Below are 56,761 nucleotides of genomic sequence, written 5' to 3' on the forward strand. Positions count from 1 at the left end.
AGGTGCTGTAGCGCCCCGTGATAAGCTTGCTGCACGCCAGGCTGGTGTCGGTAAAAAGTTGAACGTGGTCCATGTGGTGAATGAGTAAATGAGTAACTGAGTAAAGTGAGTGTCTGAGTAATTCCACCGAGATGGTGGCTCTTTACTCAGGTTCTCACTAGCTCACTTGCTCATTTCTTTAAGCACTTCGCCCGCCACCACCTGGCCCGAAATGAGCGAGGGCGGCACGCCCGGGCCGGGCACGGTGAGCTGGCCCGTGAAATACAAATTACTGACTTTTTTACTCTTCAGTGTAGGCTTCAGAATGGCAGTCTGTTTCAGGGTGTTGGCCAAGCCGTAGGCGTTGCCCTTGAAGCTGTGGTAGTCGGCAATGAAGTCGCGGTGGGCGTAGCTGCGCTTGAACACCACGTGCTCGCGGATGGCGTGGCCGCAGTGCTTTTCTAAGCGGTCCATCAGCAGGTCGTAGTACCGCTCGCGGGTGGCCTCGTCGTCGGCTAGGCCGGGGGCCACCGGTATGAGTAGAAACAGGTTTTCCTGGCCTGCGGGGGCCACGGTGGGGTCGGTTTTGCTGGGCACCGAGGCATAGTACAGTGGGCGCGTGGGCCACTGCGGCTGCTCGTAAATCTCGCGGGCGTGCTGGTTCAGGTCCTCGTCGAAGAAGAGGTTGTGGTGGCGCAGCTTATCCAGCTTACGGTTGACGCCGAGGTAGAACAGCAGGCTTGACGGGGCCATCACGCGAGAGTCCCAGTACTTGGCGTCGTAGTGCCGGTGCTCGGGCTTGAGTACTTGCTGCTCGATGTGATGGTAGTCGGCCCCGGCCACCACGGCATCAGCGGCGTGGAAGCCGCCGGCGGTGCGCACACCGGTACTGCGGCCGTTTTCTACCACGATTTCGGTCACTTCCTGGTTGTATTCGATGCGTACGCCCAACTCCTCGGCCAGGCGCACCATGCCTTCCACAATTTTGTGCATGCCGCCTTTGGGGTACCAGGTGCCCAGCGCCAGGTCGGCGTAGTTCATCAGCGAGTAAAGCGCGGGCGTGTTTTCCGAGGTGGCGCCGAGGAAGAGAATGGGAAATTCCACCAGTTCCAGCAGGCGCGGGTCTTTGAAGAAGCGGCGCACGTGCTTGTGCATGCTTTGCAGCACGTCCATGCGCACCATGTCCACCAGCAGCTTCGGGTCGGCAAACTCAAATACCGAGCGGCTCGGCGCATACACCAGCCGGTTGATGCCTACTTCGTACTTATAAGCGGCTTGCTTCAGAAACTCGTCGAGCCGGGCGGCGCTGCCGGGCTCGTAGCGCTCAAAGAGGGCGCGCAGCTCGCTCATTTTGGCCGGAATATCCACGGCCTCGGGCCCGCGAAAGATGACCTGATACGATGGGTCGAGGCGCACCAATTCGTAGTAATCGGCTACTTTTTTATTAAAGCGGGCGAAGTAGTTCTCAAACACGTCGGGCATCCAGTACCAGCTCGGGCCCATGTCGAAGGTGAAGCCCTGCGCCTGAAACACCCGCGCCCGGCCACCGGGCCCTTCGTTCTTTTCCAAAATGGTAACCTGCCAGCCGGCCTGTGCCAGAGTGCTCGCCGCGGCCAGCCCCGCAAAGCCCGCCCCAATAACAACTGCTCGCTTCGGCGAGCCTGCAAGCGTATTCGAGGCCGCGTGGATGGCGGCATTGGCAGCAGTAGTGACAGCGGTGACGGCGGAGGTGGCGGCAGGCGAGGACAAAAGCAGGAACAGACGAGGTTATAAAAAACGAAGTACGCGAAAAAAGAAGCCGCCGGCCCGGCGCCGCAAGTTGCAGCGGCAGGGCCGGCGGCCACCGCACCGGGGCGATGCGGGTTAATCTTCCGCCAAGTCGGAGCCGGTGCCGGCTCCTACCGGCGCGTACACCTGCAGGGCGGCTTTCAGGTCCTTGCGGGCAATGTGGATGCGGTTTTTAACGGTACCAATCGGGATTTGCAGCTTCTCGGCAATCTCCATGTACTTATAGCCGATGTAGTACATCATGAACGGCGTGCGGTAGTCGGAGCCGAGGCTGGAAATGGCCTCGTTGATGTCGCGCACCACAAAATCGGACGTGGCGCCGTTGTGAGTGATGTAGTTCTGGTCGGTGTTGAAATACTGAAAATACTCCGTCGAATCGATGTTGGAGCTGCGCTTAGTAATCTTATTGTAATTGTTGATGAAGGTGTTGCGCATGATGGTATACAACCACGCCTTCAGGTTGGTACCGGCCTTAAACTTGTCCTTGTTGAGCAGGGCCTTGAGGAGGGTTTCCTGCACTAAATCTTTGGCGTCGTCAGCGTCTCGCGTCAAGTTCATGGCGGCGGGCCGGAGCGTCAGCGAAATTTTCTGCACTTGCGAGGTGAATTCGAGCGAAGTCATGCTGTTTAGCTTTTCGTGACCGTTTGTTAAACAAATATACGAGCCCGCCGCAAATTCAGCCGGCTCCGGCCAAACTATTTCGCCCGGCACCCCGGCTTCGTTCAAGCCGGCGCGGCAAGGTACGCCCGGCCGCCGATTCGCTCCGGTGCTGTCCTGCCCGCTGTCGTTATCAAATAATGAAGCTTCGCGAGCAAGTACGAGCCGTTGCGCCTGCGCGGTTTGTTTTTAGGCCGCCACCGGTTCGGTGGCACTTTCGGCCACCAAGGCCAAAAAGTCCGTCATCAGCTCCGGCGACACGCAGTTTTTGGGCAGCTGCAGCCCCTCCTGCCGGGCCAGCTGGCCGTATATGACCACTAGTTTATCGGGGCAGCAGTCGGCCACGGCCTGCGCAAACTCCCCTACCCGGCTGCGCTCGGGCTGGGTGGTGAGCACCGTGGCCAGGGCATCGGGCTGGTAGGTTTGGCACACGGCCGCCAGCTCTTCCACGGGCATGTTTTGCCCTAAGTAGAGCGTGTGCTGGCCCCGGGCGCGCAGCACATAGTTCATGAAAAGCAGCGCCAGCTCGTGCAGCTCGTTGGCCGGCAAAAACAGCACCCAGCGCCGCGACGTGGCGGGCACGGTGGGCAGTGCATCCGTCGCGGCCAGGATTTTTTGCCGCAACAAATGCGCGAGCAGATGCTCCTGCGCCGGGTTCACGGTGCCGGCCAGCCACATCAGCCCGATGCGCTGCAACAGCGGATAGGCCACAAACAGCATCATTTTCTCGAAGCCGAGCCGGGCGCTGGCCTCGGTCAGGAGCTGGTTGAGGCGCTGTTCGTCGAAGCTGAGCATGGCGGCCAGCAAGCCGTTTACCTGCTGGTGATAGTCGTGCGCGTCGTTGCAGCAGGCCAGCACGGCGGCCTGAATTTCTTCGTCGCTGAGCTGCGCCACCTGCGAGATGCGGCGGCCGCGGGCGCAGAGCGTGGTCACGTTGAGGAGGCGGCGCAAGTCGCTCTCGCAGTAGGTGCGAATGTTGGTGGCCGTGCGCACCGGCCGCAACAGGCCATAGCGTTGCTCCCACATCCGAATGGTGTGCGCCTTGATGCCCGAAAGCTGCTCTAAGTCGCTGATGGAGAAGTGGCCCATGGTTGAGTGGGAATGAATAATAAAACGCTAAGCGTCGCTGCGTTCAACGGCGCTTACCGATTGGGCGCGTTTCGCGTTGCGGTTCCGGGCTTGCTGGCGGGCCAATTCGAGGTATTTTGGCGACACCCACAGCAGGCCAAATTCGGCCGAGCCGTCGCGGCCGGTGGTTTTGTGGTGGGTTTTGTGGGCCATATTGAGGGCCCGCAGGTAGGTGTTTTGCGACTTTTTCCAAAAGCGCAAACGGCCGTGAATCAGCACGTCGTGCACAAAGAAGTAAACCGTGCCGTAGGCGGCAATGCCCACGCCCACCCAAAACCACCAACGCCCACCGTTGTCGCCGGTGATGAACAAAGCGGCCGAGATGGCACCGTAAATCAGAAAAAACAGGTCGTTGCGCTCCACCGGGTGCGGGTGCCGCACGTGGTGTGAGCGGTGCAAAAACCACAACGGCCCGTGCTGCACAAACTTGTGCATAAACCACGCCCAGAATTCCATGAATCCGAAGGTGGCGAGGGTGATGCCAATGGCGGCCAGTGCTGTCATGCGAAAGTAACCCGAACGGGAAAGGGGTTGTTTGGAAACGACGCCGAAACGCCGCTTCACATCGGATTAATTCCGGTTGCAAAGCGGCGTTTCGGGGGTTGAAGCCACGAAGAAACGGATTTTTACTTACCAGCCAATCTTTTCCTTGCTCAGGAAGGCGGCGATGCCGCGGCGGCAGTCGTCGGAACCCCGGGCCTCGGCGTTGCGCTGGGCGGCGTAGCGAAGACCTTCTTCCAAGTCCATTTCGGGCAGGCGGGCCAGCATTTCTTTGGTCACCTCCATGCTTTGGGCCGAATTTTCGCGGCACAAGCGCTGGGCGTAGATGCGCACAGTTTCGGCCAGCTCGGCCTTGGGCACCATGAAGGTGATGAGGCCCATATCTAAAGCGGCCTGGGCTGCAATCACGTCGCCGCTAAGCAAGAGCTGCTTGGTGCGGGCCTCCCCTATTTTGCGCACCAGAAATACGCTCACAATGGCCGGCAGAAAGCCGATTTTCACCTCGGTGTAGCCAAACTTGGCCTCGGGCACGGCAAAGGTCAGGTCACAAATCGCGGCCAGGCCGCAGCCGCCCGCCAGCGCGTGGCCCTGCACCTCGCCAATAACGACCTTTTTGAGGGTATAAATCTGGTGAAATAGCTGCATCAGGTGCGTGGAGTCCTCCAGGTTATCGGTGTAGCCGAAGCCCTGCAGGTCCTGGATGTAGGCCAAATCGGCGCCGGCGCAGAAAACGTCGCCGGCGGCGCGTAGCACCACCACCTTGGCATTCTCGTCGTTTTCGGCAAATTCGAAGGCTTGCTTGAGCTCCGTTACCACGTCGGCGTTCAGGGCGTTGCGCTTGTCAGGCCGGTTGAGCGTGATGTAGCCGATGCGGTCCTGGGCTTCGTAGCGGATGTAGCGGAGGGCTTCGAGTTCGGGCGTGAGCAGGTTTTCCATGAGGGGCGGGGACGGCGCGGACGGATGGTTGTGACCAGGATGCTAATTGCGACGCAATGGTGGCATCCTCTCAGCAATAAACGGAAAAAAGTAGTTTTCGGTCGGCAGCGCTCAATTTATGCCACCCCCAAGCCGCTCAAATGGGCGGGCAACGAGGGCGAACCCCACCATTGCGCTAACTCGGTGCGCGAAGGCCTGGGGTTGCCTGCGTGCATTTACAACGGCGGCGCGCAGCGAAAAGCTCCCTGAGCCGTCACGTCCCAGGTGCGGAAGCCGTGGGCACGCAGGCTGGAATCCTGCCGGGCCACGTACCAGATTTTGCAGCTTGAGTCGAACACCACCCGGGCCTTTTTCCCAAATAGGGCAGCCACGGTTTCGGGCTTCACGCGGGCGTTGCGGCGCAACACCAGCACATCGACCGGCGCCGGCTGCGTGGCCGAAGAAATCCGGCCCGAAACGAAGCCTACACGCAGGCCGCGCCACTGCGTCAGCACCACCGGCCCGGTGCGAAAAAACGGATTTTCGGCTGCGCTATCGGCATCGGTGAGGCGCTGCACGGGCACGGTGGTGCCGCGCCAGCCCACGCTGTAGTGCGTGCGCCGGGCCGCTTTGCGGATGATGCCGGGCAGTAGGCGGTAGGTGCGTTCGGTTTCGTTGAGCGGAACTGAATCGGACGTGACAAACTCGGCGCTAGCGCCCTGCCAGAAACCCACCGCCGACCGGCGCGGAATGCTGTACACAATGAATTCCTCGGTGGGCGCCACAGCGCGGGCCTCGGCCACCCGGCTGCCGGCGTAGCAGAGCAGCAGCAGGGCCATGCCACGCAGCCAGCCCAGCTGCCGGGTGTTGAGCCAGGCCAGGAAGGTGCCGATTAGCCCGAAGATGAGCACCGTTTGCAGGGCCGAAACGTGGATTTCGCGCACCACCCAGCCGGAAAAGTAGCGGCTGATGAGGAAGATGTATTCGTTGAAAAGCCAGACCATTTTTTCAAAGAGCCAAGCCACTCCTTTGGGCGCCCACTCCAGATATTTGGCTAAGCTTGGAAACCACACGCACGGCCACGCCACGATGCCCTTCACCAACAGCAAAGCCAGCCCCACATACACGGCCGCGCTCGAAATGGGCACGGCCACCAGATTGGAAAACAGGAAGCTGAACGGAAACTGGTGGAAGTAATAAAGCCCCAGGGCAAACGTGGCCACCTGCGCCGCCAGCGACAGCGCTACCGCCTGCCACACCTTATCCAGGGCCACCCCGCTCCATTTCCAGGCCCACTGCACGGCCTTGCTTTGCCAGGGACGCTGCCGGGCGTAGAAATGACCTTCTACATCGAGCCAGCGGGCAATGCGCGGCTGAATGTAGACGATGCTCAGCACCGCCAGAAACGATAATTGGAAGCCCACATCGGCCACCAGAAACGGATTCCAGAGCAACAGGAAAAACGCTGCCACGGCCAGTGTGTTGAAGATGGAACTCTGCCGCCCCCAGGCCCGCCCAATGATGAGAAAGGTAAACATGACGGTGGCCCGCAGCACCGACGCCGACAACCCCGTCACAAACGCATAGCTCCAGATAACGGTAAGCCCCAGTAGCGCCGACCACAGGCGAAAACCGGGTACCCGGCCGAAAAAAAAATGTAATACCACCGTCAGGGCCGCAAACAGCAGCCCCACCTGCAAGCCGCTCACGGCCATGATATGCGAGGTGCCCGTGCTGCTGTAAGCCTGCTTCGTATCGGCATCCACATCGTCCTTGATGCCTAGCACCAGCGCTGACGCAATGGCATATTCGCGTTTGGTTTTGATGTAATCCTTAAAAACCCTGTCGAGTGTTTCAGCACACTTCATGCTCAACGCCACCAGAACATTTGGTGGGCTGAAACGCAACATTTTGTACTGGTCGGGGTGGATGTACTGCTGGTGGTACACCTGCCGGTACGCCAGGTATTGGCGGTAGTCGAACTCGCCGGGGTTCAGGGGGGGCTTGCTGGGGTCGGGGTGGCCGCGGATGAGCCAGACCTCGCCGTAGCGCGGCTGGGCAATGCCTGCCACCCGCGGCAGCGACACGCGCACGCCGCCCGTGGCGCGCCGCCACTGCCCCCCCACGCGCACCGATTGCACCCGCAGCGTGGTGGCGAAGGTGGCCGAACGTACTACGGTCGCCTCGTCTACCACGGCCTGGTAGCATTCCACTTTGTCGGCGAAGCGGAAAAGATGGTCGGCGCGGCGGCTCTCGGTAGCCCGCTGCGTGAGCGCGGCGCCGAATATCATGACCGCGAGCAAAGCGAGAATACCCGCCGCGTCGCTCGCCGCCGGTTTCCGTTGGCGGATAGCCCAGCCGATGGCTGCCACGGCGGCTACGGCCAGCCCCACCGCCACGGGCCACAATTCCGGCCAGGCCTCACCCAGATAGAGGTAGGCCACAATGCCAATAATCAGCGCGGGCGTGTAGCGAACGAACGGGAACGTGGCCCAGGTAATCATTAGCGGCAGAGGCAAAGGACATATTAGGCTGGCAATGTAGCGGTTTGCCTGCAAACCACCAGCTTCGCTTATGCTTCTACCGATTTAAACGCTCGCAGCCTTATTCCAGCACCATTTTGTAATGCTGAATGTCGGCTTCCACGAACATATCGCCCTCCGCTTTGAAGCCGTGACGGGCGTAAAACGGCACTGCCCGAAGCTGCGCGTTCAGGTACACCGGGGCATTGGGCAGTTCGGCCCGCACATCGGTCAGCACGGCGCGGAGCAGTACGGCTCCTATTTCCTGGTTGCGAAACTCCGGCAGCACGGCGAAACGCTCGAGTTTCACCCCGTTCTCGGTTTCGCGCCAGCGGGCGGCCCCGGCGGGCGTGCCATCGGTGGCGCGGGCCAGGTAGTGGCGGGCGTCGCGGCGGTCGTGCTCGTCAAACTCTAACTCCACGGGCACGCCCTGCTCCTGCTGAAATACTTTTTCGCGAATGGTGAAGGCGGCGTCGAGGTCGCGCAGGTCGGTGATGCGGTTGGCAGTGGCGGCGGCCATGTTAATGAAGATTAGTATGGTTAAAAACCTGTCATCCTGAGCGTAGCGAAGGACCTTGTCACGCTTGAACAAATTGCTCTAACGTGACAAGGGCCTTCGCTACGCTCAGGATGACAGATGGTTATTATAAATCTACAGTGCTTGCTCGTGGTTCACGGGCAGGTCAGTGTCATCGGCGGCCGGAGCATCAGCCAGCAGGCCCTGCTCGCGCAGACGGCGCTCGTGGCGCTCGTCGCGGCGCGAGGCACCGTTTTGCTGGGCCTGGCGGCGCTGCTCGTCCGAGTCGAACCGGTCGTAGGCCTGCACTATTTCCTTCACCAAGCGGTGGCGCACCACGTCCTCGGCCGTCATTTCTACGAAGCCGATACCGGGCACATCCTTCAATATATCAAGTGCCTGCATCAGGCCCGATTTCTGGCGGGTGGGGAGGTCAATCTGGCTGCGGTCGCCGTTCACCATCACCTTCGCGCTCGGCCCCATGCGGGTCAGGAACATCTTAATCTGCGAGGGCGTGGTGTTCTGGGCCTCGTCGAGCAGCACAAAGGCGTTGTTCAGGGTGCGGCCGCGCATGTAGGCCAACGGGGCAATTTCGATGATTTTGTTTTCCTGGTAGAATTTCAGCTTTTCGGCCGGAATCATGTCTTCCAGGGCGTCGTAAATCGGCCGCAGGTAGGGGTCAACCTTCTCCTTCATGTCGCCGGGCAGGAAACCCAGGCTTTCACCGGCCTCCACCACGGGACGCGAGATGATGATTTTCTTCACCTCCTTGTTTTTGAGCGCGCGCACGGCCAAGGCCACCGAAATGTAGGTTTTGCCGGTGCCGGCCGGGCCCAGGGTGAAGGTCAAATCGTGCGCCATGACGGCATCAATCAGCTTTTGCTGGTTGGGCGTTTTGGCTTTGATGACGCCGCCTTTGGCCCCGAAGAGCAGCACGTCGGGCGAGGCGGCCAGCACCCGGCCCTCGGCCTCCTCAGAGGTGGCAGAGAGGTATTGGTTCACCGTTTTGTCGGTAACGGCGCCGTATTGGTGGTAGTGCTCGATGAGCGACGACAATAAATCGTTGATGCGGGAAATAATTGCCGGCTGGCCCTGAATCTTGATTTCGTTGCCGCGGCTGATGATTTTAGAACCCGGGAAAGCGGCGGCTAACTGGCGGATATTCTGATTGTCGGGGCCGAGGAAATCGACCAGAGACATGTTTTCGAGGGTGATGATTTTTTCGACCAAGGGCGAGGAGTGGGAAAAGAATGGGAACGAGCAAGCAAAAAGAAACCGGCCTTTCAACCCAAACCGGCTACTTTTGCCCCGGTTTGGGCGGCCCGACAATACTACGAAAAACAACCGAACGCAGGCATGGGCTTGATTACATTGCTGACCGATTTTGGCTACCGCGACCACTACGTGGCGGCGCTAAAAGCGCGGCTGTTGCACCTGGCCCCGGCGGTTCCGGTCGTCGACATCAGCCACGGCGTCGAACCCTTTAACATCGCGCACGCCGTTCACGTTCTCCAAGCCGTGTTTCGGGACTTTCCCGTGGGCACGGTGCACGTCGTCGGCGTCGACGACCACGGCGCCGGTCCCGAACCGGGCTGGCAGGCCCTGCGCCACGAGGGCCACTACTTCCTGGCCGGCGACAACGGCATTCTGGCCCTGCTCACCAATGGCGCGCCCGAGGAACTGGTGGCCCTGCCGGCCGCCGTCACGGCCTCTCCCACCCGCGACGTGCTGCTGCCCGCCGCCGTGGCCCTGGCCCAAGGCGAGCCCCTGGCTTCGCTGGGCCCTGTGGTGCAGGATTTTCACCGCCTCAACAACCGGCAGCTGCGCATCCAGGACCACCGCGTGACGGGCCACGTGGCGCACGTGGACCACTACGGCAACTTGATTACCAACATCTCGCGCACGGCCGTGGATGCCGTGGGCCACGGCCGCAAATTCGCCGTGCACTTCGGGCGCGACGTGGTGCGCGAAGTGCATCCGCATTTCTCGGCCGCCCCTCCCGGCGAAGCTGTGGTGGTGTTCAATAGCCAGGATTGCCTGTGCCTGGGCATTTGCCAGGGCAACGCCTCGGAACTGCTGGGCCTGCATTTCGACTCGCAAGTGGACGTGCGGTTTCCGGTGGAGTAATTCAGTTGCCGTCTGTCATTGCGAGCGCAGCGCGGCAATCCTTCCTCTTCATTCGCGACCGGCTTTAAGTTGTGACAACGCCTTAGCCCCAGCAGAACCTCACGTGCTCCTTCCCCTAAAAGCGGGAAGCCACGCGGTTTTCATAGCAGAAAAGCCCCGATACATTCCTGTACCGGGGCTTTATCACATTAGATGGCTAGTCGCTGAGAACAGGACGGATTGCTTCGGCTCCGCCTCGCAATGACAGGTGCTGCCTCTACACCTACTTCAGCGCGCCTTTCAGGTCGCTGACGGCTACGCCCTGGGCGTCTTTGGCTTCGGGCACTACGGCAGCCATGCCGAAGAATTCGTGGGTGGTGCCGTCGTATTTCTTGTAGTTGGTTTTCACGCCGGCGGCGGTGAGTTTGTCGGCGAGGGTTTTGCCTTCGCTGGTGAGCGGGTCGTAGTCGGCGGCGATGATGGTAGTGGGCTCCAGGCCCTTCAGGTCAGCGGCTACGAGGTTGATGCGCGGGTCTTTTAGGTCGGCGGGGGTGCGCTGGTAGTTCTTGAAGAACCACTCCATGCCACCCTTGTTGAGCGGGGCGGTTTCGGTGTTAGCCAGGTAAGAAGGCGTGTTGGTGTCGGAGCCGGCAATGGGGTACACCAGCACCTGGTACTTGGGCAGGGCCACTTTTTTGTCGCGGGCCATGATGCTCACGTTGCAGGCCAGGTTGCCGCCGGCGCTTTCGCCCACCACGGCCACTTTGTTGGGGTCGCCCTTCATGCTGGCGGCGTTTTTCAGCACGTACTGGTAGGCGGCGAAGGAATCGTCGTGGGCCGTGGGGAATTTATGCTCCGGGCCTTTGCGGTATTCTACCGACACCACCACGGCGCCCACCTGCTCGCACAGGGCCTGGGCCGAGGCGGCGTAGGTGTCGTTGGTGGCAATCACCCAGCCGCCGCCGTGGTAATACACGATGACCGGAAACGGGCCGTTGCCGCCCTTAGGCGTGTAGATGCGGGCTTTCACGCCGGGCATCAGGGCTTTGGTCACGGTGTCGCAGTTGAGGGGCGGCGCGGGGATGCCGCTCACGCGCATCTGTTTCATGGCGGCGTCGGCGGCGCTGGGCTGCTTGCGGGCCTGGGCGGCGGTGAGTTCGGGGAAGGGCTTGTTTTTGAAGCTCATGAGCTGCTCAATCACGGCTTGCATCTCGGGCTTGATGTTGAGGCCCCAGGCGGGCTTGGCCATGGTGGGCTTGACTTCGCCGGGCGTGCTGGCCGTGCCGGCGCTGTCGGGCTTGGCGGCCATGCCGGTCGAATCGCCGGCTGGCGTCGTGGTGGTGGTTTCGGTGGTAGTGGAGTTGCTGCCGCAGCTGCTGAGCAGCAGGCTACCGGCCAGGGCCGGAGCCACCAGCACCGCCAAAGAGAGCGAACGGGAGGTGAACTGTTTCATGGAAGTCTAAGAACGTAGAAGTTGTGAAAGATGAATTGGTGACGCCCTTTACGCAATGTCGAGCTTATAGTTGAGACGCATTAAATTTTTTAATTCATTACGCGGCAATCATTACAGCTGGACTTATAGAGTTATAAATTTTATTTTTCTAAAGCATGCAATTCGTCTAAGCACCAAATCAAAATCCCCGCTGCCATCGGTTTACGCGACGGAGCGGGGACTTTTACGAAGGGCCGGAACACCGGCGCGGGGGCAATTATTGCGCAGTCGAATCGGACGCCATGCCGGCGCTGGAAGCGGGAGCTGTGGTGGCGGCACTATCGGAAGCGGCGTTGGTGTCGCTGGAAACCACGGTGGCGGTTTTGTCGGCTTCGGTGGCTTTGGGCTCGCTGTTGCAGCTGCTCAGCAGCAGGCCGCCGGCCAGGGCCGGGGTCAGGAAACAGGCAAAAGCAACGCGACGAAAGAGGGAGGATTTCATGATAAACGGAAAGGTGAATGTGGAACTTGGAAAGAACAGGTTTCGCTGGGCTTTACGGCCGGACTTGCCAATAGTTGGTTATGCGACTGTGATTTAGCAGGTCCGAAGGCTTAAAAACGGGCTGGCTATGCGGCTCCGCAAACCTTTGTACCAGGGTTAAAACCGGCTTTTTCAATTCTTCCGGCGGAGGCAAGTTTTTGTAAATTTGTGGTTGCTCCCACCCTGCTTATATCTTCTAAATGAGAAAACGTTACGCCCTGGCGGCGCTGTGGCTGCTGGCCTTGCTGAGCCAGTTCCCCGCCGCCGCCCAAACCACCGTGAAGCGCGTGGTGCTGCAAGCTTTTTGGTGGGACTACTACAACGGCAACTACCGCTTCAAGTGGGCCGACTACCTCACCGAGCTGGCCCCGCGCCTGAAAAGCATGGGCGTCGACGCCGTCTGGATTCCGCCCACGCCCAAAAACAAGAACGCCACCAACGACGTGGGCTATTCGCCCTTCGACCACTACGACCTGGGCGACAAATACCAGAAGGGCGATGTGCGGACCCGTTTCGGCTCCAAAGACGAGTTTCTGCGCATGGTGGCCGTGCTGCACGCCAACGGCATTGAGGTGATTCAGGACGTGGTGCTGAACCACGCCGACGGGGCCGGCTCGGCCGCCAACGGCGACGGTGGCCAGGACCCCGAGCCCACCTACTCGATGGCCACCAACAGCGGCTACAAAACCTTCCGTTACAGCTCCTTTGCCACGCCGCAGCCCGAAGCCGGCGACAACGGCGCCGCCTACGCCGCCCGCCAGGGCCGCTGGCCAAAAAACTACGCCAACTTCCACCCCCACCTCGGCCACAACGACACAGGCAGCGACATGACGGGCGCCTTCTTCGGTCCTGATTTCTGCTACGGCAACGACGGTGGCAACGACGGCTACAGCTCGCTCAGCCCCGGCTACCTCGCCCTTTACCCCGGCGCCTATAACCCTGCCCAGACCGCGGGCTACAGCCAGACGCAGGCCCGCAACTGGCTGGTGTGGATGAAAAAGCAAACCGGCGTCGACGGCTTCCGCTGGGACGCGGTGAAACACTTCAGCTACAACGCGCAGCAGGACTTTAGCTTCAACCTGAAGTACAACGCCGGCTGGGCCAACGGCGGCGAAAGCATGTTCAACGTGGGCGAGTTCGTGGGCGGCAAGTCGGACCTGGATGGCTACGTAAACGACGTGCGGAGCCAGAACGGCGGCCAGGATTTCCTGATGGGCACCTTCGATTTTGGCCTGCGGGGCGCCATTTACGGGATGGTGAGCGGCAACGGCGGCTACAACCTGGCGCAGCTGCCGGCCGAGCAGCAGAATCAGCGCGTGGCCTACTACGCTGGCTCGAACACCTATGTGCACCGCACGGCGCCCTTCGTGAACAACCACGATACTTTCCGGCCCCAGCTCGACGCCACCGGCAACTACACCGGTTGGAATGGCAGCCAGGAGCTGGCGGCGCACATCGACCCGTTCGACCCACGCCTGTCGGCGGCCTACGCCGTGGCTTTTGCCGTGGATGGCAACCCGCACCTCTTTTTTGAGGACTTGTTCAACATCGGCGGCACGGGCAAGCGCTGGACGCACCTGCCAGCCTCCACGGCCGACCTGCCCGTGCGCGACGACCTGGTGAACCTGCTGTGGTGCCACCAGCACCTCAATTTCAAGGATGGTGCCTACAAAGTGACCTATGCTTCCGGCGACCACCTCGTGATGGAGCGCAGCACCAAAGCCCTTATTGGCATCAACGACAACTACAACACCTGGCAGAACAACACGGTGCGCACTGATTTCGCGGTGGGTACCCAACTCAAAGACTACTCGGGCGCCAACGGTACAGCCGTGCACACGGTGTTTCGAGGCAATGACGGCAACGCCTATGTGGACGTGAACACGCCGCCCTGCGACGGCAGCGCCCTGCTGGGCCGCCGGGGCTACTCGGTGTGGGCGCCGGTGGGCCAGGACAATTCGACCTACAACCCCTCCCGCGCCACCATTACCACCCAGGAATGGGAAATGGCCGACGACTTGGGCGACCTGAACTGCGGCGGCCTGGGCCAGGGTGGTGCCCTGCCCTCGAACTCGACCAACACCCGGCTGGTGGGCAAAATCTTCGTGCAAGCTGGCCAGCCAGTGAGCTATAACCTCTACCCCGAAGCCAGCGGCAACACCCGCAGCCTCACCATCGGGGTGTACGACCTGCGCGGGCAGCTGCTCAGCAGCGCCACCGGCACGGCCGCCGCCAGCGGCACTTACACCGCCAGCACCACCGGGTGGCTGGCCCTGAAAGTGCGCAACACCATCGCCACCGTGGCCGGCCAGCGTGGCTACGTGAAGGTAAGCTACACCGCGCCTACGGCTGTGAACACCCTCACCGCACCGCTGCCCACCAACCAAGTGGCCATCTGGACCAGCAACGACGCCTCGGCCGACCCCGCCGACTGCCGCAACTGGGAAAACGGGGTGACGCCCACCGCCAGCACCGACGTGCTGATTCCGGCCGGCACCAGCTTCGCCCCACAGCTGGGCACGGGCAACCTGGCCGCCCACGACCTGACTGTAGAAAGCGGTGCCAGCCTCTCGCTGGCTGCGGGCAGCACCTGGCAGGTGAGCGGCAACGTGACGGCCGCTGGCTCTATCGGCGGCTCCGGCACGCTGGAACTGAACGGCAGCGTCGAGCAAACCCTCAGCACCGGCGGCAGCACGGCCCTCGCCATCACCAACCTCAAAATAAATAACGCCGCCAACGTGCGCCTGTTGAGCCCGGTGAGCGTGAGCGACGCCCTCACCTTCACCGCCGGCCACTTGGTAGTCGACAGCCAAAGCCTGACCCTGAGCAGCACCGCCACCATCAGCGGCGCCGACGCCAGCCGCTACGTGATTACGCCCGATGTGGCAGCCACCGGCGGCTACGTGGCCCGGCCCGTGCCCACGGGCGGGTCGGCCGTCGTATTCCCGGTGGGCACGGCCGCTTCTTACATGCCGCTTACGCTGGCCAATTCCGGCACCAGCACCACGTTCCAGGTGCGCACTTTCAGCGGTGTGCTCACCAATGGCCGCAGCGGCGCGCCTTATGCCCGACAGGCGGAATTCGTGAATCGTACCTGGGAAGCCACGCCGGCCCTCGCCACCGGCCCGGTGGTAGACGTAAGCGTGCAGTTTGCGGCGGCCGACCAGAACGCCGGCTTCGTGCCCACCCAGGCCAGCCTGTATGGCAACGCGGGTAGCGCTAGCAGCACCTGGACGGAGTTGGGCCGCGTGACACTCAGCGGCGCCGTTCCCTACGTGGCCACGCGCGTCGGCGTGAGTTCGTTCCTGCTGTTTGCCTTGGGCAATGGCACCGCGCCCCTGCCCGTCACGCTCACACAGTTTTACGCGCAGCGCATTGGAGCCAGCACCGTGCGGGTAACGTGGGCCACGGCGCAGGAAAAAAACAACGCGGGCTTCGAGGTTGAAAAATCAGCCGACGGCCAAGCCTTTGGCCGCGTGGCCACGGTGGCGGCGCACGGGGGCAGCCAGCCCGCCAGCTACAGCTATACCGATGCCGAAGCTACTGGTGCGGCTTTTTACCGCCTGCGCCAGCGCGACCTTGATGGCAGCGCGCATTTCAGTGCCGTGGTGTATGTCGGGACCACGACCAGCCCCTACGTGCTGGTGCCCAACCCCAGCCGCGGCGAGGCGCTGCAGCTACTCGGCGGCCCGATACTGAACGAAGACGCGCCGCTTCACCTGACGCTGAGCAACGTGGTGGGCCGCACGGTGTTTGCCCCCGCCCCGGCATCGCGCGCCGTGCTGGCCGGACCACTCAGCAATGCGCTCCGGAGCGCCGCGCCGGGCATTTACCTGCTCACCATCACCGGGCCCGATGGGCAAAGCCAGCGCCTGCGCGTGGTGCGCGAGTAGCAGCAATCAAACGCTCATCAAACAATGTAGAGACGCATATTTGCGTCTCGTCGCTGAACGAAAACGGTTGAACCTGAACAAACCGATGCGGACGACGAGACGCAAGTACGCGTTGCTACATTGTTCCTTTTTGCCTATACTCCTCATAATGCTGATTCGCATTGTTCGCATGACGTTTGCGCCGGAGCACGTGCCGGCTTTTCTTGCACTTTTTCACGCCACCAAGCACCACATCCGCCAGCAGCCCGGCTGCCAGCACCTAGAGCTGTGGCAGGATGCGGAGAGCCCCAACATCTACTGTACCCACAGCCGCTGGGACGACGAAGCCGCGCTGAACGGCTACCGGAAATCGACGCTCTTTGGCAAAGTATGGCCGGCTACGAAGAAGCTATTTGCAGCGCCGCCAGTGGCTTTTTCCTCGACATCGGCCGGCGTCGTTGAATGATGCCGATGGCTCGCTAAACAGGCGGTGCGCCTAGCATTCCGTGGTGCACTTACCGGAGCGGTGACCATCGTTGCGCTTAAAGCACATTCTCAAACCCTGAGCCTGCTTTGCCGGTAAAAAAGCACCGCCAGTACCGCGCCCCCTACCTTCGCCCTATGCCCGACACCCCCGACTACTTCGCCTTCTACGGCCTGCCCGAGTCTTTCCGGCCCGACGAGGCTGCCCTCAAGCGGCTCTATTACGCCAAGAGCCGCGAAACTCACCCCGACTTCCACGCCACTTCCTCGGCCGAAAACCAGGCCGAGATGCTGCGCCAGGCCACCCTCAACACCGACGCCTACCGCACCCTCGCCGACGCCGACCAGCGCATGGCCTACCTGCTGCGCCAGCACGGCCTGCTCGAAGAAGGCAAGCAGGAGCAGCTCCCGCCCGATTTCCTGATGGACATGATGGACCTCAACGAGCAGCTGATGGAGCTGGAAATGGAGCCCGACGCCGCCGCCCAAGCCAAAGTTGCGGCCGAAGTCACGGCTATTTCCGAAACGCTCGACGCCGGTATCGAGCCGGTACTGGCTGGATATGAGCAGCTCCCGGCCGACCATCGCCCGGCGGCGCTCCAGCAAATCCGCACCTACTACCTAAAAAAGCGGTATCTGTTGCGCATCCAGCAGCAAGTTGCTACCTTTGCAGCCCGCTCCTGATACCGGCAGAGCGGCATTGTTCTAAAAAGTTCATCCTGCCCGGATGGCGGAACCGGTAGACGCGTTGGTCTCAAACACCAATACCGCAAGGTGTGCCGGTTCGACTCCGGCTCCGGGTACATTAAAACGCCAGAAATAAGGTCTGTTGGCCTCGTTTCTGGCGTTTTTGTTTGCGGCACCTAGAGCCGGAGTGGAAACGGTACCTTTTGCAAAGCGTGTCAGCCTGGAAAGCTTAAACTGGATTCCTGAAAAGCTAGTGTTCATAGGGTTAAAACATTGCTGCGTCGACATCGCAGACCAGCATGATTAATTCCGGTGATGCAACGTTTGGTGGCTGCTGTCGGTCAGCAGATTATTCCACCAAATCATTGCTTTATGAAACGGAAATCGAACCGCCCTGCCACTTGGCTACTCGGCTGCTTAAGCGCCCTGGCTGCCACGGGCTGCATCTGCGGCCCCGACAATGATAATCTGCCCGAACCCACGCAGCCGCAACAGGAGCAGGTGGCGGTGCGCTACGCCCAGACCCAATGTGCCGACCGTTGGGGCCAGGCCCAGGGACCTCAGCAGCTCGTGGTGGTGGCAGGGGCTTACTTTGCTCAGCGAGGCCTTACCTTGAACCAGCCCCAAGCCAGTGCTACGGGCCAGGCTTCCGTGTGCAACGCCTGCAACTGCCCCACCGGATTGGTGCTGGAAGCAACTGTCAGCCCCGCCGACTTGGCCGCCGTGCTCGCTTTGGGCTTTACCAAGAAATAGTGCCTCTCGCTAGTCGTCGCGGGCCAACTCATTGGCACCAATGCGCCACACGGCTTTTCGTAATTACCAGAGCAACTCTATTGGCCCGTTTTTCGGCTCGTTAGCCAGCTCCACAGCCACAGGAGGGGAAATAAGCAGGCAATAGCGGCCAGCCCGGCGGTTCCCAGCCAGCCGTAGCTCCCGACGCGGCGGGCTACGGCGGCCTGCATGGCGGAAGTAGCGGCCGGAAAATGCGCCGACGGCTCCACCACGGTGCGCTCCCAAAAATCGGCTTCCAGGTACCCGGCTGGGCCGCTGGCGCGCCGCACCACCAGCACCTGAGCGCCATCTTCCTGCCGGAGGCCTTCGTAATCCACGAACAAAACCCGCTCACCGCCGGCAGGCACGGGCAACTCGGCTTCCTGGGCGGCGGGCCAGGCCGGGAATTGATACGTGCTATATTGGGGCAGCACGGAAAATTGCGCTACCCGCGCCGGGTCTTCCGCGCCGGCACCGGACGCCGCGGCTGCTCCGGCGCCCTCCCCTTCTCCGCTGAAATGAATCAGGGGCGTGACGTAAATGGTTTCGCTGCCGCGGTTGACGACGGTGTAGCGCCGCACCACCGGCAGCAGGCCCAGCGCCAGCAGCACCAGCAGCGCAGGCGCGGAGGCCAGCATACTCAGGCGCCGGTACCGGGCCACACGCGGATGTAAGGGCATTGCAGTGAAAGAGATGAATTTCCAGAACCCGACTAACGACAGCAAAATACCCGTTGCCCGGCAGGCCTTTAAGCAGAAAAATCCTACGGCTGCACGGGTGCGGCAATGGTAAAAACGCGGTCGAAAGTGCTCACCGATTCGGCGGGCAGGGCCTGGGTGGCGGCCCCGCCCCGCGCGCCGGGGTGGTAGCTTTCCTGCACCAATGCGGCAAACGGGTTAGTGCCCCGGCTGCTCTCGGCACTGGCGCCACGGGTCGTGACCAGGGCCCGCAGGTCGAGGGGCGTGGCGGACGCCACGATTTTGAATACTTCCTGGCCGTAGGGTGGCGAGATTTGCAGAATGTTGGGGAACACGCGCGACTGGCCGGGCTCCAGCAGGTAGTCGGCCGGGTTATCATCTGGCCGGGCCGTAGGCAGCAGCACGTTGAGCTGGTTATCGGGCTGAATATCGAGCACGGTGAAATAAGCTTTTTTCCGGCCCGTGTTGGTCACTTTCAGTTGCAGGTAGTCGCCGGCTATGTACACGAGGCCACCCGTGCCGTCGCTTTTGGTGGCGGGGTCTAGCACGTGGTCCAGCGCAACGTAGTCGCCGGCCTTTTTTACGGCCACGGGCACCAGTTCCAGTTCCAGCCCCAGTCCTTCGGCCTGCGTCTGGAGCCGGCGAATGAAATTGACCCGAGCCGCATCTTTGATGGCGCCCAGCAAGCCCGCCACGCGCGCGGCCGGGCCGGTGAGTTGCGCCTCGGGCTGATACACCAGCTGCTCCCTGGCAGTGAGCAATTGCGGCGGGGCCGCCTTTTTCTGCTCCACCAGTAGGTCGACGGGGCCAGTTTCAACCAGTTTCACGAACAGTGTGTAAGGTTCCTGCCTGAGGGCGGCCAGCAGCCCTTCTTTCAGTGTGGGGTCGTCTACGGCCAGCTTCAGGTTGGCGCTAAGGTGGCCGAACGCGTGGGCCGTGACCACCACCCAAGCGTTGCGGGCGCTGCCGGTGAGTGGCGCGGTTAGCTCCACCGTGGCCGTGGTGAGCTGGCTGGCCACCACCTTGCCGGTGGCCAGGGGCTTACCGCCTTTGCCGGTTTCGGTATCGGGCGGGTAGAGGGCCACTTCGGTGCCCTCGTTGAGGTCTTGCAGGGTGCCGCCGTCAATCAGCAGACGGGTGTCGGCTAGCCAGGCGGTGGGCTTATAGTGCCGCGGCACCGGCACGGTGCGCCCCCGAAACACCTGGGCGCTGGTGCGGCCTTCCACCTGCGGCGTTTGGTTGGGGGCCGTCGATACCATTTCGGCTTTGATGCGGTCGAACAGGGTTTCGTAGGTGGGTGCGGTGGTGGCGGTGGTCAGGGCGTTGGAAAAAGCCAGGGAGAGCGAGCCCACGCCCTTGCCGTGGGGGTCGGTGGTTTCGAAATTGAGCTGGCTGGGGCTAGCCCCGAAGTAGCACACCATGGGGGCCTGAGGCCCGGCGGCGTGGCCCTCGCCGGCCCCGAACGAGCAGCCCTGCGCGCAGGCAGCGTCCTTGGGCCTGAAGCCCGGCGGCACCAGCGGCTGCTGGGTGCCCCGGGCGCGGGCCAGGCCGCGGGTGCCGGTGCCGGAGTGGCAGGCGTCGAGCACGGCCAGCACCTCGCCCTGGGGGCCCAGCCGCTGGCGCACGGCGCCCAGCAGGCTGCCCAGCTCTTCGTCGCGCAAGTGGTTTTGGCCTTCGTAGGTGCCGGGCACGAAGTAGGCCTGGGCATCGACGGGCACCAGCGCTTCGTCGAGGCCGTCGGTTTCGTCGCCGTTGTCGTCGGCCACCTGCTGGCCGTGGCCGGAGTAATGGAACACCACCACGTCGTGGGGCTTCACGCGGCCGGCCAGCGCCTTCAGCTCGGCCACGATGCCGGCCTTGGTGGCGGCGGCATCGGCCACTACGCGGATATTAGCTTCGGCAAAGCCTTGGCGCAGCAGCGCAGCCTTCACCAAGGGCACGTCGTTGGCGGAGCTGATTTGGCCCCAGCCGCTGCTTTCCGGGTAGGCGCCCACAGCCACAATGAGGGCGTGCTTGGTGGCCCCAACCGCTGTTTTGGCCGCCGCCGGCTTGGTTTGGGCCCGGGTGCCGGGCGCCGCCAACAGCAGCGCCAGCGCGGGCAGCAAAAGTCTTTTCATGGCGGGTAAAGTATAGGGCAAGTTATATTTGAATTGCGAAAAACCCACAACCAACCATTATTTACAAGATGTCGGCTCATCGAAGCCCTCGCGTTCAGCATTTCTCCCCGTTTTACCTGCGCCGGTTGATGGGGTGGCTGGCGGTGCTGGGGCTGCTGGTACTGGGCGGGCCCGGGGCGCGGGCCCAGCGGCCCCGGCTGGTGATTCCGACGGGGCAGAGCAGCGCCATTGGCGACGTGCAGTTTTCGCCCAACGGCCACTACATGCTCACGGCGGCGCAGGACCGGTCCGTGGTGGTGTGGGACATACGCACGCGCAAGGAGGTATTCACCTTTCTGGGGCACGAGAACGGGGTTTCGGCCATGGCCGTGGCGCCCGACAACCGCACAGTGGTCAGCGGCGACTTCCAGGGCTATGTTTTTTGGTGGGATTTGAACACCGGCCGTCTGATAAAAAAAGTGGACAATGCGCACGGCACGCTGGTATCGGACGTTTCCTTTTCGGCCGATGGCCGGCAGCTGCTTTCGGCCGATGCCGATGGCCGGGTAGTGGAGTGGGACGTGGCCAAAAAAGCCGTAAAGTCCTCGGGCAAGTATTCCGATTTCTTCATCAGCAAGGCCGATTTCAGCCCCGATGGCCAGCATTTCTTCTGGGCCGCTTCCGATACCTCGAAGCTGGACGAGGCGCACAACTTTGAGTACGTGCCCGCCCGGGCCGATTCCCTGCAGTGGGATTTTGCGGCCTGGTATTCCAGTGCGTTGTTTGTGTCGGCGTGTTTGCTGCCCGATGGCAAGCGGTACGCGGCCATTACCCAACAACCGGCCCAGCTCCACCTGAAAGAACTCGCCGACGGTGGCAAGACGCTGAAACTGCCTTTGCCGGGCCTGGAGCTATTTGCCGTGGAACCCTTGGACAGCATTCGCCTTGTAATTGGCGCGCGCCCCAACGCCGACAGCGTCACTTTCCTGCTGTATAACTGCCGTTCTAACCAAATAGAGCGACGCGTGAGCTGCCCGTATGCGGTGGAAATCGTGTTTGACGAAGACCACGGCGATTCGATGGTCATGGTACCGGGCCCGGGCGAGCCCCGGGTGGCCTACTGGAATACGTACGGGACGGGGGGCGTGCAGCTGGTGTCGCTGCAGACGGGGGCCATGCTACGCCTCAACCCCAAGCACGCCACGCGCATGTACGAACCCGTGGCGCGGCCCGACCAGCTGTACCTGGGCGGCAACGACGGCGAGCTGAAGCAATGGGATTTGCGCACCAACGAGCTGCGGGCGCTCAAAACCTACTCCGACGTTCCCCCCATCATCCAGGACCTGGTCGGCGACACCTTGGTTTACGCCACCAAGCGCAATCAGCTAGAATTCTGGAGCTTTCGCAACCAGTGCCACGAATCCGCCCCACCCCTGCCCAAGGGCGCCAGCATAGCCAACATGCAGGTGCTGAGCCCGGACGGGAAATATACTGCGTGCCAGCTGCTGCCGAGCGGCGACATCCAGGTGCGGGAGCGGCGCAGCGGCCGGCTACATTGCACCTTGCCTACTGAGGCCACAACTGGCATTCCCTTCTATAAGTATCTGGCCTGGCCGAATGCGCACACGCTGGCTTGCATTACGGGCGGCACCAACGAGGTCATGGTTTTTGACCTGCGGCGCAAAGCCCGGGTGGCCTGGATTAAGGACAGCAGCCGGGTGTCGGCCCTGGCCGGCCTGCCCGACAACACGCTGCTGACGTGCCTCTACAACGGGGTAATGAAGGTGTACCGGCTCGATACGGGCAAGGAAGTGAAACGGGTGGTGCTGCCCGGCGCGAGCGGCCGCTGCATGCGGGCCGAATACGTACCGGCCCTGCGCCGGGTGCTGGTGAGCTACGGCGACGGCCGCTTGCACTGGCTCGACCCGGCCACGCTGCAGCTTGACCGCACCTGGGCCAGCGGCCCCGCCTGGCTCGACGGCTTCGCCCTGAGCGCCGATGCCCAGCGGGCTTACACGACGGCTTACGACGGCAGCATCCGGGCCTGGGATGCACCCACCGGCCGCAATCTGGTGGGCCTCACCATCCTGCGCGACGGCGACTGGAAAGCTGCTGATTGGGTGGCCTTTACCGAGAACGGCCTTTTTGACGCCTCGCCGGCCGCCATGAAGCTGATGTACTACGTGGTGAACGACTCGACCGACGCCGAAGAGCCTTGGAAAATTGTGGAGCTGAACCAGCTCAAGCAGCGCTACTACCAGCCCGATTTGCTGCGGATTCAGCTGGGCTACAGCACCGAGCCGCTGCGCGAGGTGCCGCGCCTGGAGCAGGTCGACCTGCCGCCTAAAGTCACGGCGCAGCTCAGCGGGCCCGACCGCCGCACGCTGCGCATCGGCCTCGGCAACCGGCGCGGGGGCATTGGGGCCGTGAGCGTGTACCTGGACGACGCGGAAATAGTGGCCGACGCCCGCCCCGACCCGGCCCGCAACGCCGGCCTCGACTCGCTGCTTATCACCCTGGACCTGAAAAAATACGCCAAGCGCTTCTTCCCCGGCCGCCCCAACCAGCTGCGCGTCGTGGCCTGGAACCGCGACCATTGGATTAGCGCCGCGCCGGTTTCGGTGAGCTTCACGCCGGCCGAAACCGGCCGGCGCGGCGCCGTAGTGCAAGCCGCGCAAGCCCCGGCCAATACGCCCCCGGCCCGGCTCTACGCGCTGGTGTTCGGCACTTCCGACTACGCCGGCACCCAGGCCGACCTGCGCTTTTCGAGCAAAGACGCCGTAGATTTTGCTGCCGCCCTGCGCGGCGCGGCCGAGCGCCTCTACGGCCCGGCTGGGGTCGACGTCAGCCTGTACCACTCCGACGCGGCCCAGGCGGGCCAGCGTCCCAGTCGCGACGCCCTCCGGGCCTGGTTTGCGGGCCTGGTGGGCAAGGTGAAGCCCTGGGACGTGCTGGTGGTGTACCTGGCCGGGCACGGCGTGAGCACCGGCGGCGCGGGCGGCGACTTCTACTACCTCACCCAGGAAGCCGCCCGGGCCGATGCTGATGCCCTGGCCGACCCCGCCGTGCGCGCGCGCTGCGCCGTGTCGAGCCAGGAGCTCACCGGGTGGCTCAACCGGCTGGCCTGCCGCAAAAAGGTGCTCATTCTGGATGCCTGCGCCTCGGGCCGCGCGGCCGAAACCATGGCCGTGGCCGCCCGCGACGTGCCCGCCAGCCAGGTACGCGCCCTCGACCGCCTCACCGACCGCACGGGCTTCTACATCCTGTCGGGCTCGGCCGCCGATGCCGTGAGCTACGAGTCGGGCCTTTATGGCCAGGGCCTGCTCACCTACGCCTTGCTCAAAGCCCTGAAAGGCGCCGCCCTGCGCCCCGACGGCGGCGAAGAATACGCCGACGTGCAGCGCCTTTTGCAATACGCCGTGGACGAAGTGCCCCAACTGGCCCAAACCATCGGCGGCCAGCAAAAGCCCCTCTACCGCAGCCCCGACAGCCAGCAGAGCTTCGACCTGGGCCGCGTGGACGCCGCCCTCAAGGCCAGCATCACGCTGGCTGAGCCGAAGCCCGTGTTCATGGCAGCCAGCTTCCTGAGCGCCGAGCGCCTGTTCGACGACCTGGCCCTGGCCGAGCAACTGAACGCCGAGCTGCGTGAAACCACGGCCCGGGGCAAGGCCGCCCCGCTGGTGTTCACCGAGGCCCGCAACTACCCCGGCGCCTACCGCGTGTCGGGCACCTACGAGCGGGCGGGCGCCCGGCTGCGGGTGCGCTACGTGGTGCTGCGCGGCCCCGAGCAAGTGTTGGCTCCGCAGGTGTTTGAGGCCGATTTCAGCCAACCGGCGGCGTTTGTGACGGCGTTTCTGGCGCAGTTGGTGCCGCGGCTGAAGTAAGCGCGACCTGGGGCCATTTGGCGTGAGCCGTGCTGAATCAACCGCCGCTCATTGAGCAACGGTGGGCGGAAACGGGCTCCTTTTAGCCAGCCGGCCACGTGGGCCTTGGCCGCTCATCAAGGGCAGTCAGGAAGGATAACATACCAGAAAAATGATGTATCATAATAGTTGTTTTATTATTCATTAACCTTTTGTTTTGGGCCACTGAAGCCTTTTTTAACTTCATTTCCACTAGCCTTTTATGCGCTTGCTCCTTTTTGCTGAGAGAACCTGTCGAATGAAAATGTGTGGTCTGCTGACTACTAGCGTGCGTAGCGTGCTGCTAGCCATGGCCGCCGCAACGGCCGCGCAGGCGCAGGCAACGACCCCGGACGGCTTTGGCTACGACGGCGAGGTGCACGCGCTGGCTTACCAACCCGACGGCAAAGTGGTGGTGGGCGGCAAGTTTGGCAGCTACAACGGCAACGAAGCGGCTTCCGACTGCATCCTGCGCCTGAACCGCGACGGGACGCTGGACAAAACATTCAACTACCGGGCCCTGGAATTCCGGTCGGGCGCTTCGGGCTTCGATAGCTACGGCCTGGTGAAAGCCCTGGCGCTGCAGCCCGACGGCAAAATCCTGGTGGGCGGCTACTGGCTGAACTACAACAACGGCATGGGGCCCGAGCCCCCATCGGGCCTGATGCGCCTCAACCCCGACGGCTCCCTCGACAAATCCTTCAACCTGAAGGGGGAGGAAAACCTGACCTCTTTCGGCGGGCGGGTGAACGCGCTGGCCCTGCAGCCCGACGGCAAAATAGTGGTCGGTACCCAGCACGGCGACGGCTCCGAGAACAACCTGGTGCGCCTCAACCCCGACGGCTCCCTCGACCGCACCTTCGCCGCCCCGAGCGAGTACGCCAGCATCAAGGGCTTCGCCCGCGCCGAATACAGCGGCGGCAAGCAGCAAGCCGACGTGAACGCCCTGCTGCTGCAGCCCGACGGCAAAATCCTGGTGGCGGGCAACTTCGACTCTTACAACGGGGACCAGGGCATTTCCCGCTGCGCGATGCGCCTCAACCGCGACGGCACCATCGACAAAACCTTTAGCTACCGGCCCAGCCGTAAAGAAGACCCGGTGCCCCAGAAGCAGGACGTGCTGGCCCTGGCGCTGCAACCCGACGGCAAAATCCTGATTGGCGGCATCTTCGTCACCTTCAACGCCATTCAGGTGATTTACGGCGAGACGCCGAAAATGCCCCACGGCGTGATGCGCCTGCTGCCCGACGGCTCCCGCGACGAGAGCTTCAACCCCAACGGTACCGGCACCAACGCGGGCGTGGCGGCGCTGGCGCTGCAGCCCGACGGGCGCGTGCTGGTGGGCGGCGGCGTGCGCAGCTACAACGGCGACGACGACACCCCCGACCAGGTGTTTCGCCTGCTGCCCAACGGCACCCTCGACAAGTCTTTCAACTACCGCGGCGCCGGCCCCAACGAGGCCGTGCAAGTGCTGGTGCGGCGCCCCAACGGCAAAATCGTCATCGGGGGCGGCTTCAGCAAATACAACGGCGCGAAAATACCCGCGGGTATGCTGGAGCTCAACGCCGACGGCTCGGCTGCGCCGTTAGCTACCGGCCTGGCCCAGCCCGACCCCGACGTGGCCGTGCAGGAAGCCTATGGCAAAAAGATTGAAGCGGGCTTCGCAAAGCTGGACCAGGCGTATGGCATCGCGGGCGTGAAGTTTGAAACGCCTGCATCCGCCATCAGCAACAAAACCCTGGCCCAGGACACCCGCGACACCAAGCTTTACACCGCCGACGACCGCCTGGCCGTGGGCCCGGTGCAGGCCTCTGCGGCCTACATCTTCTACAAGGACCGGCTGCGGGAAGTGCGACTGCGCGTGCCGGCCGAAAAAGGTCCGCAGCTGCTTGAGGCCCTGCAAAAAGCATACGGCCCGGGCCTGCCCGGCAACAAAAGCGTGACGTGGGACAGCGAAAAAGTGCACCTGAACTACTCCTACGACCCTGCCGAGGACAAATACGCCAATGCGGTGCTGTGGAGCAACGCGCTGTCGAAGGAAATGACCAAAGACATGAGGGCCGACCAGCAAGCGTTTAAAAAGAACAATACCCCGGCCAACTGACGGGCCGGGTGGCCCACTTCGCCGGTCGCTGCGGACGCCGGGTGGCCGGAGCGAAGGCGAACTCTCGGGGCCGAAGCCGCCAACCCAGCCCGGCGGCGCTAGTTTTGTCTTTGTATTGAAAAATAAAGGTTGGGGCGGTCCGTTTGGGCAGCCCCCTTTTTTCTGTGATGATGGCCCTTTTTCCTCTTTCCGGCGCGGCGCGCCCGCTGCTGCAAAGCCTGGCCGCACTGGCCCTGGGCGGCTGCATGGCCCTGCCCACCACCAACAAGCGCGCCAATGAAAAGCTGGAGCTCAAGGTGATTGAGCGCCCCCGGCCCCTGGACATTGCCGCGGCCCTGGGGCACCAGCGCCAGGACGCAGGCCTGATGGCCTCGCGGGGCACTTCGCGCGGCTTGTTTGTGCTGGTGCCACTGTTGGCCAAGGCATTGCCAATGGCGGCCGACGGCGTGAAACAGCTCATCAAGCAGGAAGAGAAAAAATACACGGCCGAATACCAGTTTGGCAAAAGCAACCTGTATTTCTACGATGCGCCCTCCGAATCGGGCGTGCTCGACCCCCACAGCATCAAGCTGCAAGGGTTTGAGCTCACGCGCACGGCCCGCACGGGCAGCTCCGACAACCTGGCCCTGCGCCTGCGCCTCGACATGCGCGACGACGAAGCCAGCCTTTTCAATCTGCTGAACAACTCCGTGTTTCAGCTCAAAGTGGCCGACCTGGAACTGCACTACGCCAAGGCCAAAGTGCCCGCCGCACACTGGTACATGCCCTGGACGCTGATGTACCGCCAAAACGACAAAGTGAACCTCGACGTGGCCGTGAAGCTGGCCGGCTCCTGGATTGGCGACGACGGCACGATGCACACTAACCAAGTGCTGGGCACGGCCATGCTCACGCTCCGCGACGTGCCAATCAACAACCCCGAAGCGCTGCGGGCCTACGAGCAGCAACAGAAAGACAAGACCTTGGAGGGCTATTTCTACCTCGTGCCGCGCTCGGCGGGAAGCTACCTGAGCGCGCCCACTGCCCAAAGCGACGGCATCCGGAAAGGCTACGGGCAGGGCATCTACTCGGTGGCGGTAACGGTAGTGGAATCCGGCAAAACCCACTTCGTTAACAAGGCCATTATCGACAACATCAACGTGCTGGACCAAGCCCCGGCGGCTATTCTGAAAACCATGAAGTAGGCGCGGGAGACTTTCCCGCACGGCTTCGCGTAAGTTCACAGCCAGCGGGTGTGCGCACTGCGCCGCGCCTACTTGTCCATCCAAATGTCGATGAAGGGCTCTTCCTCTTCGATGCGGTAGGCCCGACGGAAAACGTTGGTGTTGGATTCAAGGGCGATGTTACCTTCGGGGTCGATGGCGATGATGCCGCGGTCGCCCTGCAGCTTGTCGGCGTACACTTCCACGGCGCCGCGGGCGGCTTTCGCAATCGAAAGCTTCTTGTACTTGCGCAGGGCGTACACCTCATGGGCGCAGGAAGCCAGCATAATGATTTCGCCGTCGCCGGTGCAGGAGGCCGCGCATACCTCATTGTTGGCATAGCCGCCGCCGCCGTAGATGCAACTGTCACCCACGCGGCCGCGCAGCTTGCCTTCGATGCCGCCGGTGGAGGTGGCGCAGGCCAGGTTGCCATGCTGGTCGAGGGCCACGGCGCCCACCGTGTCTTTTTTGTTGGGGTGCTCCACTTCAGCTTCCTGCAAAATGTCCATCCACTCCTGCCGCTGCTCGTCGGTTTTAAAGTAGCTGGGGTCCTGCAGGGTTAGGCCTTGGGAGAGGGCGAACTCGTGGGCGCCCTCGGCCGTGAGGAAGGTGTGCTTGCACTTCTCCATCACCAGGCGGGCCAGGCGCACGGGGTTCTTAATCATTTTCAGGCCGCTCACTGCCCCGCCGCGCAGGGTGGCGCCGTCCATCAGCGAGGCTTCGGTTTCCACCTCGCCGTTGATGTTGAACATGCCGCCGCGTCCGGCATTGAACAGCTCGTTGTCTTCCATGCTCATCACGGCGGCTTCCACGGCGTCGAGGGCCGTGCCACCGCGGTTCAGGATTTCCCAGCCGGCCTGCAGGGCAGCGTCGAGGCCCTGTTTCAGGGCTTCTTCTTTTTCGGGGGTGATGGTGGAGGGGTCGGTGTTGACGGCTCCGCTGTGGATGAGCATGACGTATTTTCCCATGGTGCCTGGTAGCAGGGTTTGTGATGCCTGCTTCTACTGCCAGGGCAGCAAGGGAGTTAGGTCGAGCTTGCCGATTTCATAAGCTAACAAGCTCGCTACAAGCGCAGAAAAAAGCGCATATTTTCCTGGGCTATACGCTACGCGCCGTGCATGATGACGTAGAGCGAGCCCACCGAGATAACCACCCAAAGCACCACGCCCAGCACAAAAGGCCGCACGCCCACGGCCCGCACTGCCGCGGTTGAGAGGCCAGCGCCGATGAAAAAGAGCGTGACCGTGAGGCCTATTTTGGCCAGGTGCGTCATGAACGGGGCCAGGGGCCGGATGGCGGGCACAAACGCATTGAGCAGCATGGCCGCAATGAAGCCCAGGATGAAATAAGGAATCTTCACCTTCACACCCGGCTGCTTGAACGCCAGCGCCGTGCCCAGCGACACCGGGATAATCCAGAGGGCGCGGGCCAGCTTCACGGTGGTGGCTACCTGCAGGGCCTGGGTGCCGTAGGCGGCCGCGGCGCCCACCACCGAGCTGGTGTCGTGGATGGCAATGGCGCACCACAGGCCGAATTGGTTTTGGGTGAGGGCCAGGGCGTGGCCGATGGGCGGGAAAGCGAACAGGGCCAGGGCGTTGAGCACGAACACCGTGCCCAATGCCACCGACATTTCTTCGTCGCGGGCGCGCAGCACGGGCCCCACTGCCGCAATGGCCGAGCCCCCGCAAATGGCGGTTCCGCACGAAATGAGGTGCACCAGGTTGCGCCCCAGCCCCAGCCACTTGCCCACCGCGTAGCCCAGCACCAGCGTGCCCAGCAGCGACGCCACCGTAAATAAAATACCCTCCCGGCCGGCTTGCAGCGCCGCGTGGGCGTTCATGCCGAAGCCCAGGCCGATAACCGAGTATTGCAGCAGCTTGGGCGTGAGACGCTTGGTTTGGGCGCTGAAGGGGTTGCCCACCGTTTGAGCCAGGGCTAGGCCCAGGGCCAGCGCCAGCGGCGGCGAGGCCCATGGCGTGAGGCAAAACCCGAGCACCAAGGCAAACACCACCTGGCTCAGGCGGTATTCGCGGCCAAAAGCGCGTCGCGGTGTGTGCAGCCCCCGCCAAAATCCGGCCGGGCCGGCGGCCGTAGCCGTTGCCTCGGAAGCAACGTTGGTCGGCCGATTAGGCCGCGCGGGGGCAGTGGTGACTGTACGCATAAGGGCCGTAATAATTCCTATTCAAAGGTACGGCCGGGCTAAAGCTTTGGGTTATGCAAAATTATTATCGCAGATAACTAATAGTAATACTAGCGCTATTTGGAAGCAGGTCGGTTTCCGGTCCGACGCCCTAGGCGTCCGACCGGTTGCCGTTGTTTATTTTAGGTGTTTCGTGCTAGCGGCAACCGGTCGGACGCCTAGGGCGTCGGACCGGAAGAACGACTTCCTTAGCAGCTTCACTGTCAACTGGGAAATGCAAAACCAGCAACTGATTATTGGCTACACAACTGCGCTAGTATTCGCTTGCACGAAGGCCAGAAACCGCTGCGCCGCCCGCAGCAAGGGCTGGCCCTGCGCCCATACCGCATCAAAGTTTCGCGGGAGGTGCAGGCCCTCGATGGGCACTATCTCGAGCGTGCCGGAAGCCAGCTCGCGAGCCAGGGCCCGGCGCGAGACAAATCCCAGGGCATTGGGCGCCGCTTCGAGGTAGGCTTTGATGGCTTCGGTGTTGTCGAAATAAAAGGCCACGCGAAGGCTGCCCAGGTTCACTTTCAGCTCGCGCAGAGCGTACTCCAGCACTTCCAGCGTGCCGGAGCCTCGCTCGCGCAGCACCAGCGGGTGAGCCAGGGCTTCGGCCAGGGGCAGCGGTGCCGGAAGCGGGCCGCGGGCGGTGGCGCGGCGCACGGCCACCAATTCGTCGGGGAGCAGTAGTTCGTAGTGCAGGTCGCGGGACCGGGACCGGCCTTCCACCATGCCCAGGTCGAGGTCGCCGCGCAGCAGGGCCTGGGCGATGTGCTCGGAGTTGGCGTTGAGCAGGGTGAGCTGCACCTTGGGGTGGGCGGCTTGGAAGGCGGGCAGCAGGCCAGGCAGCACGTACTGGCTGAGGGTGGTGCTGGCCCCCAGGCGCAGGCGGCCGGCGGCCTCGTCGGGGTGGTGCAGGGCCTGCAACTGGTCGGAGAGCAGCTGGGCCGAGGCGGCCACGGTTTCGGCGTGAGCCAGCAGCAGGCGGCCGGCCTCGGTAAGGGCCACGCGGCTGCCGCGGCGCTCCAGCAGGCGCAGGCCGTGGGTGCGCTCCAGCTCGTGAATGTGCTTGGTGACGGCCGGCTGGGTGACGAACAGCTCCTGGGCCGCCTTGGTGAAACTGAGGTGCCGGGCCACGGCCTGGAATACCCTCAGGCGAAAATCAGACATGGGTGCAAGGTAGCAAGCCGGCTTTCCCCAAAACCGGCAACTGTGCCCGCAGCGCAACCGGCCAATTGCGCGTATGCGTCGGCTGAGCCCGGCCACCGCCATGACCGCCGGGCCCATTGTTTTTGCACCTTTGCATCCACACCTTTCGCGCCGATGACTTCTTTCCCCTTATTTCGTTCCAATCGGCTGGCCGTGGCGGCTGGTTTTGCTTCTTTTGCCATCCTTTCCGTTGCCGGCTGCGCCAAACCGGCTGCCAAAAGCATGAGCCGTGACTACCTCGTTTACTTCGGCACCAATGTGAGCGGCGAGCAGGAAAACTCGATTTTCCTCTACCGCCTCACCACCGCCAACGGGCTGCTCACGCCCGTGAGCGCCCACCGCGGCGGGGCCAGCCCCACCTACCTCACCATGCCCGCCGGGCGGCGCTTCCTGTACGCGGTGAGCGAAACCCAGACGTTTCAGGGCGCCAAAGGCGGCGGCGTGAGCGCCTTCGCCGTCGACCAGCGCACCGGCGGCCTCACCCTGCTCAACCAGCAGCCCTCCACCGGCGCCTCGCCCTGCTACATCAGCCTCGACCGCGCCGAGAAAGCCGCCCTGGTGGCCAACTACGTGGGCGGCAACGTGGCCATGCTGCCCCTCGCGCCCAACGGCCAGCTGGCCGCCCCCAGCGCCACCGACCAGCACCAGGGCTCCGGCCCGCACAAAAACCAAACCGCCGCCCACGCCCACTGCATCCTCCCCGACCCGGCCAATACCTTCGCCTTCGCCGTGGACCTGGGCACCGACCAGGTGGTGGGCTACCGCCTGGGCGCCGCCAAGGGCGAGCTCACCCGCCTGCCCGAGCCCGCCTTTGTGGCCAAGCCCGGCGCGGGGCCGCGCCACCTGGTTTTTCACCCCAACGGCCGGCAGGCTTATTTAATTAATGAGCTGAATTCAACTTTAACTGCGCTGGCCTACGATGCCTCAGCAGGCAAGTTCAAGGAGCTGCAAACGGTGTCGACGCTGCCCAAGGGCTTCACGGGCGAAAATTCCTGCGCCGACGTGCACGTCTCGCCCGACGGCCTGTTCCTGTATGCCTCCAACCGCGGCCACAACAGCATTGCCGCCTTCGCCATCGATACCAACAACGGCACGCTGGCACCCATTCAGCACATGAGCACGCAGGGCAAGACGCCGCGCAACTTCGCCCTCACGCCCTCGGGCCGCCTGCTGCTGGTGGCCAACCAAAACTCCAACAACGTGGTGACTTTCCGCGTGGACGGGCAAAACGGCCTTCTCGCCCCCACTGGCCAAACCATCGAGGTACCCTCGCCCATGTTCGTGCAGATTGTAGAGGACTTCACTCGCTAAACCAATATCGTTTCCATAAGAACGTCATGCCGAGCGCCGCCGAGGCATATCGCGTGCAGCAGTAATCAGCGCCGTTGCAACGGTTGGATTGCGTTGCGCACGCGAGAGCCTCGGCGGCGCTCGGCATGATGTTCTTTTGGCTATTCACTGCCGAGCTTACCGGGCAACGCCCCACGCCCGGCCGCGTAAGCGGGCCTGCCGGGCCACTTCGTAAAAGCCGGCCACTCCTCCCCCATGTCCGACGCCCCAGAGCCCGCCCGCGAGCTACAGTTTCCGCTCTACGTGAAGGCCCCGCTGATACTGCTGGGGTTGTCCCTGGCCGTGTTCACCATTCACATTGCCAGCGAAATCATCTTCCCGCTGTTTTTCGCGGCCATTTTCGCCATCATGCTGCACCCGGTGGAGCAATGGCTGCTGCGGCACCGGGTGCCCAAGCTGCTGGCCATCACCCTCACGGTGGTGCTGGGTGTTACGGCCCTGCTGGGCCTGCTCTACTTTATCTACCTGGAAGCCTCGCAGCTGTCCAGCCAGATGCCGCTATTCAAGAAAAAGTTTGCCCAGACCACGGCTGAGGTGCACCAGTGGCTGCAGTCGCGCTTCGGCGTGAGTGACGAGAAGCTGCGCGGCTACCTCAGCGAGCTGGGCAACCGGGCGTCGGCGCTGCTGGGCGGCACGCTCTCGGCCGTGTCGGGGCTGCTGGTGGTGGCCACGCTCATTCCGGTTTACATCTTCCTGCTGTTTCTGTACCAGCGGCGACTGGTCGATTTTCTGACCCAGGTGTTCTCCAGCCGCCGGCAGGATACGCGAGTGAACGAGGTGCTGCACGAAAGCAAGGCCACCATTCAGAGCTACATGGTGGGCTTGCTCATTGAGGCCAGCATTGTGGCCACGCTCAACACCACCGGGCTGCTCATCATTGGGGTGCCCTATGCGCTGCTGCTGGGGGTGCTGGGGGCGCTGCTAAACTTCATTCCCTACATTGGGGGGCTCATTGCCATTGCCTTGCCCATGCTCATGGCCTTTGTCACGAAGCCCGGCTACGGCCACGCCATTGCCGTGCTGGGCGTCTACATGGTCATTCAGTTCATCGACAACCATTACCTTATTCCGCGCATCGTGGCCTCCAAAATCAAGGTCAATGCCCTGGTGGCCATTGTGGGCGTGCTGGTGGGCAACGCCATTGGCGGCATCGCGGGCATGTTCCTGGCGCTGCCGGTCATTGCCATCCTCAAAATTGTGTTCGACCGCATCCCCTCCCTCAAGCCCTGGGGCATGCTGCTAGGCGACGAGGAAACGCCGCGCGGCCGCCGCATCAACCCGCCGTCCAAAGCCGCGGCGGCCGCGGAAAAGGTGCTGCCGTCGGTGGGGTAAGCAACGAGCAGCCTGTTTTAATTGTCATCCTGAGCGCTGCAAAGGACCTTTCCACGCCAGACAATTCCGACGGAAAAAGTTCATGAGCTGCGCTCAGAATAACAGGCACGAAGCACGCTGACACCGGCTAACAATTGTAGCTAAACCGCCACGCTTCGCAGCCAGCTTTCCGCGTCCTCGACCGTGGAGAACCGCTGGAAGACAAACCCGCTCGGCGACGACGATACCACCGACTGCGTGGATAGGCGGTGCATGGGGTCGGCTCCTTCCACGATGGCGCAGTGGCGCGTGCGGGCCTGGCTCATGGCCCGCGGAATCCAGTTTTCGGTGAGCCAGCTTTGGGCCGCGGCAGGCAAAGGGGTGCGCTGGCCGTGGTCGGAGAGGATTTTGCGGGCGTTGGTGTTCAACAGCAAGGCTAGTACCTGCTCGTAGAAGGCCTTGATGTGGTCCAGCGGAGGCCGCTCGGAACTCCAAGCCAGGCGGGCATAGCCCAATGGGTGATGAAACACCTTGCCAGCCGCATTTTGAAAGTAGAGCGTTTCCTGCGCCCGGGGCAGCGAATTCATAAAAGAGAGAGGTAGAAAAGCCCAGCAGGTGTTGCAAACGCCCCAAAAACCATCGGCAAAATTACACCCACCGGGAGATTGGCGCGGTATTATATCTTAACAAATGCGACTTGTAACCGTAAACGCTTACAGTCGAAGCTATCTGATTGCAAGATTTAATTTACCTCATCCTATTTAATTAACCGGCAAGATTTTATCTATTATTAAATAACATGCGCTTGTATTTTGAGAACCCCGTTGGGCGCTTACTTGAACACCCCGACGGCTATGCATTGGTCCAATACGCGCCTGGCGTGCGCGACTTTCCTACTTACCAAGCTTTCCTGACCCATACCAGCCAGCTACTGCGCCGCCACGGCTGGCACAAGCTGCTGGCCGACCAGCGCCAAATGGCCCCCTTCACCGACGAGGAGCGCAACTGGATTCGCGAGTTTTGGCTGGCCCGCAGCGAAGACGAGGGCTACGAGCTTTTCGGTGCCATCCTCATTCCGGCCGATGTTTTTGCCCAGCTTTCGCTCAATATGGTGATGAACGACTCGCAGCAGTCGGCCCTCACCTACCGCATGTTTGCCAACGAGGCCGAGGCCGTGGAATGGCTGCAGCAACAGGGCTAAGCTATATCGACTTCGGCCAGCACCGCGGTGCTACCGCCCTGGTCGTCATCGGTGACGAGTAGCAGCTCCCAGTGCCGCTGGCCCACGGCCCGGCGCACGGCCAGCCCTTCTACCTTGCCGCGGTACGGGCGGCCATCGTGCCAGGCCAGCCGCGCAAAGGCGGTCTGCTGCGTTTCCAGGTTTACCAAGCCGACGAAAGACCCGAGCACGTCCCCGTCGAGCACGGCGTCGGTGGTGTTTTCAACCGACGCCGTTACGAACAGCAAGCCATCAACAAACGTGGCCCCCGAGAACCCGGCCGGGCTGCCGTCAATAGCAGGCAATGCAAACGGGGTCGTCTGCACCGTCGGGGCCGCAGCCTGGCCTTGCAGAAATGCCAGCGTGCCCGCCAGCGGCAGCCGAAACAGCAGCGCCGCATCGGCCCGCCCCACGGTGCGCTGAAACAATAGCAACTCGGTGGCCGAGGTAGCGGCCGCTTCCAGGTTCAGGACCGCGCCGGCGGGCAGGTGCGGGCGCAGCAGGTCGTAGAGCGGGGCCAGGTCAACGGGTTCGGGGGCCGTTGGTCCGGCCGAGGCGGTGGGCACAAACCAACCGCGGGCGCGGGTGGGCAGGCTGCCCGAGCCGAGCAGCAGCAGGCCGGCCCGGCCGTCGGGCCAGGTGAGGGCGGCCATGCATTCGAGGTCGGGCTTGCCGGCTTTGGGCAGGCGGCCGGTGCCAAAAGCCGTCGTTTCAAACAGCGGCACCCGGCCCGTAACGGCCAGCGTGTGGGCATCGAGCTGGTACAAGAGCGGCGCGTCGTCGCCGATGACGTAAGCGCTGGGGCCCATAATTTCGACGCCGGAGGCAGAAGGCACACCGGCAATGCTGGTTTCGGCGAGGATGGTCGCAGTCATAGTGAATGAGCAGGGGGATGATGTGGCAGAGAAAAGCGGCTGTAATATCCTAACGGTGCCGACGATTCTACGGCCGGACCTTTTCTTCTGCAACAACGGGCTGCGCCAATTATCTTGCTGCCGCGCTTGCCCGATGCGCCCCGCCCATGCTTCCTTATTCACCCGGCCTCCACATTCTGGCCACGTTCGGGGCCCCGGCCCCGGCCCTATGCGACGCGGAAGCCTGCCGCGCCTTTTTTGATGCCCAGGTGCACGCCTTCGGCCTCGAAAAGGTGGGCGAGGCCTACCACAGCTTTCCGGCCGACGAAAACGGCGCGGGCGGCTTCACGGCCGTGCTGGCCCTCACCGAGTCGCACCTGAGCATTCACACCTGGCCCGAGCACGGGCTGGCCACGTTCGACGTGTTTTTGTCGAACTTCCGGCGCGACAATGCGGCCACGGTGCAGGCCATCTACGCGGCCACGCTGGCGTTTTTTGGCGGCATAGAGCAACATAAAACCGAAGTCCGCCGATGAGTGAAACCGTTACTCCCCGGCCCGAATCGGCCCAGCTCAACTGCCCGGCGTGCAGCACCAGCATCACGTACTACGACGTGGAAGGCAGCGAATTCTACGTCTGCCCCAATTGCCACACCTACTTCCAATGGACGGGCGAGGAAAAACCCAGGCTGTTTGGCAAGTACGACCAGGCGCCGCGCTCGGGCGCATCCCTGCCCCTGGGGGCGATGGGCACACTCTTCGGACGCACGTTCCGGGTGGTGGGCGTGGTGTCGCGTCGCGAAGCCAACCACCCCCAATACAGCTGGCGCGAGTACCAGCTGTTTGAGGCCAGCACCGGGCAGTATGCGCAGCTGGCCGAGTTCGACGGGCACTGGACGTTTATTTGGGCGGCCAACGCGCGCGATGCCGACCGTGCGGAGTACGTGCTGGCCGATTTCAAGCTGTTCAACAAATACCAGTCGCGCGTAAACTGGGCACTGGGCGAGTTCGACTGGGACATTGAACTCGACAGCAACCTGCACGTCACCGAGCACATCAAGCCGCCCTACCTGCTGGTGCAGGAACGGCGCGGCAACAAAAACGAGTGGTACCGGGGCCGCCACGTAGCGCCCGCGGAAGTGGCCAAGGCTTTTGGCCTCAGCCGAAGCGCGCTGCCGTCGCAAACGGGAACGGGCGCGGTGGAGCCGGGCCCGGGCAGCGCCGGCGCGGCGGCCCTGTGGAGCCTGACGGGCATTGTGCTGGCCGCGCTGCTGCTGGTGCAGTTGGTGCTGGTGGCGCGCACCGGCGCACCGCTCCTCAACCAAACCATTCAGGTAGAAGCCGATACCACGGCCTCGGCGGCGCCGGGCACGGGCCGCGTGCTGGTGTCGCCTTCGTTTACGCTCGACCACCAAGCCGCCCTTGAAGTGGACCTTACCACCTCGCTTACCAACCAGTGGCTGGAGCTGCCCGTGAGCCTCGTGAACGAGCAAACCGGGCAGGGCTTCGAGTTCACCAAGAACATTGAGTTCTACAGCGGCGTGGAGGGCGGCGAAAGCTGGACCGAAGGCAGCCGCGACGCCGACGCCGTGCTCTCGCGGGTACCGGCCGGGCGCTACCACCTCAATTTTTACCCCTTCACCGAAAAGGGCGTGACGCCCGAAATCAAGGTGCAGGTGTGGGCCGACCCGGCGCTGCCGTCGAATTTTTTCGTGGTGGTGGGGCTGGTGCTCCTGCTGCCCTTGCTACAGGCCCTGCGCCAGCACTGGCACGAGCGCAACCGCTGGGAAAACAGCGACTACAACCCCTACGCCACCGAATAACTGCTGCTTGCCATGCTCCAAAGCCTGTTTCAATTCCTACGCCCCGTGCGCCTCTATGCCCTGCTGCTGCTTTTGCCGCTGGGCTGGTACGCCTGGGGCGCCGTGACGGGCACCCGCCTGCTCGGCGACGACAACGAGAGCACCGAAACCCTTAGTGCCGGTGGCGGGGGCGGCCGCAGCACCGTCGGCCACGCCCGTTTTTATCACAAGTAACCTTTTCAGCTCATGGAATACCTCAACCCCAAAGCTTTCACGGCGTCCATCGTGTATTCGCTGCTCGGCATCTTCATTCTGGTGGTCAGCTTTTACGTGTTCAATAAGCTGACGCCGGGCACCTTGCGCAAGGAAATCATGGAAGACCACAACACGGCGCTGGCCATCCTGGGCGCGGCGTTTATGCTGGCCGTGGCCCTCATCATCAGCGCCGCCATTCATGGTTGAAACCGACGTAGCGCCCGCGGTGGCACCCGTGGCCCGGCGGCAGCAGTCGCCGGGGCTGCTGCTGGTGGCGGTGGCCGTCATTGCCACCTGCGGGCTGATTTATGAGCTGATTGCGGGCACGCTGGCCTCCTACCTGCTGGGCGACTCGGTGACGCAGTTTTCGACCATCATCGGGGCCTACCTCTTTGCCATGGGCATCGGCTCGTGGCTGTCAAAATTCCTCGAAGGCTCCTTGCTGCGCTGGTTTATCCGGCTCGAAATTCTGGTGGGCATCGTGGGCGGGTGCATGGCGCCGCTGCTGTTCGTGTCGTTCGAGTACGTGGCCTCGTTCCGGCTGTTACTTTATGCGCTGGTGGGCCTCACGGGCGTGCTGGTGGGCCTGGAGATTCCGCTGCTGATGCGCATTCTGGAAAACCGTTACCAGTTCAAGGACCTGGTGGCGCGGGTGTTTGCCGTCGACTACGTGGGGGCGCTGCTGGCCTCGCTCATCTTCCCGCTGGTGCTGGTGCCGCAACTCGGGCTCATCCGTACCTCGCTCCTTTTTGGGGCGCTGAACCTGGCTGTGGCCGCCGTGGTGCTCACTCGCTTCCCCGAAACGCGGCCCTACCGGCGGCGCTTCGGCGTGGGCATTGCAGCGGCCCTGCTGGGGCTGGCGGTGCTGTTCGGCTTCGCCAACCGGCTGCTGGCTTACACCGAAACCCTGGCGTTTCAGGACCAGGTCATCTATTCAAAATCGACGCCTTACCAGCGCATCGTCCTCACCCGCAACCCGCGCGAGCTGCGCCTGTTTCTTAACGGCAACCTGCAGTTCAGCTCCGCCGACGAGTACCGCTACCACGAAGCGCTGGTGCACCCGCTCATGCAGGCGCTGCCCCAGGCGCGCCACGTGCTGGTGATGGGCGGCGGCGATGGCCTGGCCGTACGTGAGCTACTAAAATATCCTAAAATTCACAGCATTAAGCTAGTTGACCTCGACCAGGGGATGACGTCCATTTTTCAACACAACGAGCTGCTACTGGCGCTGAACAAGGGCTCGCTGAACAACCCGAAGGTGCAAGTCATCAATGCCGACGCCTACCAATGGGTGCGGCAGGACACCGGGCGCTACGACGCGGTCATTGTCGATTTCCCCGACCCCGGCAACTACTCCATCGGCAAGCTGTACTCGGCCGCGTTCTACACGGCCCTGGCCCAGCGCCTGGCGCCGGGCGGGCGCATGGTGGTGCAAAGCACTTCGCCGTATCTGGCGCGGCAGTCGTTTTGGTGCGTGGCGCACACGCTGGCCGCCGTGGGCCTGCACACGGTGCCCTACCACCTCTACGTGCCTTCCTTCGGCGAGTGGGGCTACGTGCTGGCTGGCCCCGATGCCCATTGGCGCGGCGATGCCGGGCCGCTGCCGGCGGGCTTGCGCTACATCACCCCCGGCACCATTCACGACATGCTCCGCTTTCCCCCCGACATGAGCGAGGTGTCTACGGAGGTGAACCAGCTGAATAATCAGGCCCTGGTGCGGTATTTTGAGGAAGACTGGGGGCCGTACGTGCATTGAAGCCAGGAAATAGTCTGTCATCCTGAGCGCAGCGAAGGACCTACTCACTCCTGGACGACTAATGCTCTCACTTGACAAGGTCCTTCGCTGCGCTCAAGATGACAGTCGATTACATTAAAATTGCACGCGAGATGCCTCGGCTGCGCTCGTCATGGCGGTCTTCCCTTTCCCGTCTTCCTTCCTCCCCACCTCCCACCTCCCCAAATGCCCACCCGTCGCACTTTTCTGGCCCAAAGCGGCGCGGCACTCACCGGCGCGCTGCTGCTCCCGGCCCTGCCCGGCTGCGCGCCCACCCAGCCCCTGGCGCACATCAAAGGCCAACTGCTGGGCCAGGACGCCGCCACCGGCCACCTGCTGCGCGACCCGAGCCGCATTCCCGCGCCCACGGCAACCCTGGACACGGAGGTGCTCATCATTGGCGGGGGCGTGGCGGGGCTCTCGGCCCGGCGCTGGCTGCACCGGCACGGCCTGCGCGATACGCTGCTGGTGGAAATGGCGTCCGAAACCGGCGGCAATGCTGCCGCGGGCCGCAACGCGGCGTCGGCCTACCCCTGGGGCGCGCACTACCTGCCCGTGCCCGACGTGCGCAACGCGGAACTGCTGGAGTTTCTGCAGGAAGCCGGTACCCTGACCGGCTACGCGCCCGGCGGCCTGCCTATCTACAGCGAATACCACCTCTGCCACGACCCCGACGAGCGCCTCAGCATCGACGGCCACTGGCAGGACGGGCTGGTGCCCAGCCTCAACCTGTCGGCCCAGGAGCAGCCACAGTTTGCGCGGTTTTTCAAGCTGATTGAAACGCTGAAAGTAGCCAAAGGACAGGACGGCCGTGATGCCTTCTGCATTCCGCTCGACCACGCCTCGGCCGACCCGGCGTACCGGCAGCTCGACGAGCTTTCGTTTGCCGACTACCTCACCCGCGAAGGCTTCACGGCTGCACCGCTGCGCTGGTACCTGGACTATGCCTGCCGCGACGACTACGGCGCCCTGGCCTCGCAGGTATCGGCCTGGGCCGGGCTGCACTATTTCGCCAGCCGCAAGGGCCGCGCCCACAACGCCGGCAGCGGCGACGTGCTGACTTGGCCCGAAGGCAACCATTTCCTGACCCAAAACCTGCGCCAGCAGGCTTCTGGCGCCATCCACCGCCGCACCCTGGCCTACGACCTCCGCGAAACTGCCGACGGCGTGGAGGTGCTCACATACAACGCGGCCACCCGCCAGAGCACCCGCGTGCGGGCCCGGCGCGTGCTGCTGGCCACGCCCCTGCACATCACGCATCACCTGCTAACCCGGGTGCCCGGCCACGCGCTGCCCCCGCCCAACGCCCTGCACCACGCTCCCTGGCTCATCGCCAACCTCACGGTGGAGGGGTTGCCGCAAGGCCCCGGCCGCCCGCTGAGCTGGGACAACGTGCGCTACGGCAGCGCCTCGCTGGGCTACATCAACGCCACCCAGCAGTCGGTGCAGCAGGAAAGCGGCGCGCCCAAGGTCATCACCCTCTACTGGCCCCTCACCGATGAAGCGCCCGGCCCCGCCCGCCGCCGGGCCTATCAGACGCCCTACGCCGAGTGGCTGCCCCGCGTGGTGGCCGAGCTCGAAACCTTTCACCCTGGTGTGACACCCTACATCAAGCAGGCCGACCTCTGGGTGTGGGGCCACGGCATGGTGGCCCCCACGCCCGGCCTGGTCTGGGGCGCTGCGCGGCAGGCAGCCATGCAGCCCCTGCGAAACCGTATTTTCTTCGCGCATACTGATTTCAGCGGCATCTCTATTTTTGAAGAAGGCTTCTACCAAGGCATTCGGGCAGCGCGGGAGATGCTGGGTGTTGTCTAAGCTGATATTCATTTGTCATCCGGAGCATTCTGCAAATGAGGCAGCCTGCTGGGATGACAAACAACTACTCCTTTTCCATGCCCCAACCCTGGATTCGCTCGGCCCGCTACGACGGGCTGCTGATTCTGGCGCCGCCGTTTCTGGCGCTGGCGGCGGTGCTGGCCCTGCCGGCTCCCTACCGCAGCACGGCCCAGATGCCGCTGCTGGCCTGGGTGGGCTTGGTGGTGCTCATCGACGTGGCCCACGTCTACGGTACTCTCTTCCAAACCTATTTCGACCCGCTGAAGCGGCGGCAGCGGCGCACGCTACTCTGGGTGGTGCCAATGGCCTGCTACGCGGTGGGGGTGGCGTTGCACAGCCTGGGCGGGCTGGTGTTCTGGCGGGCGCTGGCGTATCTGGCTGTTTTTCACTTCATCCGGCAGCAATACGGCTTTCTACGAATTTATAGCCGACAGGAGCCGCGCACTCGCGGCGATTGGCTGGCCCCGGCCCTGGTCTATTACGCTACCATCTACCCGCTGCTGTACTGGCACCTCTCGCCGGGGCGCAATTTTAACTGGTTTATCGACGGAGAATTTGCGCAGTTCGACTGGCCCCTGGGCCGGCTGGTGGCCAGCGTGCTCTACGTGGCCCTCATTGCCGCCTACACCAGCTTCGAATTCCGGCGCTGGCGCCGCACCCGCCGCATCAACCTGCCCCGCAACCTGCTGCTGGGCGGCACGCTGGTGTCGTGGTACGCCGGCATCGTGTGGTTCAACGGCGACCTGGCCTTTACGCTGCTCAACGTGGTGTCGCACGGCATCCCCTACCTGGCATTGGTTTGGAACGGGGGCGCCTCGCCCCGCCAAGCATCTGGCCAGCCCCGGCGAGGCGCCTGGGCCGGCAAATACGGCCTGTGGGTGTTTCTGGGGGCTGTGGCGCTGTTTGCTTTCCTTGAAGAAGGGCTGTGGGACGGGTTGGTGTGGCGCGAGCACGGCGCGGTATTCGGCTGGTTTCAGCAGCTGCCGGCCGTGGCCAGTCCGGCGTTGCTCATGTGGCTGGTGCCCCTGCTTTCGCTCCCGCAATCAACGCACTACGTGCTGGACGGCTTCATCTGGCGGCGGCCGAAGTAGCTTAGACTCTGTGAGTCCGGGTTCGCCTGTTGCCATCCGGCTCCGCCTGCTCGCTTCACTCGCTGCTCGGACTCGCAGAGTCCAAGCTACTTCACTATCACCAGCTCCACGCGGCGGTTCAGGCGGCGCGTTTCTTCGCGGTCGTTGCTGTACTTGGGCTTCGAACCACCGAAGCCAACCGTGGCAATGCGATTCTCGGCCACGCCGCGGCCCACAAGGTAGCGCTTCACCTCAGCCACCCGGTCTTCGGAAAGCTTTTGGTTTTTGTCGGCCGGCGGCTCATTGGAGGTGTGGCCTTCGAGGCGAATTTCGGTGTTCGGGCTGGCTTGCAGGGCCACGGCCAGACGATTGAGCTCGGCGTAGGCCGTGCCCAGCAGCGTGGCTTTGCCCTGGGCAAAAAGAATGCTGGGCAGGTCGATTTTGGCGCCCACGGCGGCGGGCAACAGCAACAGGTCGCGCCGGGGCGAACCGGCTATTAGCACCGTGTCGCCCACCGTGAGGAAGCCGCCGCCGGTGGCCGTGAGGTAGTAGCGGCCCGGAAGCAGCGAGAGTTGGTAGCCGCCCGTATTGTCGGAGCGGCCGGTGGCGTTGTACTGCGCGCCCGCAGCGTTGGCCAGCAGGTTGGCTTTCACGGTGGCGCCGGGCACGGGCTGCTTGGTGCGGGCATCGAGCACGCGCCCGCTCAGGAAAGCCCGCGCGGTGGGGTCGAAGGCGGCCACGACGGGCGCGGCCGGCAGCGAATCGGCGGGTGCGGCGCGGCCGGTGCGCATGAGGTCGCTGGTGGCATTAGGCGCGGGCGAGGACGAGTAGTAAGCCGTTTTGCCATCGGGCGCCAGCGTGAGGTAGGCATTGAAGCCGGGCCCGTTCAGGCCAGGGCCCAGGTTGCGGGGCTCGCTCCACTTGGTCCAGCTGTCGTCGAGACGCTGGCTCACAAAAATATCGGCCGAGCCATACCCCATGTGGCCGTACGACGCGAAATACAGCGTTTTGCCATCGGGCGCAAGCCAGGGGGCAAAGTCGAAGCCCGGCGAGTTGAGCACCGGCCCCAGGCTGGTGGGCTCGCCGAAGCCGCCCTTGCCGTCGGGCCGGCTCAGGTACAGGTCGTTGCCGCCCTCCGAGTCGCCGCGCTCCAGCGAGAGCAGCAGGATTTGGCCGTCATTGCTCACAAAATAGCCCGCTCCGGGCACGGCCGTGTAGAAATTGCCGATGCCCACCGCGGCAGGCTTCACCCCCTTGGCCGAGCTGCTGGTCGCCGCCACGCTGCTCACCTTGCTCACGCTCTCATCCCGAAACCCGTTGGCGTCGTAGGTGCCGCGCACAAACAAGGTACGGCCGTCGGGGCCGGTGGCGGCCACCACCTCGTTGTTCTGGGCCGTGTTGATGCCGTCGAGGCGTGTGGGGGCGCCCCAGGTTTTGCCCTGGTCGGCGCTCTGGCTCACCCAGGCATCGCCCGAGTCGGTGTTGCCCTCGGTGTTGCCGGCAAACTTGGTGCGGGCGAAATACAGCGTATTGCCGTCGGGGCTGAGGACGGGGTGCAGTTCGTTGCCGGGCGAGTTGAGGCCCGCCAGGGGCTGCGGCGCCCCGAACGGCGACGGCCCTTCCAGCACATTCAGTTTCAGCCGAAACAAGCGCCACTGCTGGCTGGCCCGGCCGTTGCCCTTTTGCATCAGCACCGGCGTGCCGTTGAACTTGTCGGCCGCCGCCAAGGCCGCCACCCGGCTTTCGCTGCGGTTTTCGAGTTGGAAGCTTCCGACCGGGCCCGCGGGCACCAGCCGCCACTGTTGCTGCTCGCCGCCTTGGTACGGGCGCTGCAGCAGCGGCAGGTTTTCGCCGGGCTTGTCAGCCGTCAGGCACAGACCGCTGTGGCGCGCCTCGATGCGATAGTACTCGCTGCCCTGCCGAATGGGCACAAAGCGCCATTGCTGGCTATTGGCGTGGGTGAATTCCCACTGCACGGCCGCCGCGCCGCTGTTGGTGCTGGCGCCCGCAATGTCGAGGCAGCGCCCGCTGCCGCGGTCAATCAACCCGTAATAGGCCCGCTCATCGGGCACGAAATAAGTTTGGGCGTGAACAAAAAAAGGCAGCAGAAAAAATAACGTCAGCAGTCGAAACATCAGCGGGGGCGCGGAAAAGGCGCGCGTGGGTGCATAACGCAAAAGAACGCCGAAATGGTGGATTGGTGGGGTGGCGGGTTGGTTAAGTTACGCGTTGGCAGGTTGCAGAAGTGGCTCGAATTGGCCCTATACTTCTTCCTCACAACCCACCAATCCATCAATCCACAGCTCCGCCCTCACGCCAGCAGCTTGTGCTTGATGGCGTACTGAATCAGCCCCACCACCGACTTGCAGCTGGTTTTGGTGAGAATGTTTTTGCGGTGCGTTTCCACGGTGCGCTCCGAAATGAACAGCGCCGCGGCGATGTCCTGATTCGACTTTTCTTCGGCCACCAGCCGCAAAATCTCCCTTTCGCGGGTGGTGAGTTCGGCCACCGGCTGGGTGCCGTCGCGGCGCTGGGCGGGCACGTCGAGGTGCTGCAGCAGCGTCTGGCCCACTTCCTGGCTGAAGTGGGTGCGCCCGGCCGCCACGTTGGCAATGGCGGCGCTGAGCTCGGCCTTGGTGGCGTTTTTGAGCAGGTAGCCGGCCCCACCCGCATCGAGCACTTCCATCACCGAGGCGTGGTCGTGAAACATGCTCAGGGCCAGCACCCGCACGGCCGGAAAGCCCGCCCGGATGTGCCGCGTGAGCTCTACGCCGCTCATCTGCGGCATGTTCAGGTCGACGAGGGCCACGTTGATTTCGGGGTGCTCGTGCAGGCAGCGCAGGGCCAGGAAGCCCGAATTGGCCTGCGCCACCACCCGCACCGACGCATCGGTTCTTAGCAGGGTTTTGATGCCCTCTATCACCATCTGGTGGTCATCCACCAGCAGCACGGACGTACGGGGCGGGGCGGCGGGCTCGTAGCTCATGGTTAAGATTTTTGCAGAGGCGAGAGGCAACATGTACAGCCGGAGGCAGAACCTAAGGGTAAATATTCACATTCAAACATACTCAAGCCCAAATGCGGTTTGCAACAAATCAGGCTAAGTATTTTGCTATTGAGCGCTCCATTGGCACTGCCAGCGTCACGGTGGTGCCCCGGCCGGGGGCCGCGTCGAAGTCGGCCCGGCCGCCCAGGTAAGCCATGCGGCTCTCAATATTTTTGAGGCCAATTCCTGCGTCCTCGCCCAGCGCGGCGGGGTCGAAGCCCACACCGTTGTCTTCCACCATCACCGTCAGCTCGTCGGCGCTGCGAATGATTTGCAGGGTGATTTCCGTGGCCCGCGCGTGCTTCAGAATGTTCTGCACCAACTCCTGAATGACGCGAAACACCACATTCTCCACCGTGGCCGGCATACGCCCGCCCTGGTCGAGCCCCACCACTTCGAGCTGTACCTTCAGGTGGCCATCGGGGGCAATTTTGTTCAGGAAGTCGCGCACGGCCTGGGCCAGGCCGCGCTTGATGAGGGCGTTGGGCAGCAGGTTGTGCGAAATGCTGCGCACCTCGCGGAAGCTCTCGTCTACCACGTCCAGCGCGTTCTGGAACATGGCCTGCTGGCCGGTGGTACTCAGCCGCAGCTCGTCGCCCAGCGCGTGCAGGTTCATTTTGGCCGCCGTCAGGAGCTGGCCCACGCCGTCGTGCAGGTCGGAGCCGATGCGGCGGCGCTCGGTTTCCTCGGCCTCCAGCACGGCCTGGGCGCGCTGCTGCTGCAAGGCCTGGCGCTCCTCGGCAAACTCCACCTCGCGGCGCAGCCGCCGCCGCGCCACCCACAAGTAAGCCAGCCCCGCCAGCAGCAGGGCCACCAGCGCGCCGGCCCACAACAAAGCGGTGCGCCGCCGAATGACTTGCTGCTGCTCGCGCAGCCGGGCGGCCTGTAGGCGGTTGCGGGCCTCCTTCTTCTCGGTGTCGTACTTGGTTTGCAGCTCGGCCACTTGCTGGGCGCTTTCCTGCTGGAAGATGGAGTCATTGAGCGACTGAAAGCGTTTCTGCCACTGCAGGGCCTTTGCAGGCTGATTACCATCTTCGTATAGCGTGGCAAACCCGTTATACACCACCCGCACAATGGGCAGCGCGCGCTGGCGGCGGGCCAGCTGCAGGGCGTGGCGGTAAGCGTCCTCGGCTTCGGCGGTGCGGTGCAGCAGGGCCAGGGCATCGCCCAGGTTCAGCCACGATTCGGCTTGCCCTTGCTCGTTGCCCTCGGCCTTGTCGATGGCCAGGGTCTGGCGGTAGTAGCGGTAGGCTTCGGGGCCGTTTTTCTGGCGCAGGGCCAGGCCGCCGAGGTTGTAGAGGGCCAGCACGGCCACGCTGGAATCGCCAAGGGCGCGGGCTTTTTGCAGCGAAATGCGGAAGTCGGCACGGGCGGCGGCCAGCTGGTTTTGCTCCATCAGGGCGGTGCCGCTGTTGTTGAAGGCAATGGCCAGCGGCTTGGCGGCACGCGGGTCGCCGGCTTGCGCCGCCTGGCGCAGCACGGCTTGGGCGCGGCGGGCGTACTGCAGGCTTTGGGCGAATTGCTTCAGGTTTTTGTTGGTGGTGGCCAGGGCCAGGCAGGCGCTGCCCTGGCCCAGCAGGTCTTGGCGCTGCTCGGCCAGACGCAGGGCGGGCATCAGGCTTTTAGCCGCCGCGGCAAAGTCGCCCTCCGCGTTCGCCAGCCGGCCGAGGAGCAGCAGGGCCACCTGTTGCGGGCCCTCGTGTCGGGCAGTAGCCTTGGCCTGCTGCAGAGCCAGCGCAGCCAGGCGCTTGGCTTCGGCGGGCTCGATGGTGCGCAAGGCGTTGGCATCGGCCAGCAGCAGGCGCAGCCGGGCGGTGTCGGGGGCCTGGGCGCGGCGCTGGGTCAGGCTGTCGATGAGGGGCGAAGCGGCCGGAACGGCTTGCGCAAGAACGCGGGAAGCCAACCCAGCCCCCATTACTCCGACCCAAATTCCCAGCTGCCACAAAAAGCGGAACACCCGTTCATTACATCGCATCTTACCTACGCTTAACGGTTCTGGTTAATCCGATAATATCAATGCTGCTAAGTAAAGCAATTATGCCATACTTAGGGGCATTGTTTTTCCTGATTATCAGAAATACTTCGGTCCTTAAGCTTCAGCAAATGCCCTGGGCAATACCAGCAGCGCCTTTTCCTGCGGCAGCTACCGCTGTGGGCCGGCAACGATTCTCCCCTTTTGAAAGTAAGCATCTACCAGCCCGGCAGTTCGTGGCCGTTTTCACTCATCCTTCCCTCCCACTTCCCATGCGCAAAGGCACCAAAGTAAGCTGGAAATACGGCACCGGCACCGCCACCGGCAAAATTGAATCGGTCCACAAAGAGCCCATTTCCCGCACCCTCAAAGGCTCCGAAATTCACCGCAACGGCTCGGCCGACGACCCTGCTTTGGTCATCGTGCAGGAAAATGGCGACCGGGTGCTCAAGCTCAAAAGCGAAGTGAAGGCGGCTTAGAAAGCCGCTAAGCCCACTGAAAACAATGATAACCTTATTCTCCTGCCCCAGTTAAAATTTGAGGGTGAGCCAGCCTATCTTTATGGGTGCTTAAGAAAATAGTCTTTGTCTATTATCCGGTGGCGGCGGGCGTAGCATTGGTCTTGGCTGCCGCGTTGTTTTTATTTTCCGGCGGGCTGAAAAGCAGCACAGACGCTGGGATGCTGCTTTTCCTTTTGGCCGCTAGCCTTTTCATGTGCTTGGTCTGGAGCTTCCCTTTCTGGGTGGCATTGTTGACACTGCATGTGTTGCGCGAACTTCTGGGCCAGGGTTCTGGCAGAAAATAGCAACGGCTGAGTGGGCACCGTACACTAGCAAAAAGCCCCGCTGGCAGCAACCAGCGGGGCTTTTCAATAAGGGTAAGGTCCGAGCCTACCGGTTGTTCGGGTCGGGCTTGATGAAGGCCTCCTCTTCCATTTCGGTGGGCACCACCACCACGCCCTTTTGGAGCATGGAGTTTTTCTTGCCGTAGAGGAAGTACACCACGAAGCCCAGCAGCATCCAGCCTAGGGCCAGCTTCAGCGTGTTCGAGTCGAGGGCCAGAATCATGAGCGTGCAGATGGCCGCGCCCAGGAACGGCACCAGCGGGAAGCTGGCCGACGAGAGCGGCGAGCGGAACGGCCGGGGCTGGTCGGGGTCGGAGCGGCGCATAATCCACACGCCCACGCTCACCAGCACGAAGGCCAGCAGCGTGCCAAACGAGGTCAGGTCGCCGGCCAGGGAGCCGGGCACGAAGGCCGCAAACGCGCCCACAAACACCAGCAGCGCCAGGTTCGACTTGTAAGGCGTATTGAAGCGGGGGTGCAAGTCGGAGAAGGCTTTGGGCATCAGGCCGTCCTTGGCCATGGAGAAGAACACGCGGCTCTGGCCCATGAGCATCACCAGGATTACCGAGGAGAAACCGAGCAGAATGGCCACCGTTACGGCCGTGCCCAGCCACTCGTAGCCCTTCATGTGGGCCTTGATGGCGTAGGTTACCGAGGCTTCGCCGCCCAGGGCCGGGTCGGCAAACTCGCGCCAGTTGGCCACGCCCGTCAGCACGTGGCCGAACAGGATGTAGAGCACCGTGCACACGGCCAGCGAGCCGAGGATGCCGATGGGCATGTCGCGCTTGGGGTTTTTGGCTTCCTGCGCAGCCGTGCTCACGGCGTCGAAGCCGATGAAAGCAAAAAACACAATGGCCGCGCCGCCCAGAATGCCGCCCCAGCCGTGCTTGTTCCAGTCCGTGTACTCACGCACCACCACGCCAGCCGCGTTTTTCACGGGCTCAGCGTTTTCAGGAATCAGATAAGGCGTATGGTTGGCAGGGTTGATGAACTGCCAGCCCACGGCGATGAACACCAGCACGATGGCTACTTTCAGCACCACCACCACGGCGTTGAACATGGCCGATTCCTGCGTGCCCTTGATGAGCAGCAGCGACAGCGCCACGATGACAAACAGGGCCGGCAAGTTGATAAGGCCGTGCTCCAACGTGCCGTTCACCACGGCGCTTTCGAAGGGCGAGTGGCTGAGATTATAGGGTATACTGGTACCGAACACCTCCAACAGCTTGTTCAAATACTCGCTCCAGGCAATGCTGACGGTGGCCGCGCCCAGCGCGTATTCCATAATCAGGGCCCAGCCGATGACCCAGGCCACGAACTCGCCCATGGTGGTGTAGGCGTAGGTGTAGGCCGAGCCGGCGATGGGAATCATGGCCGCAAACTCGGCGTAGCACAGGCCGGCGAACACGCAGCCGATGGCGGCCACGATGAAGGCCAGCGTCACGCCCGGCCCGGAGGCCTGCGCGGCGGCGGCGGCGGTGCGCACAAACAGGCCCGCCCCGATGATGGCGCCCACGCCCAGGGCCACGAGGTTGCCGGCGCCCAGCGTGCGCTGCAGGGTGCCGTGCCCGGTGGAGTTGGCCTCGCCCAGGAGCACGGCCAACGGTTTTTTGGCGAAAATACTTGCCATGTGTTAGGTGTAAAGGAGGAAGAAGTGTGAAATAAAAAAGAGGTTGAAACGAAAGGCTCCGACGCCGTTTGGCCGGCATTTTAAAACCAGGCACCGGCGGCGGGCCCGAAATATAGGCAGCAAAACGCCTTCCTTTGGGCCAGCTGCCTTCGGGCCGCAAACGTCGCCGGTGTTTCGCTGTGGCTTATACCCCGCTTAAACCTGTCGCGGCGCGCGGCATCCAAGCCCGTGTTTCACCCTTCATTGCTTTTCTCATGAGCCAGATGCTTGTGCTGTTCGCAGCGCTGCTTGGTGCCGGCAGCTCCGCCGCGGCCCAAACGCAGCCCGGCCCCGCCCCCGCCGCCCTGCAAAAATCGCCCGACCAGCAGGCCCAGCGCCGCGCCCAATACCTCGCCAAGGAGCTTGGTCTCAGCCCCGAGCAGCAGGCTAAATTGCAGCCCATCTTGCTAGCCCAGGGCCAGGACATGCGGGCCCTGCGCGAACGGGTGCAAACCAACGGCCGTCAGCGCGGCATGGGCCAGGACCTGAAAGCCGCCCAAGCCCGGTACACCGAGCAAATCCGGGCCGTGCTCACGCCCGAGCAGTTTGCGAAGTTTGAGCAGCTGAAAGAAGAGCAGCGCGACAAGCTGCGCGAGCGCCACGCCAACGGACCGGGCCTTGGTGCACGACCGTAAATTCACCGGCTTCATCTGCGAAAGGCGCCCGTTTATCGATGAATACCGGGCGGCTGAGAGGGCCCTTCACACTTGGCACACCGCTTGCAAATACCCTATTAAGCAAACGAAGCGACTTTCTGGTTGCTCCTCCTCTTAAATCTCCCTTCACCCCTTCTTCTTACAATAGCATGAAAAAGACCCTGATGTTGCTCGCAGCCCTGGCCTTCACCACCGCCGGCACCAGCTTCGCTCAAACCGCTCCGGCGGCTACCACCAAAGTAAAAATGCACGGCGGCAAAGGCGCCCACGGCCCCAAGGACCCCGCCAAGATGGCCGACCACAAAGCCGCTAAAATGGCCAAAGAGCTCGGCCTCACCGCCGACCAGGAAGCCAAAGTAGAGCAGCTGATGCTGGCCCGCCAGCAGGAAACTCAGGCCCTGAAAGCCAAATACGCGGCCGACAAAACCGCCGGCCGCGCCGAAATGAAAGCCTCGCACGAGAAGTACGCCGCTCAGCTCAAAACCATCCTCACACCCGAGCAATACGCCAAGTTCGACCAATTGAAGGACGAGCACCGCGGCCACGGCGGCAAGGGCCACGGCGGCAAAATGAAGGTAAAAGCCAAAGCGTAAGCAGCCCCCGGCTAATTGCCAATAAAAAAAGCCCCGTTCGGTTCCGAGCGGGGCTTTTTCGTTGGCTGGACCATATTATCTCACCACCGTCAGGCGCGCAGCTTGTCGCCCCAATTTCCCCTCGGTCACCACTTGGTATATCCCCGCGGGCAAATTGCTGAGGTCGATGGGCGCGACAGCCGTTGGCATTTCTTGTTGAAACTGCACCTGGCCTATAGCATTGTAGACTTTCAGCTTTTGACCCGGCGTGGCGGCAGCAACTGTCGCCGGCCCGGCGGTGGGGTTGGGATACACTGCCAGTTTGTGTTGCGCCAGTTGGCCCGTGCGGGTGGCCAGCAATGTTCCAGTGCTTCGGACCAGAAAATTGATGATGCTGGAACCACTTGCGGCCCATCCGTAGTCGCCCCCGGCCCAAATATTAGCCGAGTTCCACACGGCCAGCCCCCGATGGAAAGAGAAGGTTTCCAGCGAACGCCACGTGGCGCCGTTGTCGGTGCTGATGGCGGTGCCACTGGGGTCGTTGGGCACTTGGTAGCTGCCCGGCCCCACGCTCAGGTAGGCGCCGGGCACGTCGAGCAGGGCTTGTATGGCGCAACGGCGCATGGGCCCGCTCGGCGTAACTAGTGCCCACGTGAGGCCCCCGTCGGCGGTGACGGCTAGCTGGGTGGGAAGCCGGTCGTAGGCCAGCCCATGCAAGGCATCGGTGAAGCTGGCGCTCTGCAAATTGGTCAGGCCGGTAGCCTGTATGCTCCAGGTTTGGCCGCTGTCGGTGCTGCGCAGCACATTGCCCCGGTTGGAGGTTGCCCACAGATTGGGACCGAGCAGGGCCACGTCTGTGGCTACTTCGCCCGCTGCCGCCGCGGGCGTGTTGGCAATGGGTTGCCACGTGGTGCCCCCGTCCACGGTCCGGAAAATGGGCCAGGTAGTGGCCGCGCCAGCATCGGCAATGGCCACGCCCGCAGTGGCGTTGAAAAACCGCACCGTGCGCAACGTGGCCGGCGTGGCAGCGGCCGGGAGTGCCGCGAGGGCCGTGCTGCCCGTGGTGGAGCGTAGCAGCGTGCGGGCCCCGCTTACGGTGCCCTGGGTCACGACCCACACGTGCTGGGCGTCGGTGGCCCACAAGTCGATGACGTTGCTGCCGCCCGCTCCCGTGCCACCGTCGTTGGAGCTAGCCACTTCGCTTTGTTGCACGGTTTGCCCGTTGTCGCTGGAAGTGAATAGCTGGTAAGCCCAAACTGAATTGCCAGGCCCTCCGGGCAAATTATAAGGACGGATGCCCCACACCACCCCCTGCGCAGGCGCCCGCAGGGTCATGAGTGCGGGCACTCCGAATCCATATCTGGCCCAGGGGGTTGAAACATAAGTCCAGCTGATTTGGGCCTGGGCGGCTTCTGGCCGCATGCTGCCCACCAGCAAAGCCAAGGCGGTGCATCGTAGGAATGGTTTCATGCCGATGGCAATAAGGGAAATAACAGTAGAATGAGGCACTTTATTCAGTTTTACTGACGCGCAGGTTGCGCACTGTGCCATCGGCGGCGCTCAGCTGCAGTTGGTACATGCCCGCCGCCTGCGCCGATAAGTCTACGGCGCGCGCCCGCTCCGTCACCGCGCCCGTCTGACAGAGCCGGCCATGCACGTCGTACACCCGCACCGTTTCCGTGCCGTTCACCACGCCTTCCACGTGCAGCAGCCCGCTGGTCGGGTTCGGGTAGGCCGCCACCGGCGACGCGCCCCGGGCGTTTTTGGCCGCCAGCACCGTTAGATTCAACCGCAGCAGCGGGCTGGGCGCGGAAGGATAAACTTTTTCAACTCCCGCCCATACTTCGCCGTTGCTACCGGCCGCAATCATCGAAAATGGCGTATTGTCGGAGGACAGCACCTGCCAGCTGGCGCCGCCGTCGCGCGTGATGGCGCTCACGCCCGCAAAGGTGGGGCCCGCCGTGACATAGCCCGCGCTCAGGTACGTGCCCGGCGCGCCCGGAATGGCCGTCATGGTGCTAAACAACGGCTGCCCGCTAAAAACCACCGGCGTCCAAGTGCTGCCCCCGTTGCTGGTCCGGTATAGCTCCGGCCCGGTTGTGCTTTGTTTGTATGACAGCCCCGTCAATGCATTCTCAAACGCTACCTTGCCGGGGCTGGCCGTTGCCGTCCAGCTCAGGCCGGCGTCGGGTGTGCGCAGCAGCGTGCCTGCTTCGGTTCGCAACCAGAGGCTATTGCCAACGCCCTGCTTGCTCGTAACCAACTCGATGGCGCCGCCGCTTGTGGCTGGGGCCGTCGCTACCGGGCTCCAGGTCATGCCTCCGTCCGTGGTTCGGTAGATGGGCCACGTGCCCGCCCCACTTGCCGAGGCCGCTACCCCCACGCCTACGGTAGCCGAGAAAAAGTGGATGGCCGTAAAGCGCGGAATGGCCGTCGCTATCGGTGCAAACCCTGCGGGACCAGTGGTCGTCCGCAGCAGGCTATTTGCCGGGCTGGTCAGGTCGTACTTCATCACCCATGCCGTCTGGGCGTCTACCGCCGACATGTCGGTTACCAATTGTCCTGTGCTGGGGGTTAGGACCGACGCAGAAATCGCCCCGTAACCAACTTGTTGTTGATTCCACGTCTGCCCACCGTTCAGGGTCTGGTACGCATCAGATATATTAGACTGGCGACCGGGCCCCCCAGTTCCCTGTGCAAGATATAAGCACCACAGTGCGTCTGATTGGGGTATGTTCAGGTACGTCGCGCGACTAACTCCATAGAAAGAGTAGAAAGCCGGTCCCCCGCTGCCGGCCGGGGCTACCCAGGGCGATTGGGCGAATGCGGGTTGGAGCGCGGCGGCTAGCAAGGCCGGGGCTAACAGGGTGCGTAAGGTTGTTGTCATTGTTCGAAGAGAATGTGTTGGCCTTCACAGGAGGTGCTCCTGCTGCGAGTACATAGACACCCTTAGCACCAGCAACATAGGTACGCCGGTTGAGCTCGGCAATATATCAACCGCATTGCATATTTCTCATCCCATACTTATTTATTATAATTTGCGTGCAATCCGAAAATGCAACAGCAAGCATATTATTTCTATTACACTCTGAAAATCATTGATTTAATTTAATCACCAAAGACAGCTCAACACAATAGCCGCAGAACCTTGTTTGCAGCTTTTACCAGTTGCAGGCAGCCTTCGGCCAAGGCGCTGGCTCGTTTAGTCAGAAAGCTGAGCAAAACCTTGCATTGCGCTGCTTGCTTATATTTGGCCTAACCACCCGGCTAAAAATCCTCTTTCTTATGCCCCCCCTCCCCAGTAGCACGGCCTCGGCTGTGCAAATCCAGCAGTTTTACGACAAGGGCTTGGCGCACGCGAGCTACGCCGTGCGTTGCGGCCGCCAGGTCGCCATCATCGACCCGGGCCGCGACCCCCAGCCCTACTACGACTTTGCCGACGAGCACGAAGCCCGCATCGTGGCCGTGATTGAGACGCACCCGCACGCCGATTTTGTGTCGTCGCACCTGGAAATTGCCGAAGAAACCGAGGCCACCATCTATTGCAGCAAGCTGGTGGGTGCCAAGTACCCGCACCGCCCGTTCGACGACGGCGACCGCCTCAAGCTGGGCAGCTACGAGCTGCACGCCATCAACACCCCCGGCCACTCGCCCGACAGCATCAGCATCCTCCTGATGGACGAGTTGGCCCAGAGCCGGGCCGTATTCACCGGCGACACCCTGTTTGTGGGCGACGTGGGCCGGCCCGACTTGCGCGAAGAAGAGGCCGTGGGCGGCCACAAGCGCGAAGAGCTTGCTGCGCAGCTGTACCGCAGCACCCGCAACAAGCTCATGACCCTGCCCGGCGCCACCAAGGTGTACCCCGCGCACGGCCCCGGCAGCCTCTGCGGCAAAACCACCAGCACCGACCTCGACTCCACCATTGCCAAAGAGCTGAAAACCAACTACGCCCTGCAGCCCATGTCGGAGGAGGAGTTCATCAAGGTGCTGCTCGAAGACCAGCCCTTCGTGCCCAAGTACTTCGGCCACGACGTGAAGCTCAACAAGCAGGGCGCCCGCGGTTTCGAAGACAGTATCCGCGCCGTGCCGCACCTGAGCAGCGCCGCCACCCTCGAGCCCGGCGTGCTCCTCATCGACGCCCGCCCGGCCGCCAAGTTCCGCGCCGGCCACCTGCCCGGCGCCATCAACCTGCAGGACGGCGGCAAGTTTGAAACCTGGCTGGGCTCGGTGGTGGGCCCCACGGAGCCCTTCTACCTGCTGGCCGACTCGCAGATTGCGCTGGACACGGTGGTGCGCAAAACCGCCAAAATCGGCTACGAAGCCAACATCAAAGGCGCCCTGCTGGCCCCGGCCGCCCTGCCCGAAACCGCTCCGGCCGTGGACGTGGCCCAGGTGCGCGAGCATCCCGAGGCCTTCACTATTGTGGACATCCGCAACCACGCCGAGGCCAAAAACCAGGTGTTCGACGACGCCTTGGTCATTCCGCTGCCCGAGCTGCGCGAGCGTGCCCACGAGATTCCGACCGACAAGCCGGTGCTCATCCACTGCGCGGGCGGCTACCGCTCGGCGGCCGGGGCCAGCATTGTGCAGGCCGCCCTGCCGGGTGCCAAGGTACTGGATTTGGGCGAGGCCATTACGGACTTCCAGAAGGCGGCCGTGCATTAGGCCACTACTTTTGAAATTAACAGATGGTGGCGTGAGGTATTGTTAATCAGATACCTCACGCCACTATTAGTATGACAGAAACTATGCCGCCGGCACACGTCCTGCGCACGCATGCCACCAGGATTTACTTATCAGCGAAACGTTAAAATGAAACCCGAAGACCTAAAAACACTGAGTAGCGAAGAACTGCTTAAGAGGCAAAAGACCATCAAATTGGTATCGGGGGCGCTTGCAGCAATGCTACTTATCTTGCTGGTCATGGGCATTTCTCTGACTATCCAGAAAAAAAGATTCGTCTCGCTCATAGTAATTCCCTTTTCATTGTTACCCATCTTAATGCTGAACTTAACGATATTTAAGAAAATTAAAGACGAGCTTTATTTAAGAAAAAATACACAACAACCATAGCTTCGGCCTACTATGCAAAGCCCCTAGTTACGACTCAGGAAGGCCCAAGAGCCTAATTTAGAAAAGTACGGGTTTGTAAAAGTCGGCGCCGACAAGGGCTTTGCTAATGCGCGCCAAGCAGAAATAGAAGAATTTATCAACCGGCTGGTAAAATAGATGCGTCAGGAGGT

At 62.9% G+C, this 56,761-nt stretch carries 48 protein-coding genes and 1 tRNA gene (1 of these 49 cut by a window edge); 25 read left to right on the plus strand and 24 right to left on the minus strand.

Annotated features, from left to right (window positions below):
• The 9 genes from MTP16_RS18135 to MTP16_RS18175 form a co-directional block, all read right to left on the minus strand.
• A protein-coding gene (locus MTP16_RS18135) for a phytoene/squalene synthase family protein (protein ID WP_243512600.1) crosses the window boundary here: on the minus strand, window positions 1-73 show its beginning. It extends 770 nt beyond the left edge of the window; only the first 73 of its 843 coding nucleotides appear in the window; its start codon is at window positions 71-73; its stop codon lies beyond the left edge, outside the window.
• Between the two features lie 89 nt (window positions 74-162).
• Window positions 163-1,668, minus strand: a complete 1,506-nt coding sequence (locus MTP16_RS18140; RefSeq protein WP_243520084.1) for a phytoene desaturase family protein — start codon at window positions 1,666-1,668, stop codon at window positions 163-165.
• Between the two features lie 174 nt (window positions 1,669-1,842).
• Window positions 1,843-2,388 carry a sigma-70 family RNA polymerase sigma factor gene (locus tag MTP16_RS18145; RefSeq protein WP_243512603.1) on the minus strand — a complete coding sequence of 182 codons (546 nt, stop codon included), beginning with the start codon at window positions 2,386-2,388 and terminating at the stop codon, window positions 1,843-1,845.
• A gap of 225 nt (window positions 2,389-2,613) precedes the next feature.
• Complete coding sequence (locus MTP16_RS18150) at window positions 2,614-3,513, minus strand: MerR family transcriptional regulator (protein ID WP_243512606.1); 900 nt, start codon at window positions 3,511-3,513, stop codon at window positions 2,614-2,616.
• Between the two features lie 27 nt (window positions 3,514-3,540).
• Window positions 3,541-4,056 (minus strand): sterol desaturase family protein, encoded by a 516-nt coding sequence (locus tag MTP16_RS18155; RefSeq protein WP_243512609.1) that lies wholly within the window; start codon window positions 4,054-4,056, stop codon window positions 3,541-3,543.
• 126 nt (window positions 4,057-4,182) lie between these two features.
• Window positions 4,183-4,989: an enoyl-CoA hydratase/isomerase family protein gene (locus MTP16_RS18160; protein ID WP_243512612.1), complete on the minus strand. Its 807-nt coding sequence runs from the start codon at window positions 4,987-4,989 to the stop codon at window positions 4,183-4,185.
• A 215-nt stretch (window positions 4,990-5,204) separates the two neighbouring features.
• Window positions 5,205-7,472: a ComEC/Rec2 family competence protein gene (locus tag MTP16_RS18165; protein WP_243512615.1), complete on the minus strand. Its 2,268-nt coding sequence runs from the start codon at window positions 7,470-7,472 to the stop codon at window positions 5,205-5,207.
• Window positions 7,473-7,572: 100 nt separating this feature from the next.
• Entirely contained in the window at window positions 7,573-8,010 is a 438-nt protein-coding gene (locus tag MTP16_RS18170; protein WP_243512617.1) for a GNAT family N-acetyltransferase, read from the minus strand.
• 132 nt (window positions 8,011-8,142) lie between these two features.
• Entirely contained in the window at window positions 8,143-9,237 is a 1,095-nt protein-coding gene (locus MTP16_RS18175; RefSeq protein WP_243512619.1) for a PhoH family protein, read from the minus strand.
• 126 nt (window positions 9,238-9,363) lie between these two features.
• Between MTP16_RS18175 and MTP16_RS18180 the strand changes: the two genes are divergently transcribed.
• Window positions 9,364-10,134, plus strand: coding sequence for an SAM hydrolase/SAM-dependent halogenase family protein (locus tag MTP16_RS18180; RefSeq protein ID WP_243512621.1), 771 nt, complete (start codon window positions 9,364-9,366; stop codon window positions 10,132-10,134).
• Between the two features lie 262 nt (window positions 10,135-10,396).
• Here MTP16_RS18180 and MTP16_RS18185 read toward each other — a convergent pair whose 3' ends face one another.
• The gene (locus MTP16_RS18185; RefSeq protein WP_243512624.1) at window positions 10,397-11,566 is read right to left on the minus strand and encodes an alpha/beta hydrolase; all 1,170 of its coding nucleotides are present in this window, start codon (window positions 11,564-11,566) and stop codon (window positions 10,397-10,399) included.
• 256 nt (window positions 11,567-11,822) lie between these two features.
• Window positions 11,823-12,044, minus strand: coding sequence for a hypothetical protein (locus MTP16_RS18190; RefSeq protein WP_243512626.1), 222 nt, complete (start codon window positions 12,042-12,044; stop codon window positions 11,823-11,825).
• Between the two features lie 239 nt (window positions 12,045-12,283).
• On the opposite strand from MTP16_RS18190, the gene MTP16_RS18195 reads away from it, so the two are divergent.
• The 5 genes from MTP16_RS18195 to MTP16_RS18215 all read left to right on the plus strand — a co-directional run bounded on the left by MTP16_RS18195 (window position 12,284) and on the right by MTP16_RS18215 (window position 17,878).
• Window positions 12,284-15,976, plus strand: coding sequence for an alpha-amylase family glycosyl hydrolase (locus MTP16_RS18195; protein WP_243512627.1), 3,693 nt, complete (start codon window positions 12,284-12,286; stop codon window positions 15,974-15,976).
• Window positions 15,977-16,124: 148 nt separating this feature from the next.
• Complete coding sequence (locus MTP16_RS18200) at window positions 16,125-16,421, plus strand: putative quinol monooxygenase (protein ID WP_243512629.1); 297 nt, start codon at window positions 16,125-16,127, stop codon at window positions 16,419-16,421.
• A gap of 155 nt (window positions 16,422-16,576) precedes the next feature.
• Window positions 16,577-17,122 (plus strand): iron-sulfur cluster co-chaperone HscB C-terminal domain-containing protein, encoded by a 546-nt coding sequence (locus tag MTP16_RS18205; protein WP_243512631.1) that lies wholly within the window; start codon window positions 16,577-16,579, stop codon window positions 17,120-17,122.
• Between the two features lie 37 nt (window positions 17,123-17,159).
• Window positions 17,160-17,241 (plus strand) — tRNA-Leu (locus tag MTP16_RS18210).
• 256 nt (window positions 17,242-17,497) lie between these two features.
• Complete coding sequence (locus MTP16_RS18215; RefSeq protein ID WP_243512633.1) at window positions 17,498-17,878, plus strand: hypothetical protein; 381 nt, start codon at window positions 17,498-17,500, stop codon at window positions 17,876-17,878.
• A 77-nt stretch (window positions 17,879-17,955) separates the two neighbouring features.
• Here the strand turns inward: MTP16_RS18215 and MTP16_RS18220 are convergent, their stop codons facing one another.
• Together MTP16_RS18220 and MTP16_RS18225 are read right to left on the minus strand one after the other, a co-directional pair.
• Window positions 17,956-18,576 (minus strand): hypothetical protein, encoded by a 621-nt coding sequence (locus MTP16_RS18220; protein ID WP_243512636.1) that lies wholly within the window; start codon window positions 18,574-18,576, stop codon window positions 17,956-17,958.
• Window positions 18,577-18,659: 83 nt separating this feature from the next.
• Window positions 18,660-20,711 (minus strand): caspase family protein, encoded by a 2,052-nt coding sequence (locus MTP16_RS18225; RefSeq protein WP_243512639.1) that lies wholly within the window; start codon window positions 20,709-20,711, stop codon window positions 18,660-18,662.
• A 68-nt stretch (window positions 20,712-20,779) separates the two neighbouring features.
• On the opposite strand from MTP16_RS18225, the gene MTP16_RS18230 reads away from it, so the two are divergent.
• The 3 genes from MTP16_RS18230 (at window position 20,780) to MTP16_RS18240 (ending at window position 27,880) form a co-directional block, all read left to right on the plus strand.
• A complete protein-coding gene (locus tag MTP16_RS18230) occupies window positions 20,780-24,574 on the plus strand; it encodes a caspase family protein (protein ID WP_243512643.1) in 3,795 nt (1,264 codons plus the stop codon).
• A 328-nt stretch (window positions 24,575-24,902) separates the two neighbouring features.
• On the plus strand, window positions 24,903-26,696 hold the full coding sequence (locus tag MTP16_RS18235) for a delta-60 repeat domain-containing protein (RefSeq protein ID WP_243512646.1): 1,794 nt from the start codon (window positions 24,903-24,905) through the stop codon (window positions 26,694-26,696).
• A gap of 167 nt (window positions 26,697-26,863) precedes the next feature.
• Window positions 26,864-27,880, plus strand: a complete 1,017-nt coding sequence (locus tag MTP16_RS18240; RefSeq protein WP_243512648.1) for a hypothetical protein — start codon at window positions 26,864-26,866, stop codon at window positions 27,878-27,880.
• Between the two features lie 68 nt (window positions 27,881-27,948).
• Here the strand turns inward: MTP16_RS18240 and MTP16_RS18245 are convergent, their stop codons facing one another.
• The 3 genes from MTP16_RS18245 to MTP16_RS18255 form a co-directional block, all read right to left on the minus strand.
• On the minus strand, window positions 27,949-28,866 hold the full coding sequence (locus tag MTP16_RS18245; protein ID WP_243512651.1) for an isoaspartyl peptidase/L-asparaginase family protein: 918 nt from the start codon (window positions 28,864-28,866) through the stop codon (window positions 27,949-27,951).
• A 137-nt stretch (window positions 28,867-29,003) separates the two neighbouring features.
• Window positions 29,004-30,059, minus strand: a complete 1,056-nt coding sequence (locus tag MTP16_RS18250) for a YeiH family protein (protein ID WP_243512653.1) — start codon at window positions 30,057-30,059, stop codon at window positions 29,004-29,006.
• 279 nt (window positions 30,060-30,338) lie between these two features.
• Window positions 30,339-31,250 (minus strand): LysR substrate-binding domain-containing protein, encoded by a 912-nt coding sequence (locus MTP16_RS18255; RefSeq protein ID WP_243512655.1) that lies wholly within the window; start codon window positions 31,248-31,250, stop codon window positions 30,339-30,341.
• Window positions 31,251-31,403: 153 nt separating this feature from the next.
• Between MTP16_RS18255 and MTP16_RS18260 the strand changes: the two genes are divergently transcribed.
• Window positions 31,404-32,600: a lactonase family protein gene (locus tag MTP16_RS18260; RefSeq protein WP_243512658.1), complete on the plus strand. Its 1,197-nt coding sequence runs from the start codon at window positions 31,404-31,406 to the stop codon at window positions 32,598-32,600.
• 234 nt (window positions 32,601-32,834) lie between these two features.
• Window positions 32,835-33,971: an AI-2E family transporter gene (locus MTP16_RS18265; RefSeq protein ID WP_243512661.1), complete on the plus strand. Its 1,137-nt coding sequence runs from the start codon at window positions 32,835-32,837 to the stop codon at window positions 33,969-33,971.
• Between the two features lie 140 nt (window positions 33,972-34,111).
• On the opposite strand, the gene MTP16_RS18270 is transcribed toward MTP16_RS18265, so the two are convergent.
• The gene (locus MTP16_RS18270) at window positions 34,112-34,537 is read right to left on the minus strand and encodes a hypothetical protein (RefSeq protein WP_243512663.1); all 426 of its coding nucleotides are present in this window, start codon (window positions 34,535-34,537) and stop codon (window positions 34,112-34,114) included.
• A gap of 212 nt (window positions 34,538-34,749) precedes the next feature.
• Between MTP16_RS18270 and MTP16_RS18275 the strand changes: the two genes are divergently transcribed.
• Window positions 34,750-35,151, plus strand: a complete 402-nt coding sequence (locus MTP16_RS18275; RefSeq protein ID WP_243512666.1) for a hypothetical protein — start codon at window positions 34,750-34,752, stop codon at window positions 35,149-35,151.
• Here MTP16_RS18275 and MTP16_RS18280 read toward each other — a convergent pair.
• Window positions 35,148-36,044, minus strand: coding sequence for a DUF6929 family protein (locus tag MTP16_RS18280; RefSeq protein ID WP_243512668.1), 897 nt, complete (start codon window positions 36,042-36,044; stop codon window positions 35,148-35,150). The genes MTP16_RS18275 and MTP16_RS18280 overlap by 4 nt on opposite strands.
• Before the next feature lie 146 nt (window positions 36,045-36,190).
• Here MTP16_RS18280 and MTP16_RS18285 point away from each other — a divergent pair, with 146 nt between their 5' ends.
• From MTP16_RS18285 to MTP16_RS18315, 7 genes are all read left to right on the plus strand, one after another.
• Window positions 36,191-36,559, plus strand: a complete 369-nt coding sequence (locus MTP16_RS18285; RefSeq protein ID WP_243512670.1) for an S-adenosylmethionine decarboxylase family protein — start codon at window positions 36,191-36,193, stop codon at window positions 36,557-36,559.
• Window positions 36,556-37,845 (plus strand): DUF4178 domain-containing protein, encoded by a 1,290-nt coding sequence (locus MTP16_RS18290; protein WP_243512672.1) that lies wholly within the window; start codon window positions 36,556-36,558, stop codon window positions 37,843-37,845. The genes MTP16_RS18285 and MTP16_RS18290 overlap by 4 nt, the downstream gene beginning before the upstream one ends.
• Before the next feature lie 12 nt (window positions 37,846-37,857).
• Window positions 37,858-38,058: a hypothetical protein gene (locus tag MTP16_RS18295; RefSeq protein WP_243512674.1), complete on the plus strand. Its 201-nt coding sequence runs from the start codon at window positions 37,858-37,860 to the stop codon at window positions 38,056-38,058.
• A 12-nt stretch (window positions 38,059-38,070) separates the two neighbouring features.
• A complete protein-coding gene (locus MTP16_RS18300) occupies window positions 38,071-38,286 on the plus strand; it encodes a DUF350 domain-containing protein (protein ID WP_243512676.1) in 216 nt (71 codons plus the stop codon).
• Window positions 38,279-39,835, plus strand: a complete 1,557-nt coding sequence (locus MTP16_RS18305; RefSeq protein WP_243512679.1) for a polyamine aminopropyltransferase — start codon at window positions 38,279-38,281, stop codon at window positions 39,833-39,835. The genes MTP16_RS18300 and MTP16_RS18305 overlap by 8 nt, the downstream gene beginning before the upstream one ends.
• Before the next feature lie 204 nt (window positions 39,836-40,039).
• Window positions 40,040-41,668: an FAD-dependent oxidoreductase gene (locus tag MTP16_RS18310; protein ID WP_243512683.1), complete on the plus strand. Its 1,629-nt coding sequence runs from the start codon at window positions 40,040-40,042 to the stop codon at window positions 41,666-41,668.
• Window positions 41,669-41,745: 77 nt separating this feature from the next.
• A complete protein-coding gene (locus tag MTP16_RS18315) occupies window positions 41,746-42,780 on the plus strand; it encodes a hypothetical protein (protein ID WP_243512686.1) in 1,035 nt (344 codons plus the stop codon).
• 86 nt (window positions 42,781-42,866) lie between these two features.
• Here the strand turns inward: MTP16_RS18315 and MTP16_RS18320 are convergent, their stop codons facing one another.
• The 3 genes from MTP16_RS18320 to MTP16_RS18330 form a co-directional block, all read right to left on the minus strand.
• Window positions 42,867-44,894 (minus strand): RICIN domain-containing protein, encoded by a 2,028-nt coding sequence (locus tag MTP16_RS18320; protein ID WP_243512688.1) that lies wholly within the window; start codon window positions 44,892-44,894, stop codon window positions 42,867-42,869.
• A gap of 176 nt (window positions 44,895-45,070) precedes the next feature.
• The gene (locus MTP16_RS18325; protein WP_243512691.1) at window positions 45,071-45,745 is read right to left on the minus strand and encodes a response regulator; all 675 of its coding nucleotides are present in this window, start codon (window positions 45,743-45,745) and stop codon (window positions 45,071-45,073) included.
• Between the two features lie 109 nt (window positions 45,746-45,854).
• A complete protein-coding gene (locus tag MTP16_RS18330; protein ID WP_243512694.1) occupies window positions 45,855-47,708 on the minus strand; it encodes a tetratricopeptide repeat-containing sensor histidine kinase in 1,854 nt (617 codons plus the stop codon).
• Between the two features lie 341 nt (window positions 47,709-48,049).
• On the opposite strand from MTP16_RS18330, the gene MTP16_RS18335 reads away from it, so the two are divergent.
• Window positions 48,050-48,256 (plus strand): hypervirulence associated TUDOR domain-containing protein, encoded by a 207-nt coding sequence (locus MTP16_RS18335; protein ID WP_243512696.1) that lies wholly within the window; start codon window positions 48,050-48,052, stop codon window positions 48,254-48,256.
• A gap of 86 nt (window positions 48,257-48,342) precedes the next feature.
• Window positions 48,343-48,582 carry a hypothetical protein gene (locus MTP16_RS18340; protein WP_243512698.1) on the plus strand — a complete coding sequence of 80 codons (240 nt, stop codon included), beginning with the start codon at window positions 48,343-48,345 and terminating at the stop codon, window positions 48,580-48,582.
• An 85-nt stretch (window positions 48,583-48,667) separates the two neighbouring features.
• Here the strand turns inward: MTP16_RS18340 and MTP16_RS18345 are convergent, their stop codons facing one another.
• Window positions 48,668-50,251: an amino acid permease gene (locus MTP16_RS18345; protein ID WP_243512700.1), complete on the minus strand. Its 1,584-nt coding sequence runs from the start codon at window positions 50,249-50,251 to the stop codon at window positions 48,668-48,670.
• 254 nt (window positions 50,252-50,505) lie between these two features.
• Between MTP16_RS18345 and MTP16_RS18350 the strand changes: the two genes are divergently transcribed.
• A complete protein-coding gene (locus MTP16_RS18350; protein ID WP_243512703.1) occupies window positions 50,506-50,925 on the plus strand; it encodes a hypothetical protein in 420 nt (139 codons plus the stop codon).
• A gap of 170 nt (window positions 50,926-51,095) precedes the next feature.
• A complete protein-coding gene (locus MTP16_RS18355) occupies window positions 51,096-51,539 on the plus strand; it encodes a DUF4890 domain-containing protein (protein ID WP_243512705.1) in 444 nt (147 codons plus the stop codon).
• 75 nt (window positions 51,540-51,614) lie between these two features.
• On the opposite strand, the gene MTP16_RS18360 is transcribed toward MTP16_RS18355, so the two are convergent.
• Window positions 51,615-52,988 carry a T9SS type A sorting domain-containing protein gene (locus MTP16_RS18360; protein ID WP_243512707.1) on the minus strand — a complete coding sequence of 458 codons (1,374 nt, stop codon included), beginning with the start codon at window positions 52,986-52,988 and terminating at the stop codon, window positions 51,615-51,617.
• 40 nt (window positions 52,989-53,028) lie between these two features.
• The gene (locus MTP16_RS18365; RefSeq protein ID WP_243512709.1) at window positions 53,029-54,063 is read right to left on the minus strand and encodes a T9SS type A sorting domain-containing protein; all 1,035 of its coding nucleotides are present in this window, start codon (window positions 54,061-54,063) and stop codon (window positions 53,029-53,031) included.
• A 740-nt stretch (window positions 54,064-54,803) separates the two neighbouring features.
• Between MTP16_RS18365 and MTP16_RS18370 the strand changes: the two genes are divergently transcribed.
• Complete coding sequence (locus MTP16_RS18370) at window positions 54,804-56,183, plus strand: MBL fold metallo-hydrolase (RefSeq protein WP_243512711.1); 1,380 nt, start codon at window positions 54,804-54,806, stop codon at window positions 56,181-56,183.
• Window positions 56,184-56,330: 147 nt separating this feature from the next.
• Entirely contained in the window at window positions 56,331-56,591 is a 261-nt protein-coding gene (locus MTP16_RS18375) for a redox-active disulfide protein 2 (RefSeq protein WP_243512713.1), read from the plus strand.
• Window positions 56,592-56,761 lie beyond the last annotated feature (170 nt).

Origin of the sequence: Hymenobacter monticola, assembly GCF_022811645.1 — a bacterium.
GTDB lineage: Bacteria > Bacteroidota > Bacteroidia > Cytophagales > Hymenobacteraceae > Hymenobacter > Hymenobacter monticola.

What these genes read in the sequence shown, in the direction of transcription:
- MTP16_RS18230 (WP_243512643.1), top strand. Translation starts at nt 20,780, where the DNA reads ATGTCGGCTCATCGAAGCCCTCGCGTTCAGCATTTCTCCCCGTTTTAC.
- MTP16_RS18295 (WP_243512674.1), top strand. Translation starts at nt 37,858, where the DNA reads ATGCTCCAAAGCCTGTTTCAATTCCTACGCCCCGTGCGCCTCTATGCC.
- MTP16_RS18205 (WP_243512631.1), top strand. Translation starts at nt 16,577, where the DNA reads ATGCCCGACACCCCCGACTACTTCGCCTTCTACGGCCTGCCCGAGTCT.
- MTP16_RS18235 (WP_243512646.1), top strand. Translation starts at nt 24,903, where the DNA reads ATGGCCGCCGCAACGGCCGCGCAGGCGCAGGCAACGACCCCGGACGGC.
- MTP16_RS18305 (WP_243512679.1), top strand. Translation starts at nt 38,279, where the DNA reads ATGGTTGAAACCGACGTAGCGCCCGCGGTGGCACCCGTGGCCCGGCGG.
- MTP16_RS18240 (WP_243512648.1), top strand. Translation starts at nt 26,864, where the DNA reads ATGATGGCCCTTTTTCCTCTTTCCGGCGCGGCGCGCCCGCTGCTGCAA.
- MTP16_RS18160 (WP_243512612.1), bottom strand. Translation starts at nt 4,989, where the DNA reads ATGGAAAACCTGCTCACGCCCGAACTCGAAGCCCTCCGCTACATCCGC.
- MTP16_RS18260 (WP_243512658.1), top strand. Translation starts at nt 31,404, where the DNA reads ATGACTTCTTTCCCCTTATTTCGTTCCAATCGGCTGGCCGTGGCGGCT.
- MTP16_RS18155 (WP_243512609.1), bottom strand. Translation starts at nt 4,056, where the DNA reads ATGACAGCACTGGCCGCCATTGGCATCACCCTCGCCACCTTCGGATTC.
- MTP16_RS18360 (WP_243512707.1), bottom strand. Translation starts at nt 52,988, where the DNA reads ATGAAACCATTCCTACGATGCACCGCCTTGGCTTTGCTGGTGGGCAGC.
- MTP16_RS18320 (WP_243512688.1), bottom strand. Translation starts at nt 44,894, where the DNA reads ATGTTTCGACTGCTGACGTTATTTTTTCTGCTGCCTTTTTTTGTTCAC.
- MTP16_RS18280 (WP_243512668.1), bottom strand. Translation starts at nt 36,044, where the DNA reads ATGACTGCGACCATCCTCGCCGAAACCAGCATTGCCGGTGTGCCTTCT.
- MTP16_RS18265 (WP_243512661.1), top strand. Translation starts at nt 32,835, where the DNA reads ATGTCCGACGCCCCAGAGCCCGCCCGCGAGCTACAGTTTCCGCTCTAC.
- MTP16_RS18150 (WP_243512606.1), bottom strand. Translation starts at nt 3,513, where the DNA reads ATGGGCCACTTCTCCATCAGCGACTTAGAGCAGCTTTCGGGCATCAAG.
- MTP16_RS18375 (WP_243512713.1), top strand. Translation starts at nt 56,331, where the DNA reads ATGAAACCCGAAGACCTAAAAACACTGAGTAGCGAAGAACTGCTTAAG.
- MTP16_RS18215 (WP_243512633.1), top strand. Translation starts at nt 17,498, where the DNA reads ATGAAACGGAAATCGAACCGCCCTGCCACTTGGCTACTCGGCTGCTTA.
- MTP16_RS18325 (WP_243512691.1), bottom strand. Translation starts at nt 45,745, where the DNA reads ATGAGCTACGAGCCCGCCGCCCCGCCCCGTACGTCCGTGCTGCTGGTG.
- MTP16_RS18290 (WP_243512672.1), top strand. Translation starts at nt 36,556, where the DNA reads ATGAGTGAAACCGTTACTCCCCGGCCCGAATCGGCCCAGCTCAACTGC.
- MTP16_RS18370 (WP_243512711.1), top strand. Translation starts at nt 54,804, where the DNA reads ATGCCCCCCCTCCCCAGTAGCACGGCCTCGGCTGTGCAAATCCAGCAG.
- MTP16_RS18350 (WP_243512703.1), top strand. Translation starts at nt 50,506, where the DNA reads ATGAGCCAGATGCTTGTGCTGTTCGCAGCGCTGCTTGGTGCCGGCAGC.
- MTP16_RS18345 (WP_243512700.1), bottom strand. Translation starts at nt 50,251, where the DNA reads ATGGCAAGTATTTTCGCCAAAAAACCGTTGGCCGTGCTCCTGGGCGAG.
- MTP16_RS18165 (WP_243512615.1), bottom strand. Translation starts at nt 7,472, where the DNA reads ATGATTACCTGGGCCACGTTCCCGTTCGTTCGCTACACGCCCGCGCTG.
- MTP16_RS18255 (WP_243512655.1), bottom strand. Translation starts at nt 31,250, where the DNA reads ATGTCTGATTTTCGCCTGAGGGTATTCCAGGCCGTGGCCCGGCACCTC.
- MTP16_RS18190 (WP_243512626.1), bottom strand. Translation starts at nt 12,044, where the DNA reads ATGAAATCCTCCCTCTTTCGTCGCGTTGCTTTTGCCTGTTTCCTGACC.
- MTP16_RS18310 (WP_243512683.1), top strand. Translation starts at nt 40,040, where the DNA reads ATGCCCACCCGTCGCACTTTTCTGGCCCAAAGCGGCGCGGCACTCACC.
- MTP16_RS18245 (WP_243512651.1), bottom strand. Translation starts at nt 28,866, where the DNA reads ATGGGAAAATACGTCATGCTCATCCACAGCGGAGCCGTCAACACCGAC.
- MTP16_RS18180 (WP_243512621.1), top strand. Translation starts at nt 9,364, where the DNA reads ATGGGCTTGATTACATTGCTGACCGATTTTGGCTACCGCGACCACTAC.
- MTP16_RS18225 (WP_243512639.1), bottom strand. Translation starts at nt 20,711, where the DNA reads ATGAAAAGACTTTTGCTGCCCGCGCTGGCGCTGCTGTTGGCGGCGCCC.
- MTP16_RS18355 (WP_243512705.1), top strand. Translation starts at nt 51,096, where the DNA reads ATGAAAAAGACCCTGATGTTGCTCGCAGCCCTGGCCTTCACCACCGCC.
- MTP16_RS18145 (WP_243512603.1), bottom strand. Translation starts at nt 2,388, where the DNA reads ATGACTTCGCTCGAATTCACCTCGCAAGTGCAGAAAATTTCGCTGACG.
- MTP16_RS18185 (WP_243512624.1), bottom strand. Translation starts at nt 11,566, where the DNA reads ATGAAACAGTTCACCTCCCGTTCGCTCTCTTTGGCGGTGCTGGTGGCT.
- MTP16_RS18220 (WP_243512636.1), bottom strand. Translation starts at nt 18,576, where the DNA reads ATGCCCTTACATCCGCGTGTGGCCCGGTACCGGCGCCTGAGTATGCTG.
- MTP16_RS18195 (WP_243512627.1), top strand. Translation starts at nt 12,284, where the DNA reads ATGAGAAAACGTTACGCCCTGGCGGCGCTGTGGCTGCTGGCCTTGCTG.
- MTP16_RS18365 (WP_243512709.1), bottom strand. Translation starts at nt 54,063, where the DNA reads ATGTCGGCGGTAGACGCCCAGACGGCATGGGTGATGAAGTACGACCTG.
- MTP16_RS18335 (WP_243512696.1), top strand. Translation starts at nt 48,050, where the DNA reads ATGCGCAAAGGCACCAAAGTAAGCTGGAAATACGGCACCGGCACCGCC.
- MTP16_RS18300 (WP_243512676.1), top strand. Translation starts at nt 38,071, where the DNA reads ATGGAATACCTCAACCCCAAAGCTTTCACGGCGTCCATCGTGTATTCG.
- MTP16_RS18200 (WP_243512629.1), top strand. Translation starts at nt 16,125, where the DNA reads ATGCTGATTCGCATTGTTCGCATGACGTTTGCGCCGGAGCACGTGCCG.
- MTP16_RS18170 (WP_243512617.1), bottom strand. Translation starts at nt 8,010, where the DNA reads ATGGCCGCCGCCACTGCCAACCGCATCACCGACCTGCGCGACCTCGAC.
- MTP16_RS18250 (WP_243512653.1), bottom strand. Translation starts at nt 30,059, where the DNA reads ATGCGTACAGTCACCACTGCCCCCGCGCGGCCTAATCGGCCGACCAAC.
- MTP16_RS18270 (WP_243512663.1), bottom strand. Translation starts at nt 34,537, where the DNA reads ATGAATTCGCTGCCCCGGGCGCAGGAAACGCTCTACTTTCAAAATGCG.
- MTP16_RS18275 (WP_243512666.1), top strand. Translation starts at nt 34,750, where the DNA reads ATGCGCTTGTATTTTGAGAACCCCGTTGGGCGCTTACTTGAACACCCC.
- MTP16_RS18315 (WP_243512686.1), top strand. Translation starts at nt 41,746, where the DNA reads ATGCCCCAACCCTGGATTCGCTCGGCCCGCTACGACGGGCTGCTGATT.
- MTP16_RS18285 (WP_243512670.1), top strand. Translation starts at nt 36,191, where the DNA reads ATGCTTCCTTATTCACCCGGCCTCCACATTCTGGCCACGTTCGGGGCC.